54 protein-coding genes and 1 pseudogene are annotated in these 40,390 nt (G+C 46.9%); 47 read left to right on the forward strand and 8 right to left on the reverse strand.

The features are described from left to right. Nucleotides 1-335: 335 nt before the first annotated feature. The 4 genes from aroC to H740_RS10015 are packed head-to-tail and all read right to left on the reverse strand — an operon-like array spanning nucleotide 336 to nucleotide 3,660. The gene (aroC, locus tag H740_RS10000; RefSeq protein WP_002953652.1) at nucleotides 336-1,556 is read right to left on the reverse strand and encodes a chorismate synthase; all 1,221 of its coding nucleotides are present in this window, start codon (nucleotides 1,554-1,556) and stop codon (nucleotides 336-338) included. Then, nucleotides 1,553-2,221 carry a ribonuclease III gene (rnc, locus tag H740_RS10005; RefSeq protein ID WP_002946070.1) on the reverse strand — a complete coding sequence of 223 codons (669 nt, stop codon included), beginning with the start codon at nucleotides 2,219-2,221 and terminating at the stop codon, nucleotides 1,553-1,555. Before rnc ends, aroC begins: the two co-directional genes overlap by 4 nt. 10 nt (nucleotides 2,222-2,231) lie before the next feature. Continuing rightward, nucleotides 2,232-2,657, reverse strand: a complete 426-nt coding sequence (rnhA, locus tag H740_RS10010) for a ribonuclease HI (protein ID WP_002953653.1) — start codon at nucleotides 2,655-2,657, stop codon at nucleotides 2,232-2,234. Next, on the reverse strand, nucleotides 2,635-3,660 hold the full coding sequence (locus tag H740_RS10015) for a tetratricopeptide repeat protein (protein ID WP_034957981.1): 1,026 nt from the start codon (nucleotides 3,658-3,660) through the stop codon (nucleotides 2,635-2,637). The genes rnhA and H740_RS10015 overlap by 23 nt, the downstream gene beginning before the upstream one ends. Before the next feature lie 63 nt (nucleotides 3,661-3,723). Between H740_RS10015 and dnaG the strand changes: the two genes are divergently transcribed. The 3 genes from dnaG to H740_RS10035 all read left to right on the forward strand — a co-directional run bounded on the left by dnaG (nucleotide 3,724) and on the right by H740_RS10035 (nucleotide 7,470). Beyond that, the gene (gene dnaG, locus H740_RS10020; RefSeq protein WP_002953655.1) at nucleotides 3,724-5,382 is read left to right on the forward strand and encodes a DNA primase; all 1,659 of its coding nucleotides are present in this window, start codon (nucleotides 3,724-3,726) and stop codon (nucleotides 5,380-5,382) included. Further along, entirely contained in the window at nucleotides 5,379-6,365 is a 987-nt protein-coding gene (locus tag H740_RS10025) for an argininosuccinate synthase domain-containing protein (protein ID WP_002953656.1), read from the forward strand. The genes dnaG and H740_RS10025 overlap by 4 nt, the downstream gene beginning before the upstream one ends. A 547-nt stretch (nucleotides 6,366-6,912) precedes the next feature. Continuing rightward, a complete protein-coding gene (locus tag H740_RS10035; protein WP_231679354.1) occupies nucleotides 6,913-7,470 on the forward strand; it encodes a restriction endonuclease in 558 nt (185 codons plus the stop codon). Nucleotides 7,471-7,608: 138 nt separating this feature from the next. Here H740_RS10035 and H740_RS10040 read toward each other — a convergent pair whose 3' ends face one another. From H740_RS10040 to H740_RS10050, 3 genes are all read right to left on the reverse strand, one after another. Continuing rightward, the gene (locus H740_RS10040) at nucleotides 7,609-8,178 is read right to left on the reverse strand and encodes a ribonuclease HII (RefSeq protein ID WP_002953659.1); all 570 of its coding nucleotides are present in this window, start codon (nucleotides 8,176-8,178) and stop codon (nucleotides 7,609-7,611) included. A 91-nt stretch (nucleotides 8,179-8,269) separates the two neighbouring features. Beyond that, entirely contained in the window at nucleotides 8,270-9,151 is an 882-nt protein-coding gene (locus H740_RS10045; protein ID WP_002953660.1) for a hypothetical protein, read from the reverse strand. An 11-nt stretch (nucleotides 9,152-9,162) separates the two neighbouring features. Continuing rightward, the gene (locus H740_RS10050) at nucleotides 9,163-10,257 is read right to left on the reverse strand and encodes a P-loop NTPase family protein (RefSeq protein WP_002953661.1); all 1,095 of its coding nucleotides are present in this window, start codon (nucleotides 10,255-10,257) and stop codon (nucleotides 9,163-9,165) included. A 406-nt stretch (nucleotides 10,258-10,663) separates the two neighbouring features. On the opposite strand from H740_RS10050, the gene rpsJ reads away from it, so the two are divergent. The 44 genes and pseudogenes from rpsJ to H740_RS10270 all read left to right on the forward strand — a co-directional run bounded on the left by rpsJ (nucleotide 10,664) and on the right by H740_RS10270 (nucleotide 39,602). Continuing rightward, nucleotides 10,664-10,975: a 30S ribosomal protein S10 gene (rpsJ, locus tag H740_RS10055; RefSeq protein ID WP_002947121.1), complete on the forward strand. Its 312-nt coding sequence runs from the start codon at nucleotides 10,664-10,666 to the stop codon at nucleotides 10,973-10,975. 14 nt (nucleotides 10,976-10,989) lie between these two features. Next, complete coding sequence (rplC, locus tag H740_RS10060) at nucleotides 10,990-11,568, forward strand: 50S ribosomal protein L3 (RefSeq protein WP_002953662.1); 579 nt, start codon at nucleotides 10,990-10,992, stop codon at nucleotides 11,566-11,568. Continuing rightward, a complete protein-coding gene (gene rplD / locus H740_RS10065; protein ID WP_002953663.1) occupies nucleotides 11,565-12,179 on the forward strand; it encodes a 50S ribosomal protein L4 in 615 nt (204 codons plus the stop codon). The genes rplC and rplD overlap by 4 nt, the downstream gene beginning before the upstream one ends. Nucleotide 12,180: 1 nt before the next feature. Further along, complete coding sequence (locus tag H740_RS10070) at nucleotides 12,181-12,462, forward strand: 50S ribosomal protein L23 (RefSeq protein ID WP_002953664.1); 282 nt, start codon at nucleotides 12,181-12,183, stop codon at nucleotides 12,460-12,462. Nucleotide 12,463: 1 nt separating this feature from the next. Continuing rightward, nucleotides 12,464-13,294, forward strand: a complete 831-nt coding sequence (gene rplB, locus H740_RS10075; RefSeq protein WP_002947117.1) for a 50S ribosomal protein L2 — start codon at nucleotides 12,464-12,466, stop codon at nucleotides 13,292-13,294. Nucleotides 13,295-13,296: 2 nt separating this feature from the next. Continuing rightward, on the forward strand, nucleotides 13,297-13,578 hold the full coding sequence (gene rpsS, locus H740_RS10080) for a 30S ribosomal protein S19 (protein ID WP_002953665.1): 282 nt from the start codon (nucleotides 13,297-13,299) through the stop codon (nucleotides 13,576-13,578). 9 nt (nucleotides 13,579-13,587) lie between these two features. Then, nucleotides 13,588-13,920 carry a 50S ribosomal protein L22 gene (gene rplV, locus H740_RS10085; RefSeq protein ID WP_002947114.1) on the forward strand — a complete coding sequence of 111 codons (333 nt, stop codon included), beginning with the start codon at nucleotides 13,588-13,590 and terminating at the stop codon, nucleotides 13,918-13,920. A 1-nt stretch (nucleotide 13,921) separates the two neighbouring features. Then, the gene (gene rpsC, locus H740_RS10090; RefSeq protein WP_002953666.1) at nucleotides 13,922-14,623 is read left to right on the forward strand and encodes a 30S ribosomal protein S3; all 702 of its coding nucleotides are present in this window, start codon (nucleotides 13,922-13,924) and stop codon (nucleotides 14,621-14,623) included. 2 nt (nucleotides 14,624-14,625) lie between these two features. Beyond that, a pseudogene (gene rplP / locus H740_RS10095) lies at nucleotides 14,626-15,050 on the forward strand (50S ribosomal protein L16). Beyond that, entirely contained in the window at nucleotides 15,037-15,222 is a 186-nt protein-coding gene (rpmC, locus tag H740_RS10100; protein ID WP_002953667.1) for a 50S ribosomal protein L29, read from the forward strand. The pseudogene rplP and the gene rpmC overlap by 14 nt, the downstream one beginning before the upstream one ends. Before the next feature lie 10 nt (nucleotides 15,223-15,232). Then, nucleotides 15,233-15,484 (forward strand): 30S ribosomal protein S17, encoded by a 252-nt coding sequence (rpsQ, locus tag H740_RS10105; RefSeq protein WP_002953668.1) that lies wholly within the window; start codon nucleotides 15,233-15,235, stop codon nucleotides 15,482-15,484. Continuing rightward, the gene (gene rplN, locus H740_RS10110) at nucleotides 15,484-15,852 is read left to right on the forward strand and encodes a 50S ribosomal protein L14 (RefSeq protein ID WP_002947105.1); all 369 of its coding nucleotides are present in this window, start codon (nucleotides 15,484-15,486) and stop codon (nucleotides 15,850-15,852) included. The genes rpsQ and rplN overlap by 1 nt, the downstream gene beginning before the upstream one ends. Beyond that, entirely contained in the window at nucleotides 15,852-16,088 is a 237-nt protein-coding gene (gene rplX / locus H740_RS10115; RefSeq protein WP_002953669.1) for a 50S ribosomal protein L24, read from the forward strand. Before rplN ends, rplX begins: the two co-directional genes overlap by 1 nt. 2 nt (nucleotides 16,089-16,090) lie before the next feature. Continuing rightward, a complete protein-coding gene (rplE, locus tag H740_RS10120) occupies nucleotides 16,091-16,636 on the forward strand; it encodes a 50S ribosomal protein L5 (protein WP_002953670.1) in 546 nt (181 codons plus the stop codon). A gap of 1 nt (nucleotide 16,637) precedes the next feature. Next, on the forward strand, nucleotides 16,638-16,823 hold the full coding sequence (locus tag H740_RS10125; protein ID WP_002943090.1) for a type Z 30S ribosomal protein S14: 186 nt from the start codon (nucleotides 16,638-16,640) through the stop codon (nucleotides 16,821-16,823). A gap of 9 nt (nucleotides 16,824-16,832) precedes the next feature. After that, a complete protein-coding gene (gene rpsH / locus H740_RS10130) occupies nucleotides 16,833-17,228 on the forward strand; it encodes a 30S ribosomal protein S8 (RefSeq protein ID WP_002943159.1) in 396 nt (131 codons plus the stop codon). A gap of 629 nt (nucleotides 17,229-17,857) precedes the next feature. Beyond that, on the forward strand, nucleotides 17,858-18,394 hold the full coding sequence (rplF, locus tag H740_RS10140) for a 50S ribosomal protein L6 (RefSeq protein WP_002947097.1): 537 nt from the start codon (nucleotides 17,858-17,860) through the stop codon (nucleotides 18,392-18,394). A 10-nt stretch (nucleotides 18,395-18,404) separates the two neighbouring features. Then, entirely contained in the window at nucleotides 18,405-18,761 is a 357-nt protein-coding gene (gene rplR / locus H740_RS10145) for a 50S ribosomal protein L18 (protein WP_002953672.1), read from the forward strand. Between the two features lie 11 nt (nucleotides 18,762-18,772). Further along, nucleotides 18,773-19,216 carry a 30S ribosomal protein S5 gene (rpsE, locus tag H740_RS10150; protein WP_002943402.1) on the forward strand — a complete coding sequence of 148 codons (444 nt, stop codon included), beginning with the start codon at nucleotides 18,773-18,775 and terminating at the stop codon, nucleotides 19,214-19,216. A 9-nt stretch (nucleotides 19,217-19,225) separates the two neighbouring features. Next, entirely contained in the window at nucleotides 19,226-19,627 is a 402-nt protein-coding gene (rplO, locus tag H740_RS10155; protein WP_002953673.1) for a 50S ribosomal protein L15, read from the forward strand. Beyond that, nucleotides 19,627-20,889 carry a preprotein translocase subunit SecY gene (gene secY / locus H740_RS10160; protein WP_002953674.1) on the forward strand — a complete coding sequence of 421 codons (1,263 nt, stop codon included), beginning with the start codon at nucleotides 19,627-19,629 and terminating at the stop codon, nucleotides 20,887-20,889. The genes rplO and secY overlap by 1 nt, the downstream gene beginning before the upstream one ends. Then, nucleotides 20,889-21,647 (forward strand): type I methionyl aminopeptidase, encoded by a 759-nt coding sequence (map, locus tag H740_RS10165; RefSeq protein ID WP_002953675.1) that lies wholly within the window; start codon nucleotides 20,889-20,891, stop codon nucleotides 21,645-21,647. The genes secY and map overlap by 1 nt, the downstream gene beginning before the upstream one ends. 125 nt (nucleotides 21,648-21,772) lie before the next feature. Continuing rightward, a complete protein-coding gene (gene infA / locus H740_RS10170; protein ID WP_002943098.1) occupies nucleotides 21,773-21,991 on the forward strand; it encodes a translation initiation factor IF-1 in 219 nt (72 codons plus the stop codon). 156 nt (nucleotides 21,992-22,147) lie between these two features. Continuing rightward, on the forward strand, nucleotides 22,148-22,261 hold the full coding sequence (rpmJ, locus tag H740_RS11585) for a 50S ribosomal protein L36 (protein ID WP_002947091.1): 114 nt from the start codon (nucleotides 22,148-22,150) through the stop codon (nucleotides 22,259-22,261). 3 nt (nucleotides 22,262-22,264) lie between these two features. Beyond that, complete coding sequence (rpsM, locus tag H740_RS10175) at nucleotides 22,265-22,633, forward strand: 30S ribosomal protein S13 (RefSeq protein WP_002953676.1); 369 nt, start codon at nucleotides 22,265-22,267, stop codon at nucleotides 22,631-22,633. A 9-nt stretch (nucleotides 22,634-22,642) separates the two neighbouring features. Then, nucleotides 22,643-23,035 (forward strand): 30S ribosomal protein S11, encoded by a 393-nt coding sequence (gene rpsK / locus H740_RS10180; protein WP_002947090.1) that lies wholly within the window; start codon nucleotides 22,643-22,645, stop codon nucleotides 23,033-23,035. 22 nt (nucleotides 23,036-23,057) lie between these two features. After that, nucleotides 23,058-23,684, forward strand: coding sequence for a 30S ribosomal protein S4 (rpsD, locus tag H740_RS10185; RefSeq protein WP_002953677.1), 627 nt, complete (start codon nucleotides 23,058-23,060; stop codon nucleotides 23,682-23,684). Between the two features lie 14 nt (nucleotides 23,685-23,698). Next, nucleotides 23,699-24,712, forward strand: a complete 1,014-nt coding sequence (locus tag H740_RS10190) for a DNA-directed RNA polymerase subunit alpha (protein WP_002953678.1) — start codon at nucleotides 23,699-23,701, stop codon at nucleotides 24,710-24,712. 11 nt (nucleotides 24,713-24,723) lie between these two features. Beyond that, on the forward strand, nucleotides 24,724-25,080 hold the full coding sequence (rplQ, locus tag H740_RS10195) for a 50S ribosomal protein L17 (RefSeq protein WP_002953679.1): 357 nt from the start codon (nucleotides 24,724-24,726) through the stop codon (nucleotides 25,078-25,080). 507 nt (nucleotides 25,081-25,587) lie between these two features. Next, the gene (locus H740_RS10200; protein ID WP_002947081.1) at nucleotides 25,588-25,857 is read left to right on the forward strand and encodes a NifU family protein; all 270 of its coding nucleotides are present in this window, start codon (nucleotides 25,588-25,590) and stop codon (nucleotides 25,855-25,857) included. Then, nucleotides 25,850-26,395 carry a hypothetical protein gene (locus tag H740_RS10205; RefSeq protein ID WP_002953680.1) on the forward strand — a complete coding sequence of 182 codons (546 nt, stop codon included), beginning with the start codon at nucleotides 25,850-25,852 and terminating at the stop codon, nucleotides 26,393-26,395. The genes H740_RS10200 and H740_RS10205 overlap by 8 nt, the downstream gene beginning before the upstream one ends. After that, nucleotides 26,379-27,671, forward strand: a complete 1,293-nt coding sequence (locus H740_RS10210; RefSeq protein ID WP_002953681.1) for a UDP-N-acetylmuramoyl-L-alanyl-D-glutamate--2,6-diaminopimelate ligase — start codon at nucleotides 26,379-26,381, stop codon at nucleotides 27,669-27,671. Before H740_RS10205 ends, H740_RS10210 begins: the two co-directional genes overlap by 17 nt. A 271-nt stretch (nucleotides 27,672-27,942) precedes the next feature. Continuing rightward, nucleotides 27,943-28,290, forward strand: a complete 348-nt coding sequence (panD, locus tag H740_RS10220) for an aspartate 1-decarboxylase (RefSeq protein ID WP_002953683.1) — start codon at nucleotides 27,943-27,945, stop codon at nucleotides 28,288-28,290. 245 nt (nucleotides 28,291-28,535) lie between these two features. Continuing rightward, the gene (locus H740_RS10225; protein WP_002953684.1) at nucleotides 28,536-29,312 is read left to right on the forward strand and encodes an EFR1 family ferrodoxin; all 777 of its coding nucleotides are present in this window, start codon (nucleotides 28,536-28,538) and stop codon (nucleotides 29,310-29,312) included. A gap of 393 nt (nucleotides 29,313-29,705) precedes the next feature. Further along, the gene (locus H740_RS10230) at nucleotides 29,706-30,023 is read left to right on the forward strand and encodes a YbaB/EbfC family nucleoid-associated protein (protein ID WP_002947064.1); all 318 of its coding nucleotides are present in this window, start codon (nucleotides 29,706-29,708) and stop codon (nucleotides 30,021-30,023) included. Continuing rightward, entirely contained in the window at nucleotides 30,020-31,438 is a 1,419-nt protein-coding gene (locus tag H740_RS10235; protein ID WP_002953685.1) for a PDZ domain-containing protein, read from the forward strand. Before H740_RS10230 ends, H740_RS10235 begins: the two co-directional genes overlap by 4 nt. A gap of 429 nt (nucleotides 31,439-31,867) precedes the next feature. Further along, complete coding sequence (locus tag H740_RS10240) at nucleotides 31,868-32,707, forward strand: polyprenyl synthetase family protein (RefSeq protein ID WP_034957988.1); 840 nt, start codon at nucleotides 31,868-31,870, stop codon at nucleotides 32,705-32,707. A 207-nt stretch (nucleotides 32,708-32,914) separates the two neighbouring features. Beyond that, nucleotides 32,915-34,165 carry a hypothetical protein gene (locus H740_RS10245; RefSeq protein ID WP_002953687.1) on the forward strand — a complete coding sequence of 417 codons (1,251 nt, stop codon included), beginning with the start codon at nucleotides 32,915-32,917 and terminating at the stop codon, nucleotides 34,163-34,165. 150 nt (nucleotides 34,166-34,315) lie between these two features. Beyond that, nucleotides 34,316-35,404, forward strand: a complete 1,089-nt coding sequence (locus H740_RS10250) for a hypothetical protein (protein ID WP_002953688.1) — start codon at nucleotides 34,316-34,318, stop codon at nucleotides 35,402-35,404. A gap of 20 nt (nucleotides 35,405-35,424) precedes the next feature. After that, nucleotides 35,425-35,586 carry a hypothetical protein gene (locus H740_RS12290; protein ID WP_231679355.1) on the forward strand — a complete coding sequence of 54 codons (162 nt, stop codon included), beginning with the start codon at nucleotides 35,425-35,427 and terminating at the stop codon, nucleotides 35,584-35,586. A gap of 89 nt (nucleotides 35,587-35,675) precedes the next feature. Continuing rightward, entirely contained in the window at nucleotides 35,676-36,539 is an 864-nt protein-coding gene (locus tag H740_RS10255; RefSeq protein ID WP_002953689.1) for a hypothetical protein, read from the forward strand. A gap of 48 nt (nucleotides 36,540-36,587) precedes the next feature. Beyond that, nucleotides 36,588-38,501, forward strand: a complete 1,914-nt coding sequence (gene tkt, locus H740_RS10260) for a transketolase (protein ID WP_002953690.1) — start codon at nucleotides 36,588-36,590, stop codon at nucleotides 38,499-38,501. Nucleotides 38,502-38,631: 130 nt separating this feature from the next. Next, nucleotides 38,632-38,808 (forward strand): hypothetical protein, encoded by a 177-nt coding sequence (locus H740_RS10265; RefSeq protein ID WP_231679356.1) that lies wholly within the window; start codon nucleotides 38,632-38,634, stop codon nucleotides 38,806-38,808. Further along, nucleotides 38,808-39,602, forward strand: a complete 795-nt coding sequence (locus H740_RS10270; protein ID WP_002953692.1) for an undecaprenyl-diphosphate phosphatase — start codon at nucleotides 38,808-38,810, stop codon at nucleotides 39,600-39,602. The genes H740_RS10265 and H740_RS10270 overlap by 1 nt, the downstream gene beginning before the upstream one ends. Before the next feature lie 74 nt (nucleotides 39,603-39,676). Here H740_RS10270 and H740_RS10275 read toward each other — a convergent pair whose 3' ends face one another. After that, on the reverse strand, nucleotides 39,677-40,339 hold the full coding sequence (locus H740_RS10275) for a metallophosphoesterase family protein (RefSeq protein ID WP_002953693.1): 663 nt from the start codon (nucleotides 40,337-40,339) through the stop codon (nucleotides 39,677-39,679). Between the last annotated feature and the right edge of the window lie 51 nt (nucleotides 40,340-40,390).

Raw genomic sequence — 40,390 nt, forward strand, 5'->3', positions numbered from 1 at the left:
GTTAAAATTTACTCCGTTGGAGTTTGAAACGTTTCGTGTAGTCTGAATTCAGTATCTGAAAAACCTTGTTAAAATTTACTCCGTTGGAGTTTGAAGCAAAGCCTTCTCAAAACTATCTAAACTGCGAGAAATCGGTTAAAATTTACTTCGTTGGAGTTTGAAACAAACTAAAATATCGCCGCGTTTTAGAGAATACGAGGTTAAAATTGACTCCGTTGGAGTTTTTCTGGTAAGCAAAACGGGCATATTTAAAATACTTGGGAGTTTTCGAAGTAAATAAATATAGAGGTTTTTTAGGGATTTTGAATTGATAAGGTCTTTCTAGGCCTCTATTTTTATTTATTATACTTGCCGTAAATTTTCTTTAAATTTGCAAGATTTGCGCTCAAATTTAAAAGTAACATATCGGCCGTTACTAGTCTAGCCATCGCGGTGGCTACGACGCTGCCGCGCACTCCGATACACGGATCGTGCCGCCCGCGCAGCTCGCAGAGGGTATCCTCTCCGCACACGTTTTGCGTCGCCTGAGATAAAAATATCGACGGAGTCGGCTTAAAATGCGTCTTTATCACGACTTCTTGTCCGCTCGTCATGCCGCCCAGCGTTCCGCCCGCGTGATTTGAGGCGAATCCGAATTTTTCGTCCGAATTTGACCCGCAGCAAGCCGCGCCGTCCGCCTCGCTTTTGCATTCGTCAAATTTGCTGCCGTTTAAATTTGATAGCCCACCCGAGCCGCCTAGAGCCGAGTCGGTCAAATTTACGCCCGCATACGCCGCGCCCATCGAGTCGTTATTTTGGCTGCCGCGCATCTTGCTAGCACTTACGCCTTCGCCGATCTCTACGGCTTTGACTCCGTTTATGCCCATCATCGCAGCCGCGATTGCCGCGTCAAATTTATAGTATAGCCCCTCGCCAAGCCCGGCCGACGCGCCGCGGATAACCGTCGCGACGCTAGCTCCGACGCTGTCGTGATCACGCTTGGCTTTTAGGATTTCCTCTTTCATCGCCTCTTCATTGCCCAGCGAAAATATCTCCGAGCGCGCCGCGAGATCAAAGTCTAACCGCTCGCCGCACGAAATTTCGCCCACGCTCGCCACGCCGCTTTGCACGCTGACGCCAAACTCTCCCAGTAAAATTTGAGCTATCGCTCCGCCTGCCACGCGCACGGCCGTCTCTCTAGCCGAGCTGCGTCCGCCGCCTCTGTGGTCGCGGATGCCGTATTTGCGGTAGTAGGCGTAGTCGGCGTGCCCGGGGCGAAAGAGTTCGCGTAAATTTTCATAATCGCCCGATTTTTGATTTTCGTTTCGGATGATAAAGCCGATCGGAGTGCCCGTGCTGACGCCTTCAAACACGCCGCTTAAAATCTCGACGCGGTCGCCTTCGCTCCTTGCCGTAGCAAATTTCGAGCCTCCCGGTTTTCGCTTATCAAGCTCGCTTTGGATAAAATTTAGATCAATACGAACGCCCGCAGGAAAACCGTCTAGTACGCCTCCGATCGCCGATCCGTGACTCTCGCCAAACGTCGTTAGCGTCAGTTTGCGTCCAAAGGTATTCACTTGCCCTCTCCTAAAATCTCAAGCGCGGTTTTAGCGGCTTTTTGCTCGGCTTCTTTTTTGCTTTTGCCCGCGGCTCGCGAGATCTCTCGCTCGTTTAGCATCAGCGCGATCTCAAATTCCTTCTTATGATCGGGGCCTTTTGAGCCGACCAGCACGTATTTTGGTATCTCGGCAAAGCGCGCTTGGGTGAGCTCTTGCAGCGCGGTTTTGTAGTCTTTTACCATGCGGTCGAAATTTATATCGGGATAGCATCTCTCAAAGGCCTTTAGGCTAGCCGCGCGCACGGCGTCAAAGCCGCTTTCTAGGTAGATCGCGCCCATCAGCGCCTCGAAAGCGTCTGATAGGATCGAAGCTTTTAGCCGTCCGCCGTTGTGCTCCTCGGCCGGCGAGATGTTGATGAGTTGGCCCAAATTTAGATATTTAGCCAGCTCGGCGAAGCTTTTTTCGTTTACGAGCGCGGCGCGCAGTTTGCTTAGATCGCCTTCGCTTAGGCGCGAAAATTTGTGAAAAAGATAATCCCCGATCACCAGATCCATCACTGCATCGCCCAAAAACTCGAGCCTCTCGTTGTTTGCGCCGCCTTTTACGCTTTTGTGCGTGAGCGCGGTTTTTAGCAGCTTTTCGTCTTTAAATTTATATCCTAATTTCTCTTCCAAATTTCGCATTATTCGCCTTTTAAGCTTTTTTTATCTTTACGGCTTGCTCGCGCGCCATCTCGTCGCAAAGCTCGTTTTGCGGGTGTCCGGCGTGGCCTTTGACCCAGATCGCCTCGACCTCGTGCGGCTCGCTAGCGGCCAGATATTCCTGCCACAGCGGTACGTTTTTTACGTTTTTAAAACTTTTCTTCACCCAACCCTCTAGCCACGTATTTACGGCGTTTGCAACGTATGAGCTGTCGGTGTAGAGCTTTACGCGGCAGGGCTGCTTTAGCGCTTTTAACCCCTCGATTGCCGCTCGCAGTTCCATTTGATTATTTGTAGTGTGCGCCTCGCCGCCGCTTGCCGTTTTTTTGTGCTCACCGTACTCTAGGATGTACGCCCAGCCGCCGGGGCCGGGGTTGTCCAGGCACGAGCCGTCGCTAAAAAGGCATACTGTTTTCATCGGATTTTTCCGTGATGTGAGGCAAAATTTGCACGCTGCCTAGCTCGCTACACATCGGACAGCGGTAAAAATGCATCGGAAAAGCGTTTTTACAGCTCTTGCAGACGTAGTTAAAGCTAAGCGCGGCCTTGTCGTAGTTTGCCGCTTTTAGCTTCTTTAAAACCTCTAGCTCAAAACCCAGCGGCGTGCCGTCCTCGTCGCTCAAGCCTTTGATGAAAAACAGGCTCTTATACTCGGGATCGGTTAAATTTACGGGCGAGTTTTGATAATAAACTAAGTCCAAAACATCCTCAAGCGGCGGGAAATCGGCAAAATCCCTAAGCCCCGAACCGTTTAAATTTAACCTCTCCATCGCCATTCGGCGCACGAGTGCAAATTCGTCCTTTAGCGCTAAAATTTCGTTGATTTTCACCGCTTCGTCTTTGCTTTTATCCGATAAAATTTGCAGCGCCTTGATGTACGCCGTCTGCGCCCTCACGCCCTCGCCGAGCTCTTGCAACGCGTCCAAAGCCTGCAACGCGCCCTCGTAGTCTTTTAGTTTTTCGAAAATTATCGTTAGAGATTTTAGCGCGATTTGATTTCGCGGGGAGATTTTTAGCGCCTCTAAAAAGACGCTTTTTGCGCGCTCTAAAAAGCCCGCCTTAAAATAAGTCTGGCCAAGATCGGTAAAAATTTGCTCCTTTGCCGCGCGGTTTTTAGCCCTCTCCAAAGCCACGGCATAGACGTTGATAGCCTTTTCAAAATACCCGCTTTTTGAAAACGTCCCCGCCAAAAAGCACATCGTAGCCGTATCCGCGCCCGAGTTTATCAAAAGCTGCTTGTTTTCGTCGCTCAGGCCTTGAGATTTGCCGAATTTTTTTAAAAATCCCGCGATCTCCGCCTTTTCGTCCTTGCTCTTAAAAACGCCCCACGCGTAGCTAAAAACGGCGATCACGAGCACCGCGGCGACTAGCACCACTAGACCGAAAATCGGGTCTCTAAATTCGATAAAAAATATATCCAAAATGCCGCTTTCTAAAGTCAAATTTAACGCCGATTATAGCAAAACGATTGTATAATCTCGCTTATGATCGATCCAAAATCAATAGAAAGACTAAAAGCGCAAACCGATATCGTCGATGTCGTCGGGCACTATCTGCCGCTGAAAAAAAGCGGCGCGAACTTCGTGTGCGTATGCCCGTTTCACGACGATAAAAACCCGAGCATGAGCGTGAGCCCGACGCGCGGGATATTTCACTGCTTTTCGTGCAAAGCCGGCGGCGACGCGATCAAATTCGTGATGGACTACGAAAAGCTAAGCTACCCCGAAGCCGTCGAAAAGATCGCCGGACTGCAAAATTTCACGCTAAACTACGTGCGCGGCGGCGAACCGGCGAAGGAAAACAAGCACATCCTAGAAAACGCAAACGCCTTTTACCGCTCGCTACTTTATAAAACGCCCGCGGCCGTGGAGTATCTCTACTCGCGCGGTATAACCGACGAGCTGATCGATAAATTTGAACTAGGTTTCGCGCCTGAAAGCGCGCAAACGATAAGGCTACTGCAAAACGAGCAAATAGAGCCCAAAGAAGCCCTAGAAGTCGGCATCGTAAAGCAAAACGAAAACGGCATTTACGCGAGTTTCATAAACCGTATCACCTTTCCTATCTACACGCACGCGGGGCGGCTGGTTGGTTTTGGCGGACGTACGATCAGCGGCAACCCAGCGAAATACGTAAATTCGCCCCAGTCCGCGGTCTTTGATAAATCAACGCTTTTTTACGGCTATCACCTGGCGAAGCGCGAAATTTTCACCAAAAATCAGATCATAATCACCGAAGGCTACATGGACGTCATCATGCTGCACAAGGCGGGCTTTAACAACGTCGTAGCCGTCCTTGGAACCGCGCTCACGACGAAGCACCTGCCGCTTTTAAAACGCGGCGAGATCAGCGTTATTTTATGCTTTGACGGCGACGACGCGGGCATAAACGCCGCGACGAAGTCCGCTCTGCTGCTCGCGCAAAACGAAATCGACGGCAGCGTCGTCATTATTGAGGGCGGCGCAGATCCGGCCGATATGGTGGTAGCGGGCAAGATAGAGTATCTGCGGCAAATTTTTGAAAGCGGCATGGAGATCGGCGAATTTTACATCAGGCATCTAGCTAGCGGCTTTGACCTCTCGCGCCCCGTGCAAAAGCAAAAGGCGCTAGAAGCGATCCAGGCCTTTACGGCGAGTCTAAAACCCGTCGTCGCAAACTCCTACGCGCCGCTCGTGGCTAAAATTTTAAAGATAGCCGAGGGGTCGTTTCGGCTAACTAGAGGTGCAAATACGCAAGCCGCTCAGGAGCGCATGCAAGCCTACGAAATGCAAAATTTGGGTAAAAATCAGCGCGGGCGTAAGGATATACTTGAAATTCGGTTTTTAAAAACGATGATCGAAAATCCAAATTTTAAAAAAAATGTTTTAGAAAATTTAAAAACGGAGTATTTCGTCCGGCACAGAGATATTTACGAAGCGGTCGCACAGGGGGCTAATGCGGACGATCCCGCCGTGCGCGAGCTGATGTTTGAAAACTACGACGCCTTTAAAGACGAGGATGAAATTTTAAAAAATATAGTTATTTTAAAAGTGAGATTTTACGAGAATTTGCACAAAGAATATTCGGCAAAACAAATTCCTTTAGAGGAAAAAAAACAAATACTATCAAAAATAAAAAAAATTATCGAGGAACTTAAAAAATGAAAGCGTTAGTTTTATTTAGCGGCGGGCTGGGCAGCATGATCGCCATCAAGCTGCTGACAGCCCAAGGCATCAACGTCACGGCGATCCACATCGATATCGGCTTTAGCGGCGACGAGAAAAAGGCGGAAATTTTACGTCGCCGCGCGAACGAAGCCGGAGCCGAGCTTAAAATAATCGATATCAGAAACGAATACCTGCGCGACGTGCTTTTCACGCCAAAATACGGCTACGGCAAGCACTTTAACCCCTGCATCGATTGCCACGGATATATGTTTAAAACAGCGCTTGCGATGATGCGCTCGGAGGGTGCGGACTTTATCGCGACGGGTGAGGTGATCGGCCAGCGTCCGATGAGTCAGAGACGCGACGCGATGGCGCAGGTCAAAAACGCTGCCGGCGACGAGGATGATCTCATCCTGCGTCCGATGTCTGCGCAGCTGATGAAGCTCACAAAGCCCGAGCGCGAAGGCTGGGTCGATCGCAGCAAACTGCTCGCCATCAGCGGACGCGACCGCAAAAGACAGCTCGCGCTTGCGAAAGAGTTTGGCTTTAGCGAGTATGAGACGCCGGGCGGCGGGTGCTTGCTCACGATCGAGAGCTTTGCGAATAAAATCAAAGATTTCATCAAATTTGACCCGGATATGACGAGCGCGGATATGCAGCTACTGCGCATCGGACGCCATCTGCGCCTAACAAACGGCACCAAAATGGTCATAGGCCGCGACGAAAACGATAACGCCAAACTGCTAGCTTTAAATAATCCGAAATTTACGCAGATCAAATTTGACGAGGGCGTCGTGGGCGCGGTGAGCTTCGTAGATGCTAAATTTAACGAAGCCGACCTCGAGCTTGCCGTTCGGCTGGCGCTTACCTACACCAGAGCGGATAAGGATACGGCAGTGCGATCTAGGATCGGCGAGCGCGAAATTTGCGTGAAGCCTTTTGAGAGCAAGCATGCTGCGCAGGAGTTTTTTGTTAGTTAAATTTACCTTAAAAAGCTCGCCGCTAAATAAATTGACGCCGAATTTGAGGTTGCTTTCGCAGTAAATTTGGCGGCTAAAATTTGGCAAAATACCCTTTGCTGTCTCAAATTTGGATTTGCTCGCGAGCTAAATTTGGCACCAATTTCTGGCTACTTTGAGCCTAAATTTACTTGTTTTGCTAAAAGCTCAAACCGTAAATTTAGGTGGACATACAACTGGTTTTTATTCTTTTGGAGCTTAAATTTAGTCGGTAAATTTTACTATTTTTCGTGATTTTACCGACTCGCGTTAGCTAGACTGCCCTGCACGATTTGGTAAATTTTACCGTAGATACCACGCTTTTATGCAGATTAATCCCAAATTCGAAATTCAAGTCCTTTGTTTTATGCCAAAAATATAGTAAAAAGCTCAAATTTTGATTTATCGCTCAACGCGCCAAAATCAAAATGATACTGGCTTTTATTTTATTTTGAGATATTTTAAGTATAATTCTCATTTTAATATAATAATGAGAGTTTTTGCGATGGATTATCAAGGATTGTTTTTATTGGCGCAGTTTTTAAACGAGAGAAAAAAGGCGAGTCGTAAAGAGATAGCGGAGTTTTTATCGGGCGAAACGGGTGCGAGCCAGAGCAAAACGGACGCGCTTTTAAGCGCCATAGCAAACAGCCCTAAAATTCAAGCTTTGCCGCAAGAAAAAAGGATCGTTTTAAAGACTTCGCGCGGGATTTACGAGATAAGCAAAGTCGGTGAAAAACTCTTAAAAAGCAAAAATGCTCGGCAAAATTTTGAAGCTTGGATCGGCGACGTTTACGGCAAAACTGCGACGCAAAATTTACCCGCGCCCAAAACTAAAAAATACCTAAAAACCATCACCACTCTCGTCGTGCATGAGATAAAAGACAAAATGATCGGCGAAGCTATCAAAAAGCCGATAGAAGCGATAAAAATGCTCACTCTAAAGCTCATGAAAAAGCATAAATACTTAAGAAAATTCTATGCTTTTAGACACGTTTTTTTGGCACTTCTGGCTGCCAAGATCGCGTTTGACATCGTCAAATTCTTTAAGAATCGTAAGCTAGAAAAACTGCTTGCAAGTAGCTGATTTGCTCAAATTTGATTAAAAAGTTTAAGGATGACGCACGATAGATGATTGCAAATTGCGATTTCTTGAAGTTAGATGCGCGGGCTAGGACAAACTACTTATCGCCTAAAAATTAAAAACTCGTTTTATATCAAAAAATCATTCGTCAAATAGCCCGCTCTCAAAGCTTTTCACGCGAAAGCTGCGCCTTTGCAGCGGCGAGTCGCCTAGTTTTGCTACCGCGTTCAGATGCGCCTTCGTGCCGTAGCCCTTATGTGCGGCGTATCCGTAGCCAGCATGCACGCCATCCCACGCCTTCATCAGCGCGTCGCGGCTTACTTTGGCTAGGATGCTGGCCGCACTTACCTGCGCGACCTTGCCGTCGGCTCCGACCATCGTTTTTATGCCGGTGCCGTAGTTTGCGTTGCCGTCGTAGAGCAGCTCGCAGCCTGCAAAATGTGCCTTAAACAGCCGCAGCGCGCGTCTGAGGCACTCGCTAAGGCCTAGTTCGTCGATTTCTTTGTTTGAAAAATAGACGATGAGAAATTCCGAGCTTTTGATGATCTCGCGAAACAGCTCCTCGCGCCGCTTTTCAGTCAGTTTTTTTGAGTCGTTTAGGCCCGCTATCTCGCGCTTTAGCACGCATGCAGCTACTGCTAAAGGTCCAGCCAGCGCACCGCGACCCGCTTCGTCGATGCCGCAGATTTGGGCGTCAAATTTGTTTTTCATCACTACGCTTTCAAATAAATTTTGCAAAATTTAAGTTATCAAATTTTGTGTTGCATTTTTTCAAAGTTTCCTTTTTTGGCGGAAAAGCTGGCTAAAACAGCCCGAAATTTTGCTTTAAATGCTCTTTTACGGGCTCGAACGGTAGCGAAATTTCGCTGTTTTTGCCGCCGGTCGCACCGTCAAAAAATGTAATCCCGCTTGGCGAGAGCGTAAAATTTTCGCTCGGAGTTATCTTTTCTTTTGCGAAGAGTGCCGTCAAATTTGCATTGTTTAGATCCTTAAAAACGTCACTTAAATTTATCTTTTTTAGGTTTTTGAGCCAGACGGTTTTGCAGACTTTTCCGCTTGCGCCTAGTTCGCAGACGCTTCTTATTTTGCCGTTTTGATACTCGAGGCTATTTAGTGCGCTTGCGGCGCTGTTTGAGGGGTCTTTGAGCCATGCCGATTTAAAATTTTCAAGCTTTACGGCGAGAGATTTTTTGTTATTTTGTGCAAATTTAGGCGAGTAAAAGTCGCTCGCTACGGCTTCAAACCGCGCTGCGTCTCGCCCTATCTCTTGCAGTCCGAGCGCGGCAAAATCATAGCTCGCGACCTGTTTTATCACGGCCTTTCGCGCCTTGCCTCTGATCGCTAGTTTGCCCGTTAGTTCGCCGTTATCCGCTTTCACGCTTAGATTTAGCCACTCGGTGACCACGTTTACGGCCGTTATATCGGCACCTGATTTTTCGATGCCGCCTTTACTGAAGTCGTATCTGGCACCCTCAAAAAAAGCGTGCCCTTGAAATTTGGGCGGTAAAACGACGCCTTTATCGCTAAAATTTTCAAACTCGGCCTCAAGTTCGCTGATGTAGAGCTCAAATTTGCTCCCGTCCGCCTCGCCGGCAAATTTATAAATTTTACCCTCATTTTCGTGTCTGATCTCGTAGCCTAGCGCCAAAACGCAGGCCAAAAATATCGCCGCAACCGCTCTCATAATCGCTCCTTTTATATGCCCAGCGCCCAGCGAGAAAACGGCGCGACCTCGCATTTTATGCCCTCTATGCTCGTTTCGCCCGAGTTTGCCACGCTGATTGCTTGTAGCCTATTTATACCTAAAATTTTTAAATTTGCGTGCAGTTTTTTAAATTTTAAAAAGACCAAATCCGCATCGCTAAACGGCGAGCAAATAATCGCAAGTTTCCTTTTTGGCAGGAAAAAATCAAGCTCTTTCGTATAAAAAACCCGCTCGTTAAATTTGGCTAGCTCGCAAAAAACCGTATTGTTAAAGTTTTTAGCGAAGTCCTTTTTTAGGCTCAGCGCGCTTTTAAACGCAAAATCGTTAAAATAAAGCCTCTTTGCGGCGTTTGGCTCGTTAAATTTTTCTACCAGACTAACCGCGCTCATGTTTTCCAGCTCGCTAAGCGCGCCGTAGACGCTATCTTTTGAGATTTTTCGGGTGGATTTTAGAGTGCTAAAAATCTCAAAGACGCTCACGTTTTGCGCCTGAGCCTTTGCGCACTCTTTTAGCATGGCTAGCTGTGTGGCAGAGAGCGATGATTTTAGCGCGGTTTGTAGATTTGCCGCGACGTTTTCGGCGTCACAAAAGGCCGATGCTGGGCTCCTGCCGTGAAGCAAAAAGTGGCTAAAAAGCGTCTCGGGATCGATCTTTTTCGAAAAAAAGGCGATAAACTCCTCGTAGTCTAAAAAATCCAAATTTAGCTCGCTAAAGCCGCTTAAATTTACGTCTCTAAATCGCGAGGCTAGGATAAAATTTGATAAATTTAGCTCCAAAACTGGCTCAAATTTTTCCTGAAATCTTTGCTCGAAATCATCGATCGCTAGAATTTTTATCTGCGGATTCTGGCGTAAAAACTCGGGCAAATTTGACAAAATCTCATCCGCATCTATGCGAAGGTCGCCTAAATTTACGTACAAAAACTCTTTGCTCTCAAATGCCGACAAAAAGCCCGCGATTAGAGATGTTTTGCCGCTTCCTATACCGCCTTTTATCAGCGTTTTTGGTGCCGTGATCTCAAATTTTCTATTTATAAATTTGATATTTTTGGGCGGGTTTTGATAAAGTGCGTTTAGGATTTGCATTTTTTGCCTTTTAAATTTGGAAAATTATAGTGAAGTTTCCTTATAAAGAGGAAGCTAATTAAAATTTTATCTCAAAAGATGATCTAAAATTTACCGCTTTTAAAAGAAAATACATTAAATTTGTGCGAGAAAAAACGCAGACACTTCGAAAGCAAAATTTTATCCGAACCAAATTTGCGCCCAAATAAACCCGCTCAAATTTATCCAAAATCAAATTTAAATATTTCGCTTCAAGTTTTCAGCCAAATTTGCAAAAACTTCCTTATAAAAAGGAAATAATTTTATTAAATTTCATCAAATTTGCTCAAAATATTGACATTAAAAAGCCATTTGGATAAAATCCGAGTCTCTTACATAAGTAAGAAGTGTCGTATGTTTGCGACAAGTTCTATTCAAAGGAAAGAAAATGGAAAGAATCAGGCTTAAGCTTAAAGCTTATGACCATAGAGTTCTCGACCGCACAGTTGCAGCCATAGTAGAAGCTGTCAAACGAACGGGCGCCGACGTCAGAGGTCCGGTGCCGATGCCTACGAAGATCAAACGCTACACGGTCTTAAAATCACCACACATCAACAAAGACTCACGCGAGCAGTTTGAAATGAGAATTCACGCTAGAATGCTAGATATCGTAGCGGCTACGCCCGATACCGTCGACTCGCTAACAAAGCTTGACTTAGCCCCTGAGGTTAACGTCGAAGTCCGCGCGATGGGCAAATAAAGGCGAGGTGAAAGATGGAATATATCGTAGAAAAAATAGGCATGAGCAGAACGGTTAATAACCCGAGCATCCCTGTTACACTTCTAAGGGTCGTAAACGCTAAAGTTTGCGAAGTGAGCGAATGCGGCAGCGCGATAGTAGCTTATGCTAAAGGTAAAGCAAAAAATAAAGCCATAGAGGGTCAGCAAAAAAAATATAGCCTAACGGCGGAATTTAATAAATTCGCAACCCTAGAAGTCGCAAACAAAGAGGCAGGCGATCTTGATTTTAGTCCGCTTAGCTCGGCTAAAATTTTAAAAGTTAGCTTCAGCTCAAAAGGTAAAGGCTATCAAGGCGTCGTGAAAAGACACGGGTTTGCGGGTGGCCCAAAAAGCCACGGTTCTCGCTTCCACAAAAGACACGGCTCTATCGGTAACCGCGAGTGGCCGGGACGCGTTCAGCCTGGTATGAAGATGGCCGGACACACCGGAAACGAAAAAGTTACCGTTAAAAACGAGATCGTAAGCTTTGACGCCGAAAACGGAATTTTGGTTTTAAAAGGTAGCGTCGCTGGCTATAACGGTGCAATGGGCAGAATAAGGATAGTAAAATGAGTAAAGTTTGCGTATTAAACGAAAAATTTGAAAAAGCTAGTGAGCTTGATCTACCGGCTAATTACGCCCAGATCAACCCGCACAACCTATATCTTTACGTTAAGTCTTATTTGTCTGGTATGCGTTCAAATTCGGCTCACACTAAAACCAGAGCTTTCGTAAGCGGTGGCGGTAAAAAACCGTGGAGACAAAAAGGTCGCGGCGGCGCTAGAGCGGGCTCAACCAGAACTAACGTCTGGGTAGGCGGCGCGGTGGCGTTTGGTCCGAGTAACGAGCGAAACTACTTCCAAAAGGTCAATAAAAAGCAAAAAAGATTGGCGCTTGAGTTCGCGCTAAACGAAAAAGCTAACGCGGGTAAAATTTTCGCGGTAGATAGCATAGAGATCGCAAGTGGTAAGACTAAAGACGCTGCTAAAGTAATCAGCGCGTTAAATTTGAGAGACGCTTTGGTCGTAAAAGATCTGCTTGACGACAACACGCTATTGGCGTTTAGAAATCTATCAAACTGCTATCTAATCGATGCGAGCGAGATAAACGCTTACTTAGTGGCGACTTACGGTGCCGTCGTTATCGAGAAGGCCGCACTTGAAACTATAATAAAAGAGGGCTGAAATGGCAGATATAACTGATATCAAAACGATTTTATATACGGAAAAAACTCTCGGTCTTCAAGAGCAAGGCGTGGTCGTTATACAAACTTCGCCTAAGATGACTAAAAATAGGCTGAAAGAAATTTTGAAAGAATATTTTGGGGTAACGCCACTTCGCGTAAATTCGCTTAGAATCGACGGAAAAGTTAAGCGTTTCAAAGGAAGAGAAGGACAACGCAACGAGATAAAGAAATTTTACGTTCAGTTGCCTGAAGGCTCAAGCCTAGAAAACACGGAGGCGTAAGATGGCGATAAAAACCTATAAACCTTATACACCTAGCCGCAGATTTATGACGGGCTTATCGAGCGAGGATATCACTGCTAAACCTAGCGTGAGAAGCTTGCTTGTAAAGATCCCTGTAAGCGGCGGTAGAAATAGCAACGGAAGAATAACTTCTAGACATAAAGAAGGCGGAGCGAAGAAGCTTTATAGAATCATCGACTTTAAACGCCGCAAATTTGGTATCGAAGGTAAAGTCGAAGCTATCGAGTACGATCCGAACAGAAACTGCCGTATCGCGCTTATCGCTTATAAAGACGGCGAAAAACGCTACATCATCAGACCAAACGGACTAAACGTTGGCGATATCGTAGCAGCAGCCGAGGCAGGTCTAGACATAAAACCTGGCAACGCGATGAAACTAAGAAACATCCCGGTTGGTACTATCGTGCACAACGTGGAGCTAAAACCTGGCAAGGGCGCTCAGATGGCTCGTTCAGCCGGCGGTTACGCTCAGCTAATGGGTAAAGAGGAAAAATATGTAATGCTTCGCTTGCCAAGCGGCGAGATGAGACAAGTACTCGCAGAGTGCATGGCTAGTATCGGCGTAGTAGGTAACGAAGACTGGGCGAACGTAACTATCGGTAAAGCCGGACGTAATCGCCACAGAGGTATCCGTCCTCAAACTCGTGGTTCTGCGATGAACCCGGTAGATCACCCGCACGGCGGTGGTGAGGGCAAGAAAAACTCTGGCCGTCATCCTGTTACTCCATGGGGTAAACCGACTAAAGGTGCTAAGACTCGCCGCAAGAAGGCTAGCGATAAGCTTATAATTTCAAGAAGGAAAGGTAAATAGAGATGGCAAGATCACTCAAAAAAGGACCTTTTGTCGATGAGCATGTAATAAAAAAAGTCGTTGCCGCTAAAAAAGCGGGCGATAACAAGCCGATAAAAACATGGTCTAGACGCAGCACGATAGTGCCTGAAATGATAGGCCTAACGTTTAACGTTCATAACGGCAAGAGCTTCATTCCAGTATACGTTACGGAAAACCACATCGGATATAAACTAGGCGAATTTGTTCCTACGCGCACATTTAAGGGTCACAAAGGCTCAGTGCAAAAGAAAATCGGTAAGTAAGGGGATAAGATGAGCAAATCAATTATTAAATTCGTAAGACTATCTCCGACTAAGGCCAGACTAATCGCAAGAGAAGTACAAGGCATGAACGCCGAATTTGCGCTAGCTAGCCTTAGCTTTATGCCAAACCGCGGCGCCAAATTTATCGCTACAGCTATCAGCTCGGCGGTAGCTAACGGTGGATTCGAGCCTGAAGAGGTTATCGTGACAAGCTGCCGCGTAGACGCAGGACCAGTATTAAAAAGATTTAGACCGCGAGCGAGAGGAAGCGCAAGCAGAATCCGCAAACCGACTTCTCATATCTTAGTAGAAGTATCTAAACCTGAAAAGAAGGAAGCGTAATATGGGTCAGAAAGTAAATCCGATAGGTCTAAGACTAGGAATAAACCGCAACTGGGAGTCAAGATGGTTTCCTGCTAAAGGAACTTTGGCTGAAAATATCGGCGAAGACTACAAAATTCGCGCTTTCTTGAAAAAGAAACTTTACTACGCGGGCGTTTCTCAAATTTTGATCGAGAGAACCGCTAAGAAAATCCGCGTAACCGTCGTAGCAGCTCGCCCTGGTATTATCATCGGCAAAAAGGGCTCTGACGTAGAGAAGCTTAAAGAGGATATCCAAAAGCTAATCAACAAAGAAGTAAACGTAAATATCAAAGAAGAAAGAAAAGCTCAAGCTTCAGCTCAGCTAGCTGCAGAAAACGTAGCTATGCAGCTTGAAAAACGCGTTGCATTTAGACGCGCGATGAAAAAAGTTATGCAAGGCGCTCAAAAATCAGGCGCTAAAGGTATCAAAATTTCAGTCGCTGGACGTCTTGGCGGCGCTGAGATTGCTAGAACCGAGTGGTACTTAGAGGGTCGCGTTCCGCTTCATACCCTAAGAGCTAAGATCGATTACGGCGTTGCTGAAGCGCATACGACTTATGGAAACATAGGTATAAAAGTGTGGATATTTAAAGGTGAGGTTCTTCAAAAAGGCGTTCAACCTGAAAAGAACGAAGAAGAAAAAGCCGAAAAAAAACCGCGCAGAGCAAGAAGAGGTAAATAATCATGTTGATGCCAAAACGAACTAAATTTCGCAAACAGATGAAAGGCAGAAACCGCGGTAAAGCTACTCGCGGCGCTGATCTTGCTATGGGCGAGATTGGAATCAAAGCTGTAGAAGCAGGCCGCGTAAATTCGCGCCAGATCGAAGCGGCTCGTGGGGTCTAACCCGCCACGTAAAACGCCAAGCCAAAACTTGGATCAGAGTTTTCCCAGATAAGCCGTTAACCAAAAAGCCTCTACAAACTCGTATGGGTAAAGGTAAAGCCGGAGTCGAAGAGTGGGTTATGAATATAAAACCAGGTCGTATAATAGTCGAAATGGCTGGTGTAGATGAGGAATTAGCGCGTGAAGCTCTAACTCTAGCTATCCACAAACTTCCGTTTAAGACTAAAATCGTAACGCGAGAGAGTGAAAATGAAATATACTGATATTAAAGACAAAAGCGTTGCAGAACTTAACGCGTTATTGAAAGAGAAAAAGGTGCTTTTATTTACTTTAAGACAAAAGCTAAAAACTATGCAGCTAAGCAACCCTAACGAGATTAGCGCTGTCCGCAAGGAAATAGCGCAAATCAACACTGCAATTAGCGCTTCAAAGTAAGGGGTGAGAAATGGCATTAAAAAGAGAAATTCAAGGTGTCGTTTTACAAAAGGCCGGCGATAAGACGGCTACGATTTTGGTTGAGAGGCGCGTTATGCACCCAAGATACCACAAATTCGTAAAACGCTTTAAAAAATATATGATTCACGACGAAAAGAACGAGACAAAAGCGGGCGATACGGTCGTAGCTATCGAATGCAGACCGCTAAGCGCGAAAAAATCTTTCCGCTTAAAGACTATTTTAGCGACGGGGGTTGAGTAATGATACAATCTTTTACGAGGCTTACGGTTGCCGACAATAGCGGCGCGAAAGAGCTAATGTGCATTAAAGTTTTGGGCGGCAGCAAGAGAAGATACGCGACGCTTGGCGACGTTATCATTTGCTCTGTCAAAAAGGCGCTTCCAAACGGCAAGATCAAAAAAGGTCAAGTGGTAAAAGCGGTCGTCGTTAGAACTAAAAAAGAGGTTCAAAGAGATAACGGCTCGCTAATCCGCTTCGACGAAAACGCAGCCGTCATCCTAGATAACAAACGCGAGCCTATCGGTACTCGTATCTTTGGACCGGTCGGCCGTGAGGTTAGATACGCTAACTTTATGAAAATAGTTTCGCTTGCTCCGGAGGTGTTATAATGGCTAACGTTAAATTTAAAGTAAAAAAAGGCGATACCGTTAAGATCATCGCAGGCGACGACAAAGGTAAAATAGGTAAAATTTTATCCGTCCTAGCCAAAAAAGGACAAGTCATCGTCGAGGGCTGCAAGGTAGCCAAAAAAGCTATAAAACCTAGCGAAAAAACCCCAAACGGCGGCTTTATCAATAAAGAGATGCCTATTGATATCTCAAACGTTGCAAAAGTTGAGGGCTGAAAATGAATAGATTAAAAGCTAAATATAACGAGGTCGTAAAGCCTGCTTTGGCTAAAGAATTCGACATCAAAAATCCTATGCTAATCCCTGCGATCGAAAAGATCGTGATAAGCGTAGGCGCTGGCGAATCTGCTAAAGATCAAAAGCAACTTCAAAACATCGCCGATACTATTTCGCTAATCGCAGGACAAAAAGCCGTAGTTACCGATGCTAAAAAATCGGTTGCGGGCTTTAAAGTGCGCGAGGGATTTCCCGTCGGCGTAAAAGTTACGCTTAGAAAAGAGAATATGTTTGCATTTTTAGATAAACTAATCTCTATCGCGCTACCGAGAGTTAAAGACTTTAGAGGTCTTCCGAAAGACGGTTTCGATGGACGCGGAAATTACAACTTCGGCCTTGACGAACAGCTAATGTTCCCGGAGGTCGAGTATGATAAGATTTTACGCACTCACGGCATGAATATAGTTATAGTCACGACGACAAACAGCGACAAAGAGGCATTCAAATTGCTTGAGCTATTTGGTTTGCCGTTTGCGAAAGGAAAGTAATATGGCGAAAAAATCAATGATAGCAAAGGCCGCCAGAAAGCCTAAATTTACGGTTCGCGGCTATACGAGATGCCAAATTTGCGGACGTCCGCATTCGGTTTATAAAGATTTTGGAATTTGCCGCGTATGCCTAAGGAAAATGGCTAACGAGGGACTAATCCCGGGTCTAAAAAAAGCAAGCTGGTAAGGAAGAGAAATGTTAAACGACTTAATTTCAGACGGACTAACTCGCATTAGAAACGCCGCAATGAGAAGACTCGAGACTACGAAGCTTCTTCATTCAAACGTCGTCGAGGCTACTTTATCTATCCTTGCGGCTAAAGGCTATATCGAGAGCTACAACGTCGTAGAAGAAGATAAAAAGAAATTTATAAACGTAGTTTTAAAATACGACGAGCACGGCAGAAGCGTGATTAACGAGCTTAAACGCGTATCAAGCCCGGGTCGCCGCGTTTACAAAGGAAAAGACGAGATCAAGAGATTTAAAAACGGCTACGGAACGATCATCGTTAGCACCAGCAAAGGCGTTTTAAGCAATGAAGACGCTCACAAAGCTGGCGTAGGCGGCGAAATCCTCTGCTCTGTGTGGTAATGAACGAAAACGATGTGGGGCATCGTTTTCGCATCATTGAAGTGAAGCTTAAACGATAGGCTTCCCGGATTTCCGGCGGGGGCATCGTTGTTGCATCCTAGAAAATGTAATCTAGTTCGGTAGACTTGTCGTATTTACGACGGGGTAGCGTTTTAGATTACTTTGAAATAAAGTTTGAATTGATGGGCTTGTTTTTGTAGCAAGATGTCAATTCGATATTATTAAAATGTAGTCTGATTCGATAGCCTTGTGGTATTTGCGACGAGGCGGCGTTTCGGATTGCGTTGAAATGAAATTTGACTAGGCATCTTTTCGTAGTTTATAAGATTCACGAACAACTTTCGCCGTCAAATTTATAAAATTTAAAATCGGAAGCTAAAATTTAAAAAGCTTCCCAAATTTAGCTCGGCTTGCAAATTTATCCAAATTTGCCAAAGCTAAATTTAAAAACGACGATGTTAAATTTGGTGCTAAATTTTGGAAAATAACTCTGAAAAACAAGTCAAATTTGACGAGAAAATTAAAGTGTTTGAAGCGGTTTTTATCGCTTCGATTCATTTCTATTTTTATGGTATTGCGGTATCCATTCGTAAAAGTAGACATACCCTAGACAAGTAAAAAGGAAAAAAATGTCACGTATAGGAAAACAGCCGATAGCTATTCCAAGCGGAGTAGAGGTCAGCGTAGAAGGCAACGTCCTTAAATTTAAAAAAGGCGCTCATTCAAAAGAGCTTGACACAAAAGGGCACGTAGACGTTAAAGTCGAAGATGCTCACATAGTATTTTCTCCAAAGAGCGACGAGAGACAAGATAGAGCCTACTGGGGCACCTATAGAGCGCTTGCAAACAATATCGTCATCGGCATTACAAAAGGTTTTGTTCGCCAGCTTGAGATCAACGGCGTCGGTTACAAAGCCGCAGCTAAAGGCCAGGTACTTGAGCTTACTTTAGGATTTTCTCACCCGATAAATCACGAAGTGCCAAAAGGCGTTGAAATCAGCGTAGAGAAAAACATCATAACTATCAAAGGCGACGATAAGCAAGTGGTAGGCCAGATCGCAGCTCAAGTCAGAGCGTACAGACCGCCTGAACCGTATAAGGGCAAGGGCGTTAAATACGTAGAAGAGCGCATCATCCGCAAAGCCGGTAAGACATCTAAGAAGTAAGGGATAGATAATGACAGCAAATGTATTAAAAAGAAAACTCGCTCTTAGAATCAAGAGAAAAAGAAGAATCAGAGCCAAAATTTCCGGCACTGCGGTATTGCCTAGAATTTCTATCTTCAAATCAAACAGAACTCTTTACGTCCAAGCTATCGACGACGTAGCAGCCGTAACTCTAGCGGCAGCCGACGGCAGAAAGCTAGGCGTAAAAGCAAACAAAGAAGGCGCCGTAACTTTAGCTAAAGAATTTGCAAAAACTCTAAAAGCTAAAAAAGTAGAAACGGCATTATTCGACAGAAACGGCTATTTGTATCACGGAGTCGTAGCGGCTTTTGCAGACGCATTACGTGAAAACGGTATCAAACTATAAGGAAAATCGCTATGGAAAAATATAACAGAGAAGAATTCGAAGAAGTAATGGTTGATATCGGCCGCGTTACAAAGGTCGTAAAAGGCGGTCGTAGATTTAGATTTACGGCTCTTGTCGTAGTAGGAAACAGAAACGGCCTAGTAGGCTTTGGCTTCGGTAAAGCAAAAGAGGTGCCGGACGCTATGAGAAAAGCCGTCGACGACGCGTTTAAAAACATCATCGAGGTAAAAAGAAAAGGCTCGACTATACCTCACGACGTAGAGGTTAAATTTAACGCTAGCCGCGTTTTACTTCGCCCTGCTAGCGAAGGTACGGGCGTGATTGCGGGCGGTAGCGCTCGTCCTATTCTAGAGCTTGCGGGCATCAAGGACATCCTAACAAAATCGCTTGGCTCAAACAACTCGGCAAACGTCGTTCGCGCTACTTTAAAAGCGCTAAGCATGCTTAAAGGCTAAGGAGAAGATATGGGACTAGAAAATTTAAAACCTGCCGAGGGCTCGACTAGACAAATCAAAAGACTAGGTCGCGGTCAAGGTAGCGGTCAAGGTAAAACCGCAGGCAAAGGACACAAAGGTCAAAGAGCTAGAAAAGGCTACAACGAGAAAAGAGGCTTCGAGGGTGGTCAGCAACCACTTCAAAGACGCCTTCCAAAAGTAGGCTTCGCTTCTAAATTTGAAAAACCTTACGTAATCAACGTAGAAAAAATCGTTGTAGTAAAAGAGTTAAGCGAGATCACTATCGCTACTATCGCTACCGTGCACAAAATTTCAAGCAGCGTCAAGAAAATCAAATTGATCGGAGTGAGCGCAAAAGATTTGGCTTCGAAAATCAAAGACGAGAACGTAACCGTTAGCGGACGTGCGTAATGAATAAGACATTGACCAACAAGATTTTAATCACGTTGGCATTTTTATTTGCTTACAGGATACTGGCATACGTGCCGGTTCCTGGCGTAAACGTCAATGTTATTAAAGAGTTTTTCGATTCGAATTCAGCAAATGCGCTGGGACTATTTAATATGTTCAGCGGTAAGGCCGCAGAACGCCTCAGTATCATCTCTCTAGGCATTATGCCATACATCACGGCATCGATTATTATGGAGCTTTTAGCGGCTACTTTCCCAAATTTGGGCAAGATGAAAAAAGACCGCGACGGCATGCAAAAATATATGCAGATCATCCGCTACGCCACTATCGGTATCACGCTTGTTCAAGCAGTAGGCGTTAGTATGGGGCTTCAGAGCCTTCACGGCAGAGGCGGAGAGGACGCGATAATGATAGATATGAATTTATTTATCGCGATTGCGGCAGCTTCGATGCTAACTGGAACTATGCTTTTGATGTGGATAGGCGAGCAGATCACGCAGCGCGGTATCGGCAACGGCATCAGCCTTATTATCTTCGCTGGTATCGTTAGCGGCATACCTTCAGCCATCGGCGGAACGGTAAATTTGGTAAATACGGGCGAGATGAACTTCCTTGTAGTTATCGTAATTTTGCTTGTTATCTTGGTCACGGTAGGCATAGTTATCTACGTCGAGATGGGCGAGAGACGCGTACCGGTGAGCTATTCACGTAAAGTCGTGATGGAAAATCAAAACAAACGCATCATGAACTATATACCTATCAAGGTAAATTTAAGCGGCGTTATTCCTCCGATTTTCGCCAGTGCGATTTTGATGTTCCCAAGCACTATTTTGCAGGCTAGCACCAACCCTTACATCCAAGCTATTCACGATTTTTTAAATCCAAATAGCTATTTTTTCAACTTTTTAACGTTCTTGCTGGTTGTATTTTTTGCATATTTTTACGCTTCAATAGCGTTTAATGCAAAGGATATCAGCGAAAATTTAAAAAGACAGGGCGGCTTTATCCCGGGCATTAGACCGGGCGAGGGCACTGCGGGCTATCTAAACGAGGTCGCATCAAGGCTGACTTTTAGCGGCGCGATCTATCTCGGACTTATCTCGACGCTGCCTTGGGTGCTCGTTAAAATTATGGGCGTTCCGTTTTATTTCGGCGGCACGTCGGTACTGATCGTGGTTTCTGTCGCGCTTGATACGATGCGAAGGATAGAAGCTCAAATTTATATGAATAAATATCAAACTCTAAGCGCGGTAGGCTTGTAATGGCTATAACCATTATGCAGCCAAACGACATAGAGAAGATGCGAGCGGCGAATAAAATCGTCGCTCAAACCCTTGACTACGTAGAAAGCGTGATCAAGCCAGGCATTTCACTACTCGAAATAGATAAAATTTGCGAGGATATGATAAGAGCCGCAGGCGCTAAGCCGGCATTTAAGGGGCTTTACGGCTTTCCAAACGCCGCTTGCATCAGCGTAAACGAAGTAGTCATCCACGGCATCCCGAACGAATACAGACTACAAGAAGGCGACATTGTAAGCGTCGATATCGGCTCAAATTTGAACGGATATTTCGGCGACTCGGCTAGGACTTGGGGCGTGGGTCAAATTTCGCGCGAGGACGAAAGGCTAATCGCTTGCGCTAAAGATGCGCTATATTTTGCGATAGACACCGTAAAAGCGGGAATGCACTTTAAAGAGCTTAGTTTTGAAATCGAGAAATTTATAAGGGCTCGCGGATTCGTTCCGTTAACGGGATTTTGCGGTCACGGCATCGGTAGACGCCCACACGAAGATCCGCAAATTTTAAATTATTTAGAGGGCGGTAGCCCAAAATCGGGACCTAAAATCAAAAACGGAATGGTATTTTGCGTGGAGCCGATGATCTGTCAAAAAGACGGCACTCCAGTGATCGGTCCTGACAAATGGAAAGTAACTAGCAAAGACGGGCTAAGAACCAGCCACTACGAGCACTGCATGGCGGTCGTGAACGGACGTGCGGAGATTTTAAGCTTAGCGTAAAATTTTAAAATTTACAAGTTGTTTGTGCGACTTGTAAATTTTAAAATTTTAATTTGTGGTGAGTTAAAATTTTAATTTCAAACTTCCGTCAAACGGCAAAAGTAATTTTAACAAAAAGGAGTTAAGTGGCAAAAGACGACGTCATAGAGATTGACGGCAACGTCATCGAGGCGCTGCCAAACGCAACGTTTAAAGTTGAGCTCGACAACAAACATGTGATTTTGTGTCATATTGCGGGCAAGATGAGGATGCATTATATAAAAATAATGCCGGGGGACCGTGTAAAGGTGGAACTAACGCCTTACAGTCTGGATAAGGGTAGGATAATTTACCGCCATAAGTAAATTAAAAGCTAAATTTGGCTATACTCAGCCCTTTGCGACAAATTGCTGTATGAAGAATTGTTTTCAAAGCCCACCACTTGTTTTGAAAATAGTTGGTTTAAAATTTCGTTAAACCTGATGCAGCCTAAAAGTGGAATAAATTTTTAGGAGACTAGAATGAAAGTTCGTCCTTCTGTAAAGAAGATGTGTGACAAGTGCAAAATTGTCAAGCGCCAAGGCGTAGTTCGCATAATCTGCGAAAATCCAAAACATAAACAAAGACAAGGATAAAGCATGGCACGTATCGCAGGTGTGGATTTACCAAAGAAAAAGAGAATCGAATACGGTTTGACCTATATTTACGGTATCGGTCTTCACAAATCTCGTCAAATTTTGGATGCTACCAAAATTTCTTACGATAAAAGAGTAAACGATCTAACCGAAGACGAAGCCGCTGCTATACGCAAAGAGATCCAAGAGCATCACGTAGTGGAAGGCGATCTTAGAAAAAGCGTCGCTATGGACATCAAGGCTCTTATGGACCTAGGAAGCTACCGCGGTCTAAGACACAGAAAAGGTCTTCCGGTGCGCGGTCAAAAGACTAAAACAAACGCTAGAACTAGAAAAGGCAAGCGCAAAACAGTCGGCGCTGCAACGAAATAAGGATAAGCGATGGCAAAAAGAAAAGTAGTTAAAAAGAAAATTGTAAGAAAAAGTATTGCTAAAGGTATCGTTTATATAAGCGCGACTTTTAACAACACTATGGTAACGGTTACCGATGAAATGGGAAATGCTATCGCTTGGAGCAGTGCTGGCGGACTAGGCTTTAAAGGAAGTAAAAAATCAACTCCTTATGCAGCCCAACAAGCAGTAGAAGACGCTCTAACTAAAGCGAAAGAGCACGGCATAAAAGAAGTAGGCATCAAAGTACAAGGTCCTGGCAGCGGTAGAGAGACCGCAGTCAAGAGCGTAGGCGCGGTAGAGGGTATAAAAGTAACATTTTTAAAAGATATAACTCCGCTTCCGCATAATGGTTGCAGACCGCCAAAACGCCGCCGCGTATAATTAGAAATTTAGGAGAATTATTATGGCTAGATATAGAGGACCCGTTGAAAAATTAGAAAGACGTCTTGGTGTGTCTCTTGCGTTAAAAGGCGAAAGAAGACTTGCCGGTAAAAGCGCTTTAGAAAAAAGAAATTATGCACCAGGACAACACGGACAAAGAAGAAGCAAGATAAGCGAATACGGCTTACAGCTTCGCGAAAAACAAAAAGCTAAATTTATGTACGGCATTAGCGAAAAACAGTTCCGCCGCCTATTCCAAGAGGCCGCTCGCCGCGAGGGAAATACCGGTGCGCTTTTGGTACAGCTTTTAGAGCAAAGATTGGATAACGTAGTTTACAGAATGGGCTTTGCAACGACTCGCCGCTTTGCTCGTCAGCTAGTTACTCACGGACATATTTTAGTAAACGGCAAGAGAGTAGATATCCCTTCTTACAGAGTCCAAGCGGGCGCTAAAGTAGAGGTTGTCGAAAAATCTAAAAACAATCCGCAAATCGTTCGCGCGATCGATCTTACGGCGCAAACCGGCATCGTAGCTTGGGTCGACGTCGAAAAAGATAAAAAATTCGGAATTTTCACAAGAACTCCGGAAAGGGAAGAAGTCGTCATTCCTGTCGAGGAAAGATTCATAGTAGAGCTTTATTCGAAATAATAAGGGGTATAACGATGAGAAAAATTACCACATCAGCTTATATGCCTACCGAAATTTCAGTAGAGAGTATAAGCGAGAATGTCGCCAGAATAACCGCGTATCCGTTTGAGACGGGCTATGCGGTTACTTTGGCTCATCCGCTAAGACGACTTTTATATAGCAGCACGGTTGGATTTGCGGCTACGGGCGTCAAGATTGAAGGCGTATCTCACGAATTTGATTCGATGAGAGGCATGCTCGAGGACGTAGCGCAGTTTATTATAAATTTAAAAAACATCCGCTTTAAGCTAAAAAACGAGTCTGAGCGCGAAGTGGTTGAGTATTCGTTTAAAGGTCCAAAAGAGATAAAAGCCGGCGATCTAAAAAACGATGTCGTAGATATCGTAAATCCGGGCGCTTATCTTGCGACCATAAACGAGGACGCGGAGCTTAAATTTTCCGTAATCATCCAAAAAGGTATCGGATACGTCCCAAGCGAAGAGATAAGAGATAACACCGAAGAGGGTTATATAGCTCTTGACGCGTTCTTTACGCCTGTTAAAAAAGCCGTTTACGAGCTAGTAAACGTTCTAGTCGAGGACAATCCCGACTATGAGAAGATTATTTTCACGGTTACGACGGACGGACAAGTGGGCGCGATCGAGGCGTTTAAACACGCGATCGAGGCGATGTATCAGCAGATGTCGGTGTTTAAAGGTGTTTTAAATATCGACGTATCAGCAGGCCTAAACGCTCAAACTTCAGGCAGCGAGCATGCGAAGTTGTTACAAAGCGTAGAAGAGTTAAATTTGAGCGCTAGAAGCTTTAACTGCCTTGATAAAGCTGAGATTAGATTTATCGGCGAGCTTGCTTTGATGGATGAAAACGAGCTAAAAGAGCTTAAAAATTTAGGTAAAAAATCTCTAGAAGAGATCAAAGCCGTTATGCAAGAGATCGGATATCCGGTCGGCGGCGACCTAGGCGGCGGCAAAGAGCAACTCAAGAAAAAAATCGCCGACCTAAAATCACAAATGAGTGCAAAAGAGTAAAAGGAAGATAAATGAGACACGGTCACGGATACAGAAAACTAGGTAGGACGTCGGCTCACCGCTCGGCTCTACTTAAAAATTTAGCTATCGCTATCATCAAAAGCGAAAAGATAGAGACGACCTTGCCTAAGGCAAAAGAGTTGAGAAGCTATATCGAAAAGCTAATCACTAGAGCGAGAAAAGGCGACAGTAACGCTCATAGAGCGGTTTTTGCTAGCCTACAGGATAAAGAAACTACGAATAAGCTAGTAACCGAGCTTGCTCCAAAATTCGTAGGCAAAAACGGCGGATATACGCGCATCGTTAAGACTCGCATTCGCCGAGGCGATGCTGCCGAAATGGCTTATATCGAGCTAATCAAAGAATAATTTTTAGAGGGCTTCGGCTCTCTTTTTCTTTTTAAATTTATCTGCCTTCAATTATCTCAAAATCCACTCTAGCTTTTATCTTAATTAAATTTATTTGCTTCTCTGCTACATCGTTTGTAATTTTACATATGGGCGGAAAATGATAAATTTTGTGGAGACTTTTATTTTAAATTTTATGCAATTCTACGCATAAATTTGCTTTTTAAAAGATTTGATCGCACAACAAGCCTAATGTACCCAATTTGTAGCATCTGAAAGTAATTTGAGAATATACAAAAACCGCGCGTAACTATTTTGAGCTTTATATTGCGCTCCACATCCTTTTTGCTATCGCAGGTTTTTCGCTCTCAACCTTTACCAGTATCTTTTAAATTTGACTCACTTATACATAGAATCGCTTAAAGCTCCAAATTTATCCAAGTCAAAAATAGCCGCCAAAACGTCAAACTCATAGCGTATTTAAAATTTTATCTGCTATAATATCTCAAAAATTGAAAAAGGTTAAAAATGATCCCATTTACCGATGAAGAGCTTCTAAAGCCCGTAAAAGCCAGCCTGCAAAAGGTTTTGCCTATGCTTGAAAACGACGGCGGAGGCATGGAGCTGCTAGGCATCAAAAACGGCAAAATTTACGTTCGCCTTACCGGCCACTGCCATGGTTGTGCGGCTAGCTCGACTACGCTAAAATACGGCATCGAGCGCCAGCTTCGTATGGATATCCACCCTGAGCTAGAGGTCGTAAACATCCCTATCGGCGAGGAAGTTAAATTTGATTGATTACAAAAAGGCGGGTCTAAAAGCGTTTAACAAGGGCGAATTTGACGCCGCCGCGAGCTATTTTTCGCTCGCCTACGACAAAAAACCGGACAAAAAGCTACTTTTCCTTATCATGCTTTGTTCGCTCGCCAAAACTCGCCGCGACGAGGCAATGACGCTTTTTGAGATATTTAAGCTAAAAGACAAGCTCGGTATGAGCCCGGACGAGCTAGAGGAAATTTTGGGCGCGCTCGAGGCGAAATTTAACGACGATGAGAGCCTTGAGGCGCAAAACGCCATCAGCTATGCCGACTTTATGGATGCGGTCAGGCGAGGCGGATTCAAAAGCACCTTCGAGGATATCATGTTTTCCACGCGCGTCATGATCGACAACCGTGACGATTTTCTCGAGTTTTTGCAAAATCTTATCAAAAACGACTTCATCGAAATGGGGCTAAACTACATCGAGACCGCGGCCGTGATGTTTGCCGGCGACGAACGGCTAAGTGCGCTGGCTCGCGAAATCAACGAAAAGGCCGAAAGTGAAAATTTACGTTAAAGAGGGCTTCGTCACCGATAACTCTAGCGTTTGCGAAGCGGGTTGCTGTTTCGTAAAAACGGCGACGAACGCCAAATTTGAAGCCGATGCCCTGGCAAAGGGCGCAAAAATCATAAATTTGGCCGAGTGCAAGCGGTTGCTGGGCATCGACGAGAACATCAAGATCATCGGCATCACGGGCACCAACGGCAAGACCACGACCGCAGCGCTTATCTGCGCTACGCTATTAAATTTAGGCTACGGATGCGGACTGTGTGGCACTCGCGGCGCTTTTATAAACAATGAACGCATCGACGACAAGGCGCTAACGACGAGCGAAATTTTACGCACGCTTAGCTACCTCAAAGCCGCTAGCGAGCGCGGTTGCGAGTACTTCGTGATGGAGGCTAGCTCACACGCCATCGCTCAAAAACGCATCGAGAGCTTGGATTTCGCAATGAAAATCTTTACGAATTTGACCCAGGACCACCTCGACTACCACGGTACGTTCGAAGAGTACGCGCGCGTAAAGAGCGAGTTTTTCGCGGATGACGCGCCAAAGCTCATAAACATAGACGACCGCGGCGGGATCAAATTTAATCCCGCAAATGCCTTAACCTATGCACTCCACGCGGACGCGGACTTTGCGCCGAGTGAGTATTCGCTAGAAGGCGGCACCCACTGCGCGCTAAAGACTCCTCGCGGGCAGATGGCGCTAAGCTCAAATTTGCACGGAGAATTTAACCTCTACAATCTCATCGCAGCCGTCTCTTGCGTCGCGACGCTGACGGATAGGCCGCTAGAGCAGATCGCGCGCGCCGTGGCAGAATTTGAGGGCGTAGGGGGGCGCATGGAGGTCGTGAGCCGCGAGCCGCTCGTGATCGTGGACTTTGCGCACACTCCGGACGGCATCGAAAAGGTGTTAAACGCGCTTCGCCACCGCAAGATCGTCGCGGTTTTTGGCGCCGGCGGCGACAGGGATCGCACCAAACGCCCAAAAATGGGCGCGATAGCGCAAAAATATGCGCACAGACTCGTCGTCACCAGTGACAACCCCCGCAGCGAAGAGCCAGAAACCATCATCGCCGAGATCTGCGGCGGCCTAGAGATGAACGAGCGAGTAAAATGTATCGCAAACCGCAAAGAGGCGATAAAATACGCGCTTGAAAGCCTCGCACGGGATGAAATTTTGGTGATTTTAGGCAAGGGCGACGAAACCTATCAGGAGATCAAGGGCGTAAAATATCCGTTTAGCGACAAAGAGGTCGTGTGTGAACTTTTGGACGGACGCGCCTAAATTTACGGACGAAACGGCGACGAAGCAAGGGTAAATCAAGTAAAATTTGCCTTTGTTTGCGTCTAAATTTCTATTTTACTGCCAAGCGGCGTCAAATTTATCGCAGTTTTCATCGCTCGCGCAAATGCCTCTAAAATCAAATTTGATCACAAATTTAACCCCGAATTTTATCGCAGCAAACAAGCAAAAATGAATCGCCGCGGCTATATAAAGTTGCTTTTTGCGGCTAAATTTATAGTATAATTTTCCCAAAAAACACAAAGGACTGCCGATGAAAATCGAAATTTTATCAAGCAAAATCCACCGCGCGCGCGTGACGGACGCCAACCTAAACTACGTGGGCTCGGTCACGATCGGACCCGAGCTCATCGAGGCTGCGGGGCTTTGCGAATACCAAAAAGTCGAGATCCTAAACGTCAATAACGGCGAGCGCTTCGCTACTTACGTGATCCGCGGCGAGAAAAAGGGCGAGATCTGCCTAAACGGCGCGGCCGCGCGCAAAGTCTGCGTCGGCGACGTCGTCATCATCGTTGCTTACGCGCTTCTTAGCGCCAAAAAAGCAAGAGATTTCGAACCAAAAATCGTGCAGGTAAACGAGCGAAACGAGATCGTAAAATAATATACGCCCAAATTTGCCGTTTTTGCGGCGGAGCGTTTAAATTTACGTTTTATGGCGCTGAGTCAAATTTGCGATAAGGTCTAGGCTGGTGCGGCGCGACAGTCATTTGCAAGCGGACGAAAGGCGAACGTGTTAAATAGCAATTTGTTTAAATTTACCGCCGTTTGGCGTTAAATTTGTCGCGGTCGGTAAAATTTGGCGAAAATGGGTAAAATTTTGCGCCTGAATTTAAAAGGATTCGCAAAATGATAGCGATTTATTTCAGCTCCACGGGCAACACGAAGTATTGCGTGGAGAGATTTATAGAGCGTCTGGGCGGCGATATCCCCGCGGTTTCGATAGAGGACGAGGGCTGCGGCGAGCTACTAAAGCACCACGATGACGTGATCCTGGCCTATCCCGTTTACTTTAGCGACCTGCCGCAGATCGTGCGCGAGTTTATTTGCGAAAACAGCGCGAATTTCCGCGGCAAAAACGTCTTTATCATAGCTACGATGGAGATTTTTAGCGGCGACGGAGCGGGCTGCGCGGCTAGGATCCTAAAACGGGCTGGCGCGAAGATAACGGGCGGCGCACACATCAGAATGCCCGCGTTTATCCTCGATGTTGCGATTTTTAGCTATTCGGCGCAGAAAAACGAGCGCCTGATCAAGGAGGCAAACGCCAAGCTAAAGCGCGCCTCGGAGGCATTTGCCGCGGGTAATCCGCCGCAAGAGGGGCTAGGCGTGCTATGCCGTATAGCGGGGCTTTTAGGGCAGCGGCTATGGATGAAAATTTGGAACAAAACGCCCTTTGCCAGGCGCAAACCGACCCTCGATACGGCGCGGTGTAGCGGCTGCGGCGAGTGCGCAAAGTCCTGCCCGATGCAAAATATAAAAATCGAGCACGGTAAAGCAAAATTCGGCGAGCGCTGCACGATTTGCTACAGATGTGTGAACAAGTGCAGGCAAAAGGCGATAACGATCCTAGGAAGGGCAAAAAATCTGGAAAAATCGGTCGCAGCGGAGATTAAAGATATCTGACGCGCGCTCACGCGGGCGGTCTTGATCTGGCTTATTTTATCGCTTTTTAATTCGTCAAAAGATTTCAAATTTAGTTGGCGCCACATTATGCTCTTTCAGTTCCGCTTTACTTCGCCTGTTAGCTCGGGTAAATTTCTCAAATTTACAGAAAATCCGCGCCCAAAACCCCGTAAACACGTATGTGCTAAACCAAAACAGATCAAAATGCGCGCAGGCTATTAAAATAAAATTTTACCCTCAAATTTGACGGCTTTTTGGACTTAAATTTACCCGTCCGCGCTTGCATCCGCTGCGAGTTTTAAAGGCGGGAACGAAACTTGCATTGCAGGCTTTAAATAAAGTAAATTTAGCTTAAATTGGTTTAAAATAACGTGAAATTTTGAAAGGATGTTTATGTTTGAGGGGATCGATTTTTCAAAAATGGGACAGATGCTCGAGGAGGCGCAAAAAAAAGCGCAAGAAATCGAGCAGGAGAGTCAAAAGCGCGAATTTAGCGTAAAAAGCGGCGGCGGGCTCATCAGCGTTAGGGCAAACGGCAAGGGCGAGGTGCTCGATATCAGCATCGACGATAGCTTGCTAGAGGACAAGGAGAGCTTGCAGATCTTGCTCATCAGCGCCGTAAACGACGTGCTAAAGATGATCGAGGACGACCGCAAAAATGCCGCGTCAAGGATGCTAGGCGGCTTTGCCGGCATGGGGCTAGGGCAATGAAACGCGCAGCTATCTCGCGCCGTTTGGATGCGTTTTTGGGGCTCGCGCGAGCGAATTTGCCTTTGAGAGGAGGGCGAATTTGCGCTACCTATAAACAAAATGGCTCGGTAAATTCGGGCTTAAATTCGGCTACGTTTGCGAGTCAAATTTGCGCCGCTCGCGCCGTAAAGAGCGCGGTAAATTTAAGCTCAAATTCGTGCGCTCGTTCAGTAAAATATGACGCTTCTTTAAATCCGCGTGAAATTTCGCAAAAAACCGGTCTGAATGCTAAAATAGCAACAAATTTGGCTCCAAATTTGATGGCAAATTTAGCTCGCAAATTTTGCTCTCCACTTTTTGCGGTTTTTGTGATTTGCGCATTTGCTGCGTCGCTTAGAGCCGAGCCGCGCCCGACGCAAGATGATTTTAACGCTTGCTTTGAGAAAAACTTGCCTGCCATGGTAAACGTCGCGGGCAACGGCGGCATCGCGATCGCGCCAAATCTAATCGCCGTACCAAAAGGCGAAATTCCCGTGAAAAACTACGTCAAATTTGACCCATATCTGGGCCTCTATCTGGTCGCCTCGGACGCCAAACTCGAGCCTATGAAGATGTCTGACGATAACGCGACGAAAAAAAGCGACTGGGTAAGCGTCACGCGCGATCTAAACGCGACCGTTTACGGCCACGTAAAGGCACAGGCACAGGCGCTAGGCGAGCTGGACGTGCTCACGTTTGACGTAAACGGCACGGGCGCCGTGCTAAGTCCGTGCTGCAAGTTACGCGGTATCGCAGTGGGCGGGGATAAATTTGTCCCGAGCCGTTATCTACGGCACTTTGCGGCGTATAAAGACGTGGACTACGGAGACGTGGGTGCGGTCTTTGAGGAGCGAGACGGCAAGCTCTACGTAAAGAGCGTCGATCCGCTCGGACGCGGCGCGGCACTAATGGTGGGTGATGAAATTTTAAGCGTAAACGGTGAGAAATTTGAGAGCTTGCGCGAGCTAAACGAGAGGATTTTGTTCGCCAAAAAGGGCGAGCGGCTCAAATTTGAGATCAAGCGCGGCGACGAGGTTTTGAAATTTGGCGTGGCGGTCTCTGACGACGCGGCCAAAAAAGAGCAAAAAGCGCCGACGAAAGCGGATAAAAAGGCCTCTGCTAGCGACGCAAAACCTCAGTCCATACCGCAAAGCAGCGATGCCGCGAGCGTGCAAAAGCTCTACGGCATGACATTTGACGAGAAGCTAACGGTAAAAAGCGTCGACGCGAACTCGGGTGCGGCCAAATTTGGCGTCAGAGTCGGCGACAAGCTGATACAAGTGGGGCAAAAAACGGTCTCAAACCGCAAGGAAGCGCTCAGCCTGCTCGCTAAAAGCGGCGGTCAAAATTTGCTTTTTAGACGCAACGGCTTTGACTTTTTTTACAATGCGCGGTAGTCGCGAGTGGCAAATTTGACGCCTTTGCAGGCTAAATTTGAGAAATTTAGCCTGCGCCCGACCAGTCGGTAAAAATAAAACGGAGAATAGATGCAAAATCAAAATTTAGCGGTAAAATCAAAATTTAGCGGCAATGATCAAATTTGCCTTCAAAGCGCGGCGAAATCGTCAAATTTGAGTGAGTCGCAGGCGCTGCCGAATGATCAAATTTTAGCTCGCAGTTCGTGCGCGAGCTCGTCTCAAAATTGCTCTCAAATTTTAAACTCGACCAAAGCCAAAACTAGCTCCGAAAATCCGACTCAAAGCCTGAAAAACCGATCAAATTTGATCTCGCTAAACGCAACAAAAGGCTCGTGTTTTACCTCGGGCACAAATTTACAGCCAAATGCAAACCAAACCGCTCTTAGCGTCGCCGATCAGGACGCGCTTTTGGCCGAGTTTAAGGCGTTTTTGAGCGCACATTTGCCAAGCTCGCCTAGCTTTCATCCGTGCTTTGACGAGGCGCTTTCATATACGCTAAAATCAGGCGGCAAGCACTTTCGCGCGATGCTAGTCGCAGGCGTCGTAGCGGCGGTGCGCCCCGAGCGCAAAGAGGCGGCGTTTCACGTCGCGCTGGCATTTGAGACGATGCACAGCTACTCGCTCATCCACGACGATCTGCCCGCGATGGACGACTCGGATCTGCGCCGCGGACAGCCTAGTTTGCACGTTAAATTTGACGAAGTCACGGCGATTTTAGCGGGTGACGCGCTAAACACTCATGCCTTTTATCAGATAGCAAGGGCTCCGCTAGACGCGGACGCGCGCATAAAGTGCGTCGAGATCCTAAGCCGAAACGCAGGCATCTACGGCATGGCGCTTGGGCAGGCGGTGGATTGTTATTTCGAGAATCAAAAACTAGGGCTTGAAGAGCTAAAATTCTTGCATATCCACAAGACCGCGCGCCTCATCGCGGCGAGCTTGCAGGCAGGCTGCGTCGTGGCTGGACTAGACGAGACGGAGGCTATGCGCATATACGACATCGGGCTTGATCTAGGGCTGGCGTTTCAGATCGCAGACGACATCATCGACGCGACGCAAAGCGCCGAAACGGCAGGCAAGCCGACGCATAACGACGGCGCGAAAAACTCATTTACCAACCTTCTTGGCGTGGAGGGCGCGGTGCAGGCTAAAAACGAGCTCATCGCAAAGATAGAGCGCGAGCTAGGCAGCGTGCATGCTGGTATCCGCGCTATCGTAACGGGCCTCATCGACAAGCATCTGCGGTAAATTTAGCTTAAATTTGCGTTTTGGTCGGTCAAATTTGAGCAGTTAAATTTGCCGTCAAATTTCGCAAATTTTATCCTTAACTACAAAACTCTATCCGCTAGGTATAAATAAACTATCGCGCAAACCGTGCCGATCCCGCCGTAAATTCGGCAAAATTCGGCGTCCTTTTTATGCTATAATCTTTTAAATTCATCAAAAGGAGAGATAATGAAAAAAATAGTCTTATCGCTTGCGCTTTTGTGTGCGGCGGCGTTTGCCAAAGAGTACGACTACATGCTAGCTAGCACCGCGCAAAAAACTTTTGAGGAGCCGACTTCTAGCTATGAAACCAAGCAAAGCTACGACGCCAAGGCTCGCCGCCTAGAGCTAGTTAGCAGCTCCGAGCTCGCAGACGGCCTAAAGGGCAAACATAAAGAGATCAGCTACTACAACAAAGCCGGCGAGATGACGAAATTTGAAGCCTATAGCTATGATTTTGCCGCAAAAAAATGGATCAAAGTAACCGAATACAAAGCCGACTATAAAAAAGGCGTCCTCACGCAGGAGTCTAGTTCGTTTATCAGAGGCGTGCCGGAAAATGCTAGCAAAATCATCACAAAATACCTAAAAAACGCTAGCGAGGAGATCAGATACGAGCTGGTAAAGGGCAAATGGCAAAAAGCTACGCTAACCAAAACCATCGAGAACGCATACGGCGAGAACGAGCTCATCGTGCTTAGCGTCTGGGACGGCAAAAGATGGCAGCCTAAGTCAAAAACTCAGCTGCTCTACGGCGCGGACGGACAGACACGCGGCTATGAGAGCTGGGACTACGAAAACGGCGCGTGGCAAAACCGCGAAAGAAGTACTGTTGCGGGCGATGTGAAGGGCAAATATGAGCAGGTAAGAAGCGTGTTTGAGGACAGCGCGTGGCGCTATGACGAGATGTCAAAGCACGACTATGACGCCTCTAGCGGCAAAGATGTGACGATAAATCTCATCTGGAACGCCAAGCAAAACGCATGGGAAAACAACAGCAAAAGCGTCTCGGTCGTAGAGGGCGCGGGCTTTGAAACGGCGGCGTTTTTGTGGGATAAAGAGCGCAAAGAGTGGAAGCAGGAGTACTCCAACCGCAGCATCTACGACAAGACCGGCGAGCGTCTGCTAACGCAGCGATACGACACGATGGACGGCAGCGAGAAGTTCGTCTACGGCTACAACGAGCGCGGCGATAACGTGAGTGTGGATATCTATGAGCTAGTTAGCGACGAAAACGGCAAAAGATGGGTGCAAAATAAGCGCCTAGAAACGACCTTTGATCCGCATATACTAGCCGACGACGTCGGACACGGCGGCTCGCTGATGTCCTTTGAGATGCCTAGCAGATACGCGGTGACTAGCTTTAAGCAATTTGTCGCGGCGGACGGTAAATTTAAGCTCGCTTCAGAGCAGACGTGGAAATATAAAAGGGTCAAATGATCTTTTGCTAGCGGCCCAACTGCGGTAAATTTGACGCTTTGGATTTGGTCAAATTTAATGAGCGCCCGAGCGTCAAATTTAGCTCGTTAAATTTTGCTTTCGCATCAAATTTGACGCCTTTTGGGTGGCTAAATTTAAAAAGGAGCAAATGTGAGACTTTTTTGGAAAGCGGCGGCGATGGCGGCGATTTGGGTTTTGCCGCTAGCTGCGGCGGGGGAAATTTGCCTAAAAAAGACTATTTATAAAACGCAAGGCGACGCCGTGCCGCACTACAAATACGAAACGAGCCAAGCTTACGACGCGAAGGCTCGCGTACTAGAAAAAATCTACGACGAAATCAGCGATGAGGGCAGGCGCAGGACGAAAAGCATTGTCAAATTTGACGAAAGAGGCGAGCGCGAGATAGGCAGCACTGAGTACGATTGGGACTTTGGCGCCGAAAAATGGCGCAAAGCAGGGTTCTCAAAAACAGAGAGGACAAAGGACGGCGCGTTTATTTTTATTGATACGCGCGGCCAAAACGGCAAGCTAAATCAAGGTCAAAAAACCGTCGAAAAGCGTTCCGGCGCGACGGAAATCTCTCAAAATTTCACCCTAAAAAACGGCAAATGGACGCCGACATATCTAATCAAAAGACTTTATGACGAAAACCACAAAACCACGCTCGTAGCGACCTTTGAGTGGAGTGCCAAGGCCAAAAAATGGACGCCGTACGAAAAATCGATATATCGCTACAAGGGCGACGTTTATGCTAGCTCCGAGGGCTATAAGTGGCAGGGCAAATGGGTGCCGCAGACGAAGCATGCGGCCTTTACGGCTGCGGACGGAGTGCGTACTGAGATAAATTTTACGTGGAGCCAGGACGCGTGGCAGCCGCAGGAGAGGACGGTACAAAAAATAGAGCCAGAGTTTAGGCGTTTTACCGATCTTAGATGCCGCTGGGACGCCGCAAAGAGCGAGTGGAACGGCTGCTACAAAGACGTGCGCGAGGAGACCGAGCAAGGTCGGCTAAAGTACTCCGCATCGTCGTTTTGGCAGGGGGAGTCGCAGCGCTGGGGGGTTGTGTTTGAAAACGAGCTTAGCTACGACGCGCGTGGCAACCTGATAAAAAATCGCGAGATGTCTGATGGCGAGCGGCGCGAGTACGTCTACGCCTACGACGAGGCGGGAAAAACGTATCTTCGGCGCTTCGCGAGCCCGATGAGAGCGGCAAATGGCGCGAAACGCAAAAGACGGTAAACGTCTTTGAACCAGACATCTTGGCGCGCGACGTTATGGACCGCGGATTCATCGGCGACTACGTAGCCGCGGGCGAAAACGCGATCAAAAGTAGCAAGCAGTATTTTTTAGACGGCGGTGAGTTTAAGCTAAACGAGACGCTCGAGTGGTTTTACGAAAAGTGCGAACCGTCTCGTGAATGAGCCCTATATCGTTCAAATTTCAAGCGGCGACGCGATGATGTTTGGCTGCGCGGCGGAGTATGGTTTTTAAATAAAATTTAGGAGAAAACGTGAAAAGTTTGGATGAAATTTTACTCTCTTTCGACGAAAATACGCAAAATGTTTTATTTCTAAACGGCAATGGCGCAAAACACCCCGTTTGGGACGATGCGGACGAGGTTTTCGCAAAGGCGGTGGAGCAAATTTTAGATAAAAGCCTAGGGTTGCAAAAGGGCGTTGATTATAGCAAAACGCCTAAATTTTATGGTGCCCGACCGCTCGCGTTTATCGGCGTGCATGCGCAGATGATCGGGCGAAAAAGCATAGGGGTTTTGCTCACGAGTCGGCATCTTTTGGTTAAATTTGACGCGTCGGCTGTAAACGTAGACGAGGTAGCGGCGGCGTTTAGGCTCGGTAAGTATCTGCAAAACGAGCTGGAAAATCTCGCGTGGCAAGAGCTGGAAAAATGCGAATTTGAAATCGAGGACGAGATGAAAGCGGCGATGAAAAGGGCGCTAAAAGCGGTCTTACAGACGGTTTTCGAGGAGGGCGTTAAAGCCGAGGAGCGCACGATCGCGGATAAAATTTTGGAGCTTGAGCTGGGCGAAGCGCTAAAAACGCCGCTTGACGAGACGAAGCTGCTATCAAAATCGCTTAGCGTCTTTAAGCCCGTCTCGCCGATGCTTCACAGCCTTGACCGCTCGCTTTTTGGTAAGCCTTACGGCGTGATACTGGACGAGCGCGGACTTATTAGCCGCGAGCTGATGGAAGAGCCCATTTTTAGCCTATGGAACGAAATCAGGGACACACAAATCGAAGTAAAAGAAGACGCCGTAATAATCGGCGAAAAAGAGCATAAGATACCTTTTGAGCTAAAAGATAAAAAAGAAAATTTCGCCGAGTTTTTAAAATTTACGGCGGCGTTAAAAGCGTAAAATTTAAGCCGAATTTTCGTATAATCGCATAAAAACTAAGGAGAAAAAATGCTAAAAAAGATGGCTGATACGATAAGGTTTTTGTGCGCTGATATGGTGCAGCAGGCAAACAGCGGGCATCCGGGCGCGCCGATGGGGCTAGCGGACGTCATGGTCGTGCTGGCTAAATTTCTAAATCACAATCCTAAAAATCCAAACTGGCTAAACCGCGACAGGCTCGTGTTTAGCGGCGGTCACGCAAGTTCGCTCGTGTATAGCTTTTTGCATCTTAGCGGCTACGATCTTAGCCTTGAGGATCTAAGAAACTTCCGCCAGCTGGGCTCCAAAACCCCGGGCCACCCGGAGATCCACACCAAAGGCGTAGAGGTTGCGACCGGACCGCTAGGGCAGGGCGTGGCAAACGCGGTGGGCTTTGCTATGGCGGCAAAATATGCGGCCAATCTGCTAAACGAGCCTGAAAACGCCGTCATCGATCATAAAATTTACTGCCTCTGCGGCGACGGAGACTTGCAGGAGGGCATCAGCTACGAGGCCTGTGCGGTCGCGGGCAACCTACACCTAGACAACCTCGTGCTGATCTACGACTCCAACAACATCACGATCGAGGGCGACACGAGTATCGCTTGGAGCGAGGACGTGAAGGCGAGGTTTGAGGCGCAGGGTTGGGACGTCGCGCGCATAGACGGCCACGATTACGATCAGATCGAGTTTGCGCTAGAGCAAGCCGCCGAAAAAGAGCGCCCGTATCTCATCATCGCAAACACTCGCATCGCAAAGGGTGCAGGCGAGCTAGAGGGTAGCCATCATAGCCACGGCGCGCCGCTTGGCGAGGAGATCATAAAGGCTGCTAAAATCGCAGCCGGCTTTGATCCTGAGCGCAAATTTGCCATCGACGAGGATGTGCTGATTCGCTTCCGCGCCGCGCTAGAAAAGGGCGACCTAGCCGAAGCTCAGTGGAATCAAAAAGTGCAAAATTTAAGCGCCGAGAGCAAAAATATGCTAAACGCGCTGCTAAATCCAGATTTTAGCAAGATAAATTTCCCTGATTTTAGCGGCAAAAAGCTAGCCACGCGCGATAGCAACGGCGTCATCATGAACGAGATCGCGCGCGCGATGCCTGGCTTTATCGGTGGTAGCGCGGACTTGGCGCCGTCAAACAAAACCGAGCTAAAAGGCATGGGCGACTTCCCTAACGGTCGCAACATCCACTACGGTATCCGTGAGCACGCTATGGCTGCGATAAACAACGCGGTCGCTAGATACGGGCTTTTCTTGCCGTTTAGCGCGACGTTTTTTATCTTTAGCGACTACCTAAAGCCGTCCGCGCGTATCGCTGCACTGATGAGCATCAGGCACTTTTTTATCTTTACGCACGACAGCATCGGCGTTGGCGAGGACGGCCCGACGCATCAGCCTATCGAGCAGCTTAGCACATTGCGCGCGATGCCGAATTTCTACACATTCCGTCCAGCCGACGGCAACGAAAATGCGCTTTGCTGGAAAGCTGCGCTAAATTTACGCGCTCCAAGCGCCTTTGTGCTTAGCCGCCAAGGCCTCGCTCCGCTTGAAAAGGGCGAATTTGGCGGCGTAGAAAATGGCGCTTATCTACTAAAACGCGCGCAAAACGCCAAAATCACGCTAATAGCCAGCGGCAGCGAAGTCGAGCTTTGCGTTAAAGCGGCTGAAATTTTAGCCGCTCGCGGTATCGGCGCGAACGTCGTCTCTGCTCCGTGCTTCGACCTGCTTTGCGAGCAGCCGCGCGAGTACGTAGATCAGATCATAGATCCAGCGACCAAGGTCATCGCCGTCGAAGCCGCAAGCGCGCTGGAGTGGTATAAATTTGCTGACGAGATCTACTCGATGAAGAGCTTTGGCGAGAGTGGCAAGGCGGGCGCATTGTTCGAATACTTCGGCTTCACGCCTGAAAAGATCGCGGAATTTGCGCAAGAGTTGGCGAAGTAAAATCTAGCTTTAAATTTGACGGTTTTAGCTTGAGCTGGAGGCGTCAAATTTGAGAACTCATGCCGGGCGAGACCCGCATCAAATTTATGCGGCTTGCTCGCGGAAAAATCAAAATTTAAAAAGGGAAAGATTGCAAATATATAGGCAAAAAACAGGGCGATTCGCCGACAAAAATTTCATCTTAAATTTAGCTCGCGGCGCGGGAAAATTTGACGCTCAAAAAGGCGTGAATGAGCAAATTTGTACCCGAGATAAAATCAAATTTAGCGCACAAAATTCGTTTAAATTTAACCAAAAGGCCGCGTGATGGAGCTTTCGCATATCATAGTTTTGGCCCTAGTTCAGGGCATTAGCGAGTTTTTACCGATCTCTAGCTCGGCGCATCTCGTACTCGTGCCAAAGCTGCTTGGCTGGGCGGATCAGGGGCTTGCCTTTGACGTGGCCGTTCACGTAGGCACGCTAGTGGCGATACTTTTTTATTTCAAAGACAGACTTGCTGGGCTCGTGCGAGATTTTTTCGCGTCTATCGCGCGGCGCGAGAAGGTCGGCGACAGCACGCTCGTGTGGTCGGTCGGCTTTGCGACCGTGCCGGTGGGGCTTTTTGGCCTAGCGTTTAACGACGCCATCGAGCAGTACGCTAGAAGCGGGCTCGTGATCGCGGCGATGACGATAATCTTTGGTATCGCGCTCTACGTCGCGGATAAAAAATCAGGCCTAAAAACCGAATACGAAATGACGATCAAGCTCGCTCTCATCGTAGGTCTAGCGCAGGCGATCGCGCTGATACCGGGCGTTTCGCGCTCGGGCGTGACGATGACGGCGGCGCTGATGCTTGGCTTTAGTCACAGCGCAAGCGCGAATTTCTCGTTTTTGCTCTCGATCCCGGTTATCGTACTAGCAGGCGGACTCGAGGCGGTAAAGCTGATAAAAACCCCGGACGCGCTGCCTTGGAGCGACCTTGCTATCGGCGCAGCGGTTAGCGGCCTTAGCGCGTATCTTTGCGTGCGGCTGTTTATGGCGCTGATCGCGCGCGTGAGCATGCTACCGTTCGTGATTTACCGCATGATTTTGGGCGTGTTTTTGTTTGTGATGTTTTTATGAAAATAGCTAAATTTGGGCTCAAATTTAAGATTTGAAGCCCAAATTCGCTTTGTAAATCCAAAGCGCAAATTTGACTAAGACCGGTCAAAATTTAGCTTTTCCAAAACCTCTTTTATCCTTGCGCTTCTACTCTCTACGCTATCTTCTTCGCTAAACATCCTGTGTTTGCTATGTTCAAACGGCGGCAGGTCTTTAACGAAATCGTAAATTTCCTCAAAGCTCAAAATCTTGCCGTGCAGGTCGTAGCCAACGTTTAGCGCCTTGCCTTTTACGTTTGCGATATTTGCGTGGATGTGGCCGTAGAGCTGGATAGAGCCGTGGTGACCTGCGTTCCACTCGGCTAGCGGATAGTGAAAGAGCGTGAGGCGAAATTTATCCTGCCCGTGCTGCACCGTTATCTCTTTGTATTCGCAAATTTCATCAAACAGCGTGTTGCCGTCTTGTTTTTTTATAGATAGTAGCTCGTCTTTATGCTTTTTTATCGCTTCATCGTGATTGCCTAGCACTAGGACGTGCTTGCCGTTTAGCTTGCTAAAGATGGATATATTGGTCTGCATATCCTTATGAAAGCTAATATCTCCTATGTTATAAACCGTGTCACAGGGATTTACCCTCTCGTTCCAAAGGCCAATAAGCGCCCTATCCATCGCCTCTATGCTAGAAAAAGGCCTAAAGCACGGATGAAATCTCATGATATTGCTATGTCCGAAATGCAAATCGGAGGTAAAATAAATCATTTTTGCTCCTTTAAATCCACTTCAAATTTCTCGCCGCTTTTTATCTCCATG

Origin of the sequence: Campylobacter showae CC57C (assembly GCF_000344295.2) — a bacterium.
GTDB classification, from domain to species: Bacteria; Campylobacterota; Campylobacteria; order Campylobacterales; family Campylobacteraceae; genus Campylobacter_A; species Campylobacter_A showae_B.

Excerpts from the sequence above, each read along its gene's own strand:
- rpsH (WP_002943159.1), top strand. The coding sequence starts at position 16,833 with ATGTTAAACGACTTAATTTCAGACGGACTAACTCGCATTAGAAACGCC.
- H740_RS10070 (WP_002953664.1), top strand. The coding sequence starts at position 12,181 with ATGGCAGATATAACTGATATCAAAACGATTTTATATACGGAAAAAACT.
- H740_RS10125 (WP_002943090.1), top strand. The coding sequence starts at position 16,638 with ATGGCGAAAAAATCAATGATAGCAAAGGCCGCCAGAAAGCCTAAATTT.
- H740_RS10270 (WP_002953692.1), top strand. The coding sequence starts at position 38,808 with ATGGAGCTTTCGCATATCATAGTTTTGGCCCTAGTTCAGGGCATTAGC.
- rpmJ (WP_002947091.1), top strand. The coding sequence starts at position 22,148 with ATGAAAGTTCGTCCTTCTGTAAAGAAGATGTGTGACAAGTGCAAAATT.
- panD (WP_002953683.1), top strand. The coding sequence starts at position 27,943 with ATGAAAATCGAAATTTTATCAAGCAAAATCCACCGCGCGCGCGTGACG.
- rpsD (WP_002953677.1), top strand. The coding sequence starts at position 23,058 with ATGGCTAGATATAGAGGACCCGTTGAAAAATTAGAAAGACGTCTTGGT.
- rpmC (WP_002953667.1), top strand. The coding sequence starts at position 15,037 with ATGAAATATACTGATATTAAAGACAAAAGCGTTGCAGAACTTAACGCG.
- rpsC (WP_002953666.1), top strand. The coding sequence starts at position 13,922 with ATGGGTCAGAAAGTAAATCCGATAGGTCTAAGACTAGGAATAAACCGC.
- H740_RS10190 (WP_002953678.1), top strand. The coding sequence starts at position 23,699 with ATGAGAAAAATTACCACATCAGCTTATATGCCTACCGAAATTTCAGTA.
- H740_RS10040 (WP_002953659.1), bottom strand. The coding sequence starts at position 8,178 with ATGAAAAACAAATTTGACGCCCAAATCTGCGGCATCGACGAAGCGGGT.
- rpsS (WP_002953665.1), top strand. The coding sequence starts at position 13,297 with ATGGCAAGATCACTCAAAAAAGGACCTTTTGTCGATGAGCATGTAATA.
- map (WP_002953675.1), top strand. The coding sequence starts at position 20,889 with ATGGCTATAACCATTATGCAGCCAAACGACATAGAGAAGATGCGAGCG.
- H740_RS10275 (WP_002953693.1), bottom strand. The coding sequence starts at position 40,339 with ATGATTTATTTTACCTCCGATTTGCATTTCGGACATAGCAATATCATG.
- rpsK (WP_002947090.1), top strand. The coding sequence starts at position 22,643 with ATGGCAAAAAGAAAAGTAGTTAAAAAGAAAATTGTAAGAAAAAGTATT.
- dnaG (WP_002953655.1), top strand. The coding sequence starts at position 3,724 with ATGATCGATCCAAAATCAATAGAAAGACTAAAAGCGCAAACCGATATC.
- rpsM (WP_002953676.1), top strand. The coding sequence starts at position 22,265 with ATGGCACGTATCGCAGGTGTGGATTTACCAAAGAAAAAGAGAATCGAA.
- H740_RS10225 (WP_002953684.1), top strand. The coding sequence starts at position 28,536 with ATGATAGCGATTTATTTCAGCTCCACGGGCAACACGAAGTATTGCGTG.
- secY (WP_002953674.1), top strand. The coding sequence starts at position 19,627 with ATGAATAAGACATTGACCAACAAGATTTTAATCACGTTGGCATTTTTA.
- tkt (WP_002953690.1), top strand. The coding sequence starts at position 36,588 with ATGCTAAAAAAGATGGCTGATACGATAAGGTTTTTGTGCGCTGATATG.
- rpsJ (WP_002947121.1), top strand. The coding sequence starts at position 10,664 with ATGGAAAGAATCAGGCTTAAGCTTAAAGCTTATGACCATAGAGTTCTC.
- rpsQ (WP_002953668.1), top strand. The coding sequence starts at position 15,233 with ATGGCATTAAAAAGAGAAATTCAAGGTGTCGTTTTACAAAAGGCCGGC.
- H740_RS10200 (WP_002947081.1), top strand. The coding sequence starts at position 25,588 with ATGATCCCATTTACCGATGAAGAGCTTCTAAAGCCCGTAAAAGCCAGC.
- rplD (WP_002953663.1), top strand. The coding sequence starts at position 11,565 with ATGAGTAAAGTTTGCGTATTAAACGAAAAATTTGAAAAAGCTAGTGAG.
- rpsE (WP_002943402.1), top strand. The coding sequence starts at position 18,773 with ATGGAAAAATATAACAGAGAAGAATTCGAAGAAGTAATGGTTGATATC.
- H740_RS10230 (WP_002947064.1), top strand. The coding sequence starts at position 29,706 with ATGTTTGAGGGGATCGATTTTTCAAAAATGGGACAGATGCTCGAGGAG.
- H740_RS10245 (WP_002953687.1), top strand. The coding sequence starts at position 32,915 with ATGAAAAAAATAGTCTTATCGCTTGCGCTTTTGTGTGCGGCGGCGTTT.
- rnhA (WP_002953653.1), bottom strand. The coding sequence starts at position 2,657 with ATGAAAACAGTATGCCTTTTTAGCGACGGCTCGTGCCTGGACAACCCC.
- rplC (WP_002953662.1), top strand. The coding sequence starts at position 10,990 with ATGGAATATATCGTAGAAAAAATAGGCATGAGCAGAACGGTTAATAAC.
- rplB (WP_002947117.1), top strand. The coding sequence starts at position 12,464 with ATGGCGATAAAAACCTATAAACCTTATACACCTAGCCGCAGATTTATG.
- rplX (WP_002953669.1), top strand. The coding sequence starts at position 15,852 with ATGGCTAACGTTAAATTTAAAGTAAAAAAAGGCGATACCGTTAAGATC.
- H740_RS10045 (WP_002953660.1), bottom strand. The coding sequence starts at position 9,151 with ATGAGAGCGGTTGCGGCGATATTTTTGGCCTGCGTTTTGGCGCTAGGC.
- rplR (WP_002953672.1), top strand. The coding sequence starts at position 18,405 with ATGACAGCAAATGTATTAAAAAGAAAACTCGCTCTTAGAATCAAGAGA.
- rplQ (WP_002953679.1), top strand. The coding sequence starts at position 24,724 with ATGAGACACGGTCACGGATACAGAAAACTAGGTAGGACGTCGGCTCAC.
- rplN (WP_002947105.1), top strand. The coding sequence starts at position 15,484 with ATGATACAATCTTTTACGAGGCTTACGGTTGCCGACAATAGCGGCGCG.
- rplE (WP_002953670.1), top strand. The coding sequence starts at position 16,091 with ATGAATAGATTAAAAGCTAAATATAACGAGGTCGTAAAGCCTGCTTTG.
- H740_RS10050 (WP_002953661.1), bottom strand. The coding sequence starts at position 10,257 with ATGCAAATCCTAAACGCACTTTATCAAAACCCGCCCAAAAATATCAAA.
- H740_RS10025 (WP_002953656.1), top strand. The coding sequence starts at position 5,379 with ATGAAAGCGTTAGTTTTATTTAGCGGCGGGCTGGGCAGCATGATCGCC.
- rnc (WP_002946070.1), bottom strand. The coding sequence starts at position 2,221 with ATGCGAAATTTGGAAGAGAAATTAGGATATAAATTTAAAGACGAAAAG.
- H740_RS10235 (WP_002953685.1), top strand. The coding sequence starts at position 30,020 with ATGAAACGCGCAGCTATCTCGCGCCGTTTGGATGCGTTTTTGGGGCTC.
- rplF (WP_002947097.1), top strand. The coding sequence starts at position 17,858 with ATGTCACGTATAGGAAAACAGCCGATAGCTATTCCAAGCGGAGTAGAG.
- rplO (WP_002953673.1), top strand. The coding sequence starts at position 19,226 with ATGGGACTAGAAAATTTAAAACCTGCCGAGGGCTCGACTAGACAAATC.
- rplV (WP_002947114.1), top strand. The coding sequence starts at position 13,588 with ATGAGCAAATCAATTATTAAATTCGTAAGACTATCTCCGACTAAGGCC.